Source organism: Clostridium sp., from assembly GCF_036781005.1.
Taxonomy (GTDB): domain Bacteria; phylum Bacillota; class Clostridia; order Clostridiales; family Clostridiaceae; genus Clostridium_B.
Genome location: NZ_DAIQBT010000015.1, coordinates 1 through 57671, shown reverse-complemented (window position 1 = coordinate 57671; position 57671 = coordinate 1). Strand labels below are relative to the sequence as shown.

At 30.6% G+C, this 57671-nt stretch carries 53 protein-coding genes and 1 pseudogene (1 of these 54 running past the window's edge); 49 read left to right on the top strand and 5 right to left on the bottom strand.

Annotated elements, in window-relative coordinates; genetic code table 11:
* The 6 genes from recQ to carB all read left to right on the top strand — a co-directional run.
* On the top strand, positions 1 to 27 hold the end of the coding sequence (gene recQ, locus V7Q02_RS08145) for a DNA helicase RecQ (RefSeq protein ID WP_333860526.1). It extends 2133 nt beyond the left edge of the window; only the last 27 of its 2160 coding nucleotides appear in the window; its start codon lies off the left edge, out of view; it ends in the stop codon at positions 25 to 27.
* On the top strand, positions 24 to 944 hold the full coding sequence (locus tag V7Q02_RS08140; protein ID WP_333860514.1) for a fumarylacetoacetate hydrolase family protein: 921 nt from the start codon (positions 24 to 26) through the stop codon (positions 942 to 944). Before recQ ends, V7Q02_RS08140 begins: the two co-directional genes overlap by 4 nt.
* A 441-nt stretch (positions 945 to 1385) precedes the next feature.
* Entirely contained in the window at positions 1386 to 2186 is an 801-nt protein-coding gene (locus tag V7Q02_RS08135) for an ABC transporter substrate-binding protein (protein ID WP_333860513.1), read from the top strand.
* Between the two features lie 16 nt (positions 2187 to 2202).
* Positions 2203 to 3213 carry an ornithine carbamoyltransferase gene (argF, locus tag V7Q02_RS08130; RefSeq protein WP_333860512.1) on the top strand — a complete coding sequence of 337 codons (1011 nt, stop codon included), beginning with the start codon at positions 2203 to 2205 and terminating at the stop codon, positions 3211 to 3213.
* Between the two features lie 14 nt (positions 3214 to 3227).
* Positions 3228 to 4292 (top strand): glutamine-hydrolyzing carbamoyl-phosphate synthase small subunit, encoded by a 1065-nt coding sequence (carA, locus tag V7Q02_RS08125; protein ID WP_333860511.1) that lies wholly within the window; start codon positions 3228 to 3230, stop codon positions 4290 to 4292.
* A gap of 21 nt (positions 4293 to 4313) precedes the next feature.
* Positions 4314 to 7532, top strand: a complete 3219-nt coding sequence (gene carB, locus V7Q02_RS08120) for a carbamoyl-phosphate synthase (glutamine-hydrolyzing) large subunit (protein WP_333860510.1) — start codon at positions 4314 to 4316, stop codon at positions 7530 to 7532.
* A gap of 100 nt (positions 7533 to 7632) precedes the next feature.
* Here the strand turns inward: carB and V7Q02_RS08115 are convergent, their stop codons facing one another.
* On the bottom strand, positions 7633 to 7794 hold the full coding sequence (locus V7Q02_RS08115) for a hypothetical protein (RefSeq protein ID WP_333860509.1): 162 nt from the start codon (positions 7792 to 7794) through the stop codon (positions 7633 to 7635).
* Positions 7795 to 8019: 225 nt separating this feature from the next.
* Between V7Q02_RS08115 and V7Q02_RS08110 the strand changes: the two genes are divergently transcribed.
* From V7Q02_RS08110 to V7Q02_RS08020, 19 genes are all read left to right on the top strand, one after another.
* Complete coding sequence (locus V7Q02_RS08110) at positions 8020 to 8412, top strand: helix-turn-helix domain-containing protein (RefSeq protein WP_333860508.1); 393 nt, start codon at positions 8020 to 8022, stop codon at positions 8410 to 8412.
* A gap of 161 nt (positions 8413 to 8573) precedes the next feature.
* Positions 8574 to 9470 (top strand): M15 family metallopeptidase, encoded by an 897-nt coding sequence (locus V7Q02_RS08105; protein ID WP_333860507.1) that lies wholly within the window; start codon positions 8574 to 8576, stop codon positions 9468 to 9470.
* A gap of 118 nt (positions 9471 to 9588) precedes the next feature.
* Positions 9589 to 10686 (top strand): amidase domain-containing protein, encoded by a 1098-nt coding sequence (locus tag V7Q02_RS08100; protein WP_333860506.1) that lies wholly within the window; start codon positions 9589 to 9591, stop codon positions 10684 to 10686.
* A 242-nt stretch (positions 10687 to 10928) separates the two neighbouring features.
* Positions 10929 to 11378: an MBL fold metallo-hydrolase gene (locus V7Q02_RS08095; RefSeq protein ID WP_333860505.1), complete on the top strand. Its 450-nt coding sequence runs from the start codon at positions 10929 to 10931 to the stop codon at positions 11376 to 11378.
* A 667-nt stretch (positions 11379 to 12045) separates the two neighbouring features.
* Positions 12046 to 12429 carry a hypothetical protein gene (locus V7Q02_RS08090; protein ID WP_333860504.1) on the top strand — a complete coding sequence of 128 codons (384 nt, stop codon included), beginning with the start codon at positions 12046 to 12048 and terminating at the stop codon, positions 12427 to 12429.
* A gap of 737 nt (positions 12430 to 13166) precedes the next feature.
* Complete coding sequence (locus tag V7Q02_RS08085) at positions 13167 to 14306, top strand: ABC transporter permease (RefSeq protein ID WP_333860503.1); 1140 nt, start codon at positions 13167 to 13169, stop codon at positions 14304 to 14306.
* A 15-nt stretch (positions 14307 to 14321) separates the two neighbouring features.
* On the top strand, positions 14322 to 15608 hold the full coding sequence (locus V7Q02_RS08080) for an ABC transporter permease (protein WP_333860502.1): 1287 nt from the start codon (positions 14322 to 14324) through the stop codon (positions 15606 to 15608).
* Positions 15608 to 16288: an ABC transporter ATP-binding protein gene (locus V7Q02_RS08075; protein ID WP_333860501.1), complete on the top strand. Its 681-nt coding sequence runs from the start codon at positions 15608 to 15610 to the stop codon at positions 16286 to 16288. Before V7Q02_RS08080 ends, V7Q02_RS08075 begins: the two co-directional genes overlap by 1 nt.
* Positions 16289 to 16644: 356 nt before the next feature.
* Complete coding sequence (locus V7Q02_RS08070) at positions 16645 to 17013, top strand: GntR family transcriptional regulator (protein ID WP_333860500.1); 369 nt, start codon at positions 16645 to 16647, stop codon at positions 17011 to 17013.
* Between the two features lie 2 nt (positions 17014 to 17015).
* Complete coding sequence (locus V7Q02_RS08065; protein WP_333860499.1) at positions 17016 to 17717, top strand: ABC transporter ATP-binding protein; 702 nt, start codon at positions 17016 to 17018, stop codon at positions 17715 to 17717.
* Positions 17707 to 18495, top strand: a complete 789-nt coding sequence (locus V7Q02_RS08060; RefSeq protein WP_333860498.1) for a hypothetical protein — start codon at positions 17707 to 17709, stop codon at positions 18493 to 18495. The genes V7Q02_RS08065 and V7Q02_RS08060 overlap by 11 nt, the downstream gene beginning before the upstream one ends.
* A 172-nt stretch (positions 18496 to 18667) precedes the next feature.
* Positions 18668 to 18934: a hypothetical protein gene (locus V7Q02_RS08055; RefSeq protein ID WP_333860497.1), complete on the top strand. Its 267-nt coding sequence runs from the start codon at positions 18668 to 18670 to the stop codon at positions 18932 to 18934.
* Between the two features lie 175 nt (positions 18935 to 19109).
* Entirely contained in the window at positions 19110 to 20099 is a 990-nt protein-coding gene (locus tag V7Q02_RS08050) for a methyl-accepting chemotaxis protein (RefSeq protein WP_333860496.1), read from the top strand.
* A 117-nt stretch (positions 20100 to 20216) separates the two neighbouring features.
* A complete protein-coding gene (locus tag V7Q02_RS08045; protein WP_333860495.1) occupies positions 20217 to 20900 on the top strand; it encodes a response regulator transcription factor in 684 nt (227 codons plus the stop codon).
* A complete protein-coding gene (locus V7Q02_RS08040; protein WP_333860494.1) occupies positions 20897 to 22426 on the top strand; it encodes an ATP-binding protein in 1530 nt (509 codons plus the stop codon). The genes V7Q02_RS08045 and V7Q02_RS08040 overlap by 4 nt, the downstream gene beginning before the upstream one ends.
* A gap of 133 nt (positions 22427 to 22559) precedes the next feature.
* Positions 22560 to 24452 (top strand): LTA synthase family protein, encoded by a 1893-nt coding sequence (locus V7Q02_RS08035; protein ID WP_333860493.1) that lies wholly within the window; start codon positions 22560 to 22562, stop codon positions 24450 to 24452.
* A gap of 367 nt (positions 24453 to 24819) precedes the next feature.
* Complete coding sequence (locus V7Q02_RS08030; protein WP_333860492.1) at positions 24820 to 25098, top strand: hypothetical protein; 279 nt, start codon at positions 24820 to 24822, stop codon at positions 25096 to 25098.
* Positions 25099 to 25304: 206 nt separating this feature from the next.
* On the top strand, positions 25305 to 26156 hold the full coding sequence (locus V7Q02_RS08025; RefSeq protein ID WP_333860491.1) for a DegV family protein: 852 nt from the start codon (positions 25305 to 25307) through the stop codon (positions 26154 to 26156).
* 5 nt (positions 26157 to 26161) lie between these two features.
* Positions 26162 to 26629, top strand: a complete 468-nt coding sequence (locus V7Q02_RS08020) for a PadR family transcriptional regulator (protein ID WP_333860490.1) — start codon at positions 26162 to 26164, stop codon at positions 26627 to 26629.
* 53 nt (positions 26630 to 26682) lie between these two features.
* On the opposite strand, the gene V7Q02_RS08015 is transcribed toward V7Q02_RS08020, so the two are convergent.
* Entirely contained in the window at positions 26683 to 27390 is a 708-nt protein-coding gene (locus V7Q02_RS08015; RefSeq protein WP_333860489.1) for a TerC family protein, read from the bottom strand.
* A gap of 310 nt (positions 27391 to 27700) precedes the next feature.
* On the opposite strand from V7Q02_RS08015, the gene V7Q02_RS08010 reads away from it, so the two are divergent.
* From V7Q02_RS08010 to rlmH, 16 genes are all read left to right on the top strand, one after another.
* Positions 27701 to 28609 (top strand): WG repeat-containing protein, encoded by a 909-nt coding sequence (locus V7Q02_RS08010; protein ID WP_333860488.1) that lies wholly within the window; start codon positions 27701 to 27703, stop codon positions 28607 to 28609.
* 150 nt (positions 28610 to 28759) lie between these two features.
* Complete coding sequence (locus V7Q02_RS08005) at positions 28760 to 29341, top strand: TerD family protein (RefSeq protein WP_333860487.1); 582 nt, start codon at positions 28760 to 28762, stop codon at positions 29339 to 29341.
* 310 nt (positions 29342 to 29651) lie between these two features.
* On the top strand, positions 29652 to 31274 hold the full coding sequence (locus V7Q02_RS08000; protein WP_333860486.1) for an Hsp70 family protein: 1623 nt from the start codon (positions 29652 to 29654) through the stop codon (positions 31272 to 31274).
* Positions 31275 to 31284: 10 nt separating this feature from the next.
* Positions 31285 to 32877, top strand: coding sequence for an Hsp70 family protein (locus V7Q02_RS07995; protein WP_333860485.1), 1593 nt, complete (start codon positions 31285 to 31287; stop codon positions 32875 to 32877).
* A gap of 14 nt (positions 32878 to 32891) precedes the next feature.
* Positions 32892 to 34181, top strand: a complete 1290-nt coding sequence (locus tag V7Q02_RS07990; protein ID WP_333860484.1) for a hypothetical protein — start codon at positions 32892 to 32894, stop codon at positions 34179 to 34181.
* A gap of 31 nt (positions 34182 to 34212) precedes the next feature.
* On the top strand, positions 34213 to 35703 hold the full coding sequence (locus tag V7Q02_RS07985) for an Hsp70 family protein (RefSeq protein WP_333860483.1): 1491 nt from the start codon (positions 34213 to 34215) through the stop codon (positions 35701 to 35703).
* Positions 35704 to 35720: 17 nt separating this feature from the next.
* Complete coding sequence (locus tag V7Q02_RS07980) at positions 35721 to 37193, top strand: Hsp70 family protein (RefSeq protein ID WP_333860482.1); 1473 nt, start codon at positions 35721 to 35723, stop codon at positions 37191 to 37193.
* Between the two features lie 153 nt (positions 37194 to 37346).
* Positions 37347 to 37646: an ATP-dependent Clp protease adaptor ClpS gene (locus tag V7Q02_RS07975; RefSeq protein WP_333860481.1), complete on the top strand. Its 300-nt coding sequence runs from the start codon at positions 37347 to 37349 to the stop codon at positions 37644 to 37646.
* Between the two features lie 5 nt (positions 37647 to 37651).
* The gene (gene clpA, locus V7Q02_RS07970) at positions 37652 to 39892 is read left to right on the top strand and encodes an ATP-dependent Clp protease ATP-binding subunit ClpA (protein ID WP_333860480.1); all 2241 of its coding nucleotides are present in this window, start codon (positions 37652 to 37654) and stop codon (positions 39890 to 39892) included.
* Between the two features lie 38 nt (positions 39893 to 39930).
* On the top strand, positions 39931 to 41091 hold the full coding sequence (locus V7Q02_RS07965) for a YibE/F family protein (RefSeq protein ID WP_373844907.1): 1161 nt from the start codon (positions 39931 to 39933) through the stop codon (positions 41089 to 41091).
* 84 nt (positions 41092 to 41175) lie between these two features.
* Positions 41176 to 41511: a hypothetical protein gene (locus tag V7Q02_RS07960; protein ID WP_333860478.1), complete on the top strand. Its 336-nt coding sequence runs from the start codon at positions 41176 to 41178 to the stop codon at positions 41509 to 41511.
* A 76-nt stretch (positions 41512 to 41587) separates the two neighbouring features.
* Complete coding sequence (gene pglX / locus V7Q02_RS07955; RefSeq protein WP_333860477.1) at positions 41588 to 45103, top strand: BREX-1 system adenine-specific DNA-methyltransferase PglX; 3516 nt, start codon at positions 41588 to 41590, stop codon at positions 45101 to 45103.
* Between the two features lie 36 nt (positions 45104 to 45139).
* Positions 45140 to 46537: an aspartate ammonia-lyase gene (locus V7Q02_RS07950; protein WP_333860476.1), complete on the top strand. Its 1398-nt coding sequence runs from the start codon at positions 45140 to 45142 to the stop codon at positions 46535 to 46537.
* A 91-nt stretch (positions 46538 to 46628) separates the two neighbouring features.
* Positions 46629 to 47870 (top strand): [FeFe] hydrogenase H-cluster maturation GTPase HydF, encoded by a 1242-nt coding sequence (hydF, locus tag V7Q02_RS07945; protein WP_333860475.1) that lies wholly within the window; start codon positions 46629 to 46631, stop codon positions 47868 to 47870.
* A gap of 269 nt (positions 47871 to 48139) precedes the next feature.
* Positions 48140 to 49759 carry a ribosomal protection-like ABC-F family protein gene (gene abc-f / locus V7Q02_RS07940; RefSeq protein WP_333860474.1) on the top strand — a complete coding sequence of 540 codons (1620 nt, stop codon included), beginning with the start codon at positions 48140 to 48142 and terminating at the stop codon, positions 49757 to 49759.
* A 13-nt stretch (positions 49760 to 49772) separates the two neighbouring features.
* A complete protein-coding gene (gene rlmH / locus V7Q02_RS07935; RefSeq protein WP_333860473.1) occupies positions 49773 to 50252 on the top strand; it encodes a 23S rRNA (pseudouridine(1915)-N(3))-methyltransferase RlmH in 480 nt (159 codons plus the stop codon).
* 246 nt (positions 50253 to 50498) lie between these two features.
* On the opposite strand, the gene V7Q02_RS07930 is transcribed toward rlmH, so the two are convergent.
* Positions 50499 to 50579: a putative holin-like toxin gene (locus tag V7Q02_RS07930; RefSeq protein ID WP_330655533.1), complete on the bottom strand. Its 81-nt coding sequence runs from the start codon at positions 50577 to 50579 to the stop codon at positions 50499 to 50501.
* 224 nt (positions 50580 to 50803) lie between these two features.
* Here V7Q02_RS07930 and V7Q02_RS07925 point away from each other — a divergent pair, with 224 nt between their 5' ends.
* The gene (locus tag V7Q02_RS07925; RefSeq protein WP_333860472.1) at positions 50804 to 50947 is read left to right on the top strand and encodes a hypothetical protein; all 144 of its coding nucleotides are present in this window, start codon (positions 50804 to 50806) and stop codon (positions 50945 to 50947) included.
* Here the strand turns inward: V7Q02_RS07925 and V7Q02_RS07920 are convergent.
* Entirely contained in the window at positions 50937 to 51578 is a 642-nt protein-coding gene (locus V7Q02_RS07920; RefSeq protein WP_333860471.1) for a hypothetical protein, read from the bottom strand. The genes V7Q02_RS07925 and V7Q02_RS07920 overlap by 11 nt on opposite strands.
* 14 nt (positions 51579 to 51592) lie before the next feature.
* Positions 51593 to 51967, bottom strand: a complete 375-nt coding sequence (locus V7Q02_RS07915; protein ID WP_333860470.1) for a hypothetical protein — start codon at positions 51965 to 51967, stop codon at positions 51593 to 51595.
* Positions 51968 to 52201: 234 nt separating this feature from the next.
* On the opposite strand from V7Q02_RS07915, the gene V7Q02_RS07910 reads away from it, so the two are divergent.
* The 7 genes and pseudogenes from V7Q02_RS07910 to V7Q02_RS07880 form a co-directional block, all read left to right on the top strand.
* Positions 52202 to 52534, top strand: a complete 333-nt coding sequence (locus V7Q02_RS07910; RefSeq protein WP_333860469.1) for a PadR family transcriptional regulator — start codon at positions 52202 to 52204, stop codon at positions 52532 to 52534.
* A gap of 4 nt (positions 52535 to 52538) precedes the next feature.
* A complete protein-coding gene (locus V7Q02_RS07905; protein WP_333860468.1) occupies positions 52539 to 53387 on the top strand; it encodes a permease prefix domain 1-containing protein in 849 nt (282 codons plus the stop codon).
* A 397-nt stretch (positions 53388 to 53784) separates the two neighbouring features.
* Complete coding sequence (locus V7Q02_RS07900) at positions 53785 to 54066, top strand: hypothetical protein (RefSeq protein ID WP_333860467.1); 282 nt, start codon at positions 53785 to 53787, stop codon at positions 54064 to 54066.
* Positions 54067 to 54146: 80 nt separating this feature from the next.
* Complete coding sequence (locus V7Q02_RS07895; protein WP_333860466.1) at positions 54147 to 54284, top strand: hypothetical protein; 138 nt, start codon at positions 54147 to 54149, stop codon at positions 54282 to 54284.
* Positions 54285 to 54420: 136 nt separating this feature from the next.
* Complete coding sequence (locus tag V7Q02_RS07890; protein WP_333860465.1) at positions 54421 to 55257, top strand: DNA adenine methylase; 837 nt, start codon at positions 54421 to 54423, stop codon at positions 55255 to 55257.
* Complete coding sequence (locus V7Q02_RS07885) at positions 55250 to 56530, top strand: type II restriction enzyme (protein WP_333860464.1); 1281 nt, start codon at positions 55250 to 55252, stop codon at positions 56528 to 56530. Before V7Q02_RS07890 ends, V7Q02_RS07885 begins: the two co-directional genes overlap by 8 nt.
* Before the next feature lie 600 nt (positions 56531 to 57130).
* Positions 57131 to 57619: pseudogene (locus V7Q02_RS07880) on the top strand (MBL fold metallo-hydrolase); the annotation flags it as partial.
* Between the last annotated feature and the right edge of the window lie 52 nt (positions 57620 to 57671).

Below are 57671 nucleotides of genomic sequence, written 5' to 3'. Positions count from 1 at the left end.
TATATATTAAAAGAGGTGGCAAAATGAAATTCATAACTTATGATTATAAGGGAGAAGAAAAAATAGGAGTGTTAGAAGATAAAGGTATTTTGGATTTTGAAAGCATATTTTATAAAATAGGGGAGGAAAATCCGCTTAAGGATATGGTGAGTCTTATAAAATATCTAGATGAGGATAAATTGAATGAAATAGAAAAAGTTTTAAAAAATAATTCTTTACAGGGTTTATCTTCAGATATGGTTAAGTTAAAAGCACCTATACCTTATCCAAAGAGAAACGTATTTTGTCTTGGAAAAAATTATGAGGAGCATGCAAGAGAGATAAAGTTAACCAGAATAACAGGCAATGAAATACCAAAGGTGCCTATATATTTTACCAAGGTTGCATCACCGGCTATAGGCAGTGGAGATTCTATAGAATTTTCCAGTGAAGTTACCAGGCAGGTAGATTATGAAGTGGAACTTGGGGTGATAATAGGAAAGGATGGAAAGAATATAAAAAAAGAGGAAGCAGAAGATTATATATTTGGATATACCATAATAAACGACGTATCAGCAAGGGATCTTCAAGGAAGTCATATTCAATGGTTTAAAGGAAAGAGTCTTGATACTTTTTGTCCTATGGGACCTTGTATAGTACATAAAAATGAAGTACCTTTTCCTGTAAATCTAGACATAAAGTGTTTTGTAAATGGAGAGCTGAGACAGAACTCAAATACCAAAAACTTGATTTTTGATATACCCTATATAATAAGTGACTTATCTAAAGGACTGACCTTAAAAGCAGGAGATATTATAGCAACAGGTACACCAAGCGGTGTAGGAATGGGCTTTAATCCCATTAAGGTATTAAAAGCAGGAGATAGTATAGAATGTCATATGGAGAAAATAGGAAATCTGGTGAATAATGTAGTAGTGCTTTCTCATAAATCAAGTGATTCTTAGGTTCAGGTGGAGTTTGCTATAGAGAAATACTTTTCTTCATCTGAACCTTAGAGGAACTTATCCAGGGGCGTAGCAGTGCTTATCTCCCACTTTAAAGAAGATGGAAGTATTAGCAATGGTAGTCTTCGGATAAATATTCATCAATTAAAGTTGTACATATTGTAAAAAAGCATATTTTATGGTATATAATTCAATTTAAATGAATGTATATGTATAAATATAAGCTGTAATAGAGGATATATAATTATAAAAAAAGTTCAATTAAAAGTTCAATTATAAATAAAAAATTTTAAAATTATATTGAATTATTATTAGTATATATGTATAATTATAAGGTGTATTAAGCAATTGAGTTGTACAAGGCTAAAGTGTATTTAACCGTGAAATGAAGACTCTTTAAGAAAAGACAAAATGTGATTATTTAAATTTGGGGGACTGATAATGAAGAAAATAACTGCAATTATAATTACTGTTATATTTAGTGCAATATTATTCACAGGCTGTGGAGGTGGCACTAAAAAGGATACAAGTTCTAATCTACTGGAAAGCATAAAAAAATCAGGAAAAATTGTTATAGGAACTGAAGAAGGATATCCTCCTATGGAATTCAGGGATTCAAGCGGTCAGCTGGTGGGATTTGACGTGGATTTTTCCAATGAAGTTGCAAAGAGACTTGGAGTAAAAGCGGAGTTTTTGGTTATGGATTTCAATGGAATCATACTAGCTCTTAATTCCAAAAAATTTGATGCAGCCGTTGCTTCTATAAGTATAACCGATGAGAGAAAAAAGACCACTGATTTTTCTACACCCTATGTGGTAGGAGGACAGGTTATTACGGTTAAAAATGAAAGAGAAGATATAAAGGGAGTAGATGATTTAAAGGGAAAAGTTATAGCTTGTGAGCTTGGAACCACTGGAGAAAATGTGGCAAATGGTATAACTGGAGTTAAGGAGTTAAAAAAGTATGACAAGATAACAGAAGCTTTTCAGGATATGTCAATAGGAAGAGTGGATGCTACCATAATAGATCAGCAGGTAGGCGGATATTATATTCAGAAGAAAAAGGGCGAATTTAAAATGCTGGAAACTGTATTGAGTAAAGAGCCTATGGGAATAGCTTATAGAAAGGGAGATGATTCCCTTAAAAAAGAAATAGATAAGATAATTACAGATATGAAGAAGGATGGAACACTATCCAAGCTTTCTACAAAATGGTTTGGATTTGACGTCTATAAAGATTAACTTAGGAGGAGATATTTTGAACAACTTATATGGTAGGAGTTTTTTGACTTTGAAGGACTTTATGCCAGAAGAAATAGAATACCTGCTTAAACTTTCTAAAAAGTTAAAAGAAGAAAAATACAGTGGAAAAGAAAAGAAAAGACTGCTGGGAAAAAATATTGCACTAATATTTGAAAAAGATTCTCTAAGGACCAGATGTTCCTTTCAGGTTGGAGCCTATGATCAGGGTGCAAATGTAACCTATATAGGTTCTACGGGAAGCCACATAGGTAAAAAAGAGTCCATAAAGGATACTGCAAGAGTAATGGGAAGAATGTTTCATGGAGTGGAGTACAGAGGATTTTCTCAAAAAGATATGGAAGTATTTTCGAAATACTCAGGAATACCCCTTTGGAATGGGTTATCAGATGAGGATCACCCTACTCAGGTTTTAGCAGATTTTTTAACTATACAGGAAAATGTAGATAAACCTTTAAAAGATGTAAATTTTGTCTATATTGGCGATGGAAGAAATAATATGGCAAAGGCTCTCATGATAGGGGCCTCGAAAATGGGAATGAATTTTAAGATAGTAACTCCTAAAGAACTTTTTCCAGAAGGTGAACTGGTAAAAGAATGTGAAAGCATGGCCAAGGAAAATGGGGGATATGTGTTAATCAGTGAAGATATATATGAAAGTGTAAAAGGGGCAGACATTATATATACAGATGTGTGGCTTTCCATGGGAGAGGAAAAATCACTCTGGAAGAAAAGAATAGAAACCCTAATGCCTTATCAGGTAAATAGGAAGTTAATTGAAGCATGCCAGAACAAAAAAGTTAAGTTCATGCACTGTCTTCCAGCTTTTCATAATAGAGAAACTGAAGTTTCCGAGGAAATATATAAAGAATTTGGGTATGAAGCCCTGGAAGTTACAGAGGATGTATTTGAACATGAAGAAATTTCTATAGTATTTGAAGAAGCAGAGAACAGATTACATACTATAAAAGCGGTTATGGTAGCAACTTTGAGCTCAGGAAATATTTGAAAAGAGGTAATATTATGAATTCCATATTATATTTAGAAGATGGTACTGTATTTATGGGAAAGGCCATAGGGCATATGGGGATAACTGTGGGGGAGCTGGTATTTAACACTTCTATGACAGGATATCAGGAAATACTTACGGATCCTTCCTATGCAGGACAGGTAATAACCATGTGCTATCCTTATATTGGTAACTATGGCATAAATTATAATTCAAGTCAATCTGAGAAGATACAGGTAAAAGGTATAGTAGTAAAGAATATGTACAATGACACCTCTCATTATTTAAGTGAAAATAGTTTTGAAGGATTCCTGAAGGAAAACAATATTGTAGGCATAAGCGGGATAGACACCAGGAGCATAACTAAAAAAATAAGAGCCAGCGGAACTATGAAATGTGTTATATGCAATAAAAATGAATCCATAAATGAATTGAAGGATATGCTGAATTTCCATGATGATAAAAATCTGGTGGCAAAGGTAAGTACTCCCTCTATAAAAGAGATAAAGGGAAAGGGTCCTAAAGTGGCAGTACTGGATTTTGGGGTAAAAAACAATATTATTGAAAATTTAAAAAGCAGAAATTGTGATATAACCATATTTCCCTACAACACTTCTTATGAGAAAATAATGAGCATAAATCCTAAAGGTATACTTTTAAGTAATGGACCGGGAGATCCTAAAGATGTATATGATGTGGTGGGGGTAATAAAAAAGATGATAAATACCGTGCCTATATTTGGCATATGCCTTGGACATCAGCTTTTATCCCTTGCGCTTGGGGGAGATACCTATAAAATGAAATTTGGACATAGGGGTGGCAATCACGGAGTGAAAGACAAGGATACGGATAAATCTTTTATAACATCACAGAATCATGGATATGCTGTTAAAAAGGACAGTTTAGATAGGGATAGTATAGAAATAACTCATATTAATTTAAATGATAATACAGTAGAAGGATTTAGACATAAAACCTTACCCATATTTTCAGTTCAGTTTCATCCTGAAGGTTCTCCAGGACCTACTGACACAAGCTATTTGTTTGATAAATTTCTAAGTTTGATGACTTTAGTATAAATAACAAGGAGAAGTGATATAATGCCGTTAAGAGAAAACTTGAAGAAGGTTTTAATAATAGGTTCAGGTCCTATAATAATAGGTCAGGCAGCAGAATTTGACTATTCGGGAACACAGGCTTGTGAAGCCATAAAAAAAGAGGGTATAGAAACAGTACTTGTAAATAGTAATCCTGCTACTATAATGACAGATAAAAATATTGCACATAAAACCTATGTAGAACCTTTGACTGTTGAATCACTAGAGGCAATAATAAAAAGAGAAAGACCAGATGGGGTTCTGGCGGGATTTGGAGGACAGACAGCTCTTAATCTGGCCATGGAACTTGATAAACTTGGTGTATTAAAAAAGTACAATGTGGAGCTTCTTGGAATAAAAACTGAATCAATAAAAAATGCCGAGGACAGGGAAAGTTTTAAAAATTTAATGGAAGAAATAGAAGAACCTATAGCTTTAAGTACTATTGCTACAGATTTGGAGCAGTGCAAGTCCTTTTTAGACAAGGTTAGTCTGCCAATTATAATAAGACCAGCTTATACCCTGGGAGGAACAGGGGGAGGCATTGCAGACAATTACGAGGAATACATGGAAATATGCAAAAATGGACTGGAAGAAAGTCCGATAAACCAAATATTGCTGGAGCAGAGTCTGGCCGGATGGAAAGAACTTGAATATGAGATAATGAGGGATAAAAAAGACAACTGCATGGTGGTCTGCAATATGGAAAATTTGGATCCTGTAGGAATACACACAGGAGACAGTATTGTAGTTGCACCATCCCAGACCCTTACAGATGTAGAATATCAGATGCTGAGAAGATCCTCTATAAAAATAATAAGAAAATTGAAAATAGAGGGAGGGTGCAATATTCAATTTGCACTAAACCCAAACAGTAATGAATATATGGTTATAGAAGTGAATCCAAGAGTAAGCAGATCCAGTGCATTGGCTTCAAAGGCCGCAGGTTATCCCATAGCTAAAATAGCAGCCAAGATAGCTCTTGGATATACCTTAGATGAATTAAAAAATTATGTTACAGGTAATTCCAGTGCTCTTTTTGAGCCTGCACTAGACTATTGCGTAGTAAAAATGCCTAAGTGGCCTTTTGATAAATTTAAAAGTGCAAATAGAGGTTTGAAAACCCAGATGAAGGCTACAGGAGAAGTTATGGCAATAGATAGAAGCTTTGAAAGTGCCCTGTTAAAGGCAGTTATAAGCCTTGAGGGAAAAATAGTAGGGCTGAAATTAGATAAGTTTGAAGATATGAATTTATCGGAAATAATGGATAAATTGAAAAAAGAAGATGATGAGAGACTTTTTGCTCTGGCAGAAGCCCTTAGAAAAGGCATAAGCATAGATGAACTCTATGATATAACTAAAATAGACAAATGGTTTATAGGTGGAGTAAAGAATATCATAGACATGGAAAATAAATTGGTAAGTAATGTACCAAATGTAGATATTATTCATCAGGCAGAGTTAATGGGATTTACAGATGAATACATTTGTAATTTAATGGGTATGAAGCTGGAGGATCTAAAACAGCTTAGAGAAGTAAATGGCATAAGAGTAGTGTATAAGATGGTAGATACCTGCAGCGGTGAATTTGAAGCTAAAACTTCTTATTATTACTCCTGTTATGATCTTGAAAATGACAATGTTATTTCAGATAATAAAAAGATACTTGTAATAGGCTCTGGTCCCATTAGAATAGGACAGGGCATAGAATTTGACTACTGCTGTGTCAATGGTGTATGGGCTATAAAAAAGGCAGGATATGAAGCTATTATAATAAATAACAATCCTGAAACTGTAAGTACGGATTTTGATATTTCAGATAAATTGTATTTTGATCCCCTTTATATAGATGATGTAATGAATGTAATAAATGAAGAAAAAATAGATGGAGTTATAGTTCAATTTGGCGGACAAACTGCCTTGAACTTATCTAAAAAACTAAATGACAGGGGAGTAAATTTACTTGGAACTTCTTTTGAATCAATAGATTTAGCAGAGGACAGGGAAAAATTCAGGGTACTTCTTAAAAAGCTTGATATAAATTCTCCTATAGGGGGTTCTGTAACCAGTTTGGAAGAAGCTTATAAACTGGTGTCTGAAATAGGATATCCTGTTATTGTAAGACCTTCTTATGTAATAGGGGGAAGGGCTATGAAGGTGGTTTATAATCCTGAAGAATTAGAAAGATATTTAAAAGAAGCTGTAAATTTGTCTAGAGAACATCCGGTACTTGTAGATAAATATATACTTGGAAGGGAAATAGAAGTGGATGCCATATCAGATGGACAGGACTTGATAATTCCTGGTATAATGGAGCATGTAGAGAGAACCGGGGTACATTCAGGAGATAGTATAGCTATATATCCAGCTTCCGATTTACCTAAGAAAGTGTGTAAGAAAATAGAAGAATATACGGTAAATATAGCCAGGGAGTTAAATGTAAAAGGACTTTTAAATGTTCAATATGCTTTTGACGGAGATAAGATATATGTAATAGAAGTAAATCCAAGGGCATCAAGGACTGTACCTATTTTAAGCAAAGTTACAGATGTTCCTATGGTGGAAATAGCTGTTGAAGTTATGCTTGGCAAAAAGATAAAAGAATTTAACTATAGACAGGATATGTATAAATACAGTAATATTTTTGCGGTAAAAATGCCCGTATTTTCCAGCAAAAAGCTACCTGGAGTGGATGTAGCTTTAGGGCCTGAGATGAAATCTACAGGAGAGGTTCTAGGGGTTGATTTTGATAGAGATAAAGCAATATATAAAGCCTTTAAGGCAGCAGGAATTGAAATTTTAAGAAAAGGCAATTTATATGTGTGTATAAATGACAGAGATAAGTGTAGTTCACTAGGAATAATTAAAAAGTATGCTTCTTTGAATTTCAACATAATTGCTTCTTCTGGAACATTTAAGTTCTTAAATGAAAATGGTATAAAGTGCAGCAGACTTTCCATAGAAGATGCAATATCTTGTATTAAGGAAGATAAGATAGATATAGTTATAAATATACCTACTCAAGGGTATGATAGTACAAGAGAAGGCTTCAAGTTAAGGCATACGGCTCTTGCCCACGATAAAGTAGTATTTACTTGCATAGATACTGCTAGTGTGTACGCGGATGCCATATTGGTGGATAAAGAAGGGGTAGCTGTAGAATATAGACCTATGAGTGAATACCTACAGGGAAGTTTAAATAAAAAAATTATAAATATATGATATATTTTAAATTATAATTTGTGAAAACAATAAAATCGTTGATTAGTTACCTTTATCAGCGATTTTATTATTTTAATTCTACAAACTATATTTTGAGAAGTTATTCTGTATCCAGGGTACTTTTTATATCTTCATGAATAAGCTCTCCTATAATTTTGTCCAGTTTATTATTTACTTCTAAAATTTCTTTTTCTAAATGATCTCTTTCCTGAATTAATAAATTTAACTTTTTTCTTAGTTTATAAATATCTTTTTTTGACAAATCTAACACTCCAAATATATAGTTTAAGTTTTAAATAACAGATAATCTTCCCTTTAATTATACATAAATTGTATTTAAAAGTTAAAGTTTGCAGAGCAATTTCATAGTTAATTTTACACAATAAATATGCTAAATGCAAATAATATTTGTTTACAGCAAGCTTATTTATCTAATTAATGGTTATGTATAAAGTTATCTTAAGAGGTTAGACAGGAGTGAAGACAAATGAAGAAGACAAATACAATCAATAGACAGGAAATGGGGATTAGGATTCGTGAGAAGAGAGAGAAGTTAGATTTGACAAGAGAAAAATTTGCTGAAATTGTAGATCTTTCACCGCTTTATATTGGACAACTAGAGAGAGGTGAACGGCAGATGAGTCTCACAGCCCTAGTTAAAGTAGCAAATTCTCTTTGTGTAACAACAGATTATTTAATATATGGAAAGGGTAAATGTAAAAACAATGAAAATTTTACAAAAGAGGAATTTAAAGAATATACTTCAACAGCCAATAAAAAAAAGAGAAGCATATTACATAGTTTGCTGGAGACATGTTCTTCTAAAGAGTTGAATTTAATTGAAAGTATGGTGAAACTTATTTTACCTTATATTAGATAAGTAGCCAATGGTATAGGAATTTACATGTAAAATGTTAAAAATACTATACCATTGGCTATAGTATTTATATAAGTTAAATCAGGTAATAAATCCAATGTATAAGCTTAATATAGAGTGTATAACATAAATCTATATATTTCAAAGATTGGAGGATATATTTTATGAAAAAAATAATTTTAATCATAATATTTGGCTGTTTGTGGGCAAATCCTGTAAAGGCCTTGTCCAATAATTATAATGTTACAATGAAACAGGATATTTTATGTCTTATGATGGCATATAAAAATTATATAGTTGATATAGAAAAAGATAATAATGAAAATGTATATTTGATTGCTAAGTCCGGTAAAAAAATTTTATATGATGATAAAAAGAATAAAAGTTTTGAAGAAAAATTGAATAATACAGATTTGCAGGATATGTTGGAACAGCACTATCCAAAAGAACCTATAGACAAAATTATGGATAAGGATATGGACCCTGGAAGATTGAGAGTTTATTCTTTATTAAAGGAAGTATATGGATTAAATAAAAGCACTGTAGAAGCCAACTTGAAAAAAGTAAACCTGGGATATGGCAATTTTCAGTTCAATGGAAACAATGATGCTTCAAAGTCCCTGGAAAATGTTATGAAGGAACTTATTCCACTAGCCAGGAAAAGGTCGGATATTTCAAGATGTTTATTTCCCGGCAGTGGTACCTTTAATTACAGGTGTATTTCTGGAACTAGTTTATTAAGCCCCCATGCTTTTGGCATAGCTATAGATCTGGCCAGAGACAGAAGGGATTATTGGAAATGGGTATCTAAAGAAGAGGGAAATAAAAGACTTAGAGAGTATCCTAAAGAGATTGTGGAGATATTTGAAAAGAACAATTTTGTCTGGGGGGGAAAGTGGAATCATTTTGATATATTACACTTTGAATATAGACCGGAAATAATATTAAAAACAAGATATTTTGAAAATAAAAATGAAAATGATGACCATTGGTATGGAAATGTGCCCTGTGAAGATGAACTGGTGAAAAACTGTATAAAGAAAATAGAGGAAAAATTATAAATTAACATACTAAACACCTGAAATTTACAGAGTGATTATTATCTTTAATGGGAATAATAATTGTAAAATTATACGAACTCTGATAACTGTTAAATTATAATTTATGAGGAGTACAACTATGAGATTTTTTTTAAAGAAGCACTTTATACAGTTTGTTATAATAATTTTATTTATATTTTGCATATCGCCTTATATAAGAGCACAAGAAGAGGAAACTCATACTAAGGAAGAAATATCAAATTCCATACAGGAAATATTTCAAAATAGAAATAAGGCCATATTAAATGGAGACCTAAAATTAATAGAGGTTAATTATGATAAAAACACAAAATATGGTATGTGGGCTTATGAACATGAAGAAACAAAGAAAAAATATCTTGAAAATTGGGAAGAAAAACAGGGAGTGAGATTTACAGATATTACTCCTGATATAGTGATAAAAAGAATTAGAGGAAAAGATGACAAGTTTTCTGTAAACTTAATATGTTCAACGGAATATAAGTATGTATATGAAAATTGTCCTGAAATTATAAATAGGTGCAGAATAGGAACCACTCACATATTGAATATGGCTAAAAAGGACAATAAGTGGATAATAACAAAGGAGTGGTATAAGGATCCCTTTGCAGATTCTCTGAATTTAGATAACCTAAAAGTTGATTCCATAAAACAATATATACTATCTCAAAATGAAAGGGATTTTTCAAATATAGGGGATAGAAGAAAATCAGCAGTGGAATATGCGGATAAATACTGTGGCATAGCTACAGAAAAAAAATATGGTTTTTTATATAATAAAAAATATAGAAATTACAATTCTCAAGGAGGAGACTGTGCTAATTTTGCATCTCAAATATTGCATGAAGGAGGAAAATTCAAAAAAAATCGCTCTTGGAATTATGACGGATCAGGAGCTACTAGTGCCTGGTTAAATGCAGATGGATTTAAAGATTATATGATATACAGCGGTAGGGCGTCAGTTATTGCCCAGGGTAGCTATGAAAAAGTCTATAAGGCTTCCTATAAACTTCTTCCAGGAGATTTTGTAGCCTATGAAAAGAAAGGGGATATCACCCATATATCAGTGGTAACAGGTGCAGACTGCAGAGGATATTCTCTAGTAAGCTGTCATAATACAGACAGGAATAAGGTGCCTTGGGATCTTGGATGGAGTGATAAAAATATAAAATTTTGGCTGGTACATGTAAACTATTAAATGATTATAATAAATTCACAGTTATCGATTCACGATTCACAATTCAAGGTAATTTTTCTTAGAAAAATCTATAATTTATACCACATAAAACTGCACTCATATTGTAAACTGTAAACTGTGAATCGTAAATTGTGAACTGTGAATTGATAATACGGTGTATAAATTAATGGAAATGGGATATGATACAATTAGAAAAAATATTTTATCATAAATAACAAGGATATAAATAGGAGAGAGAACACATGGTATTTAGATTAGGCAGAACTGGGAAGGTATCAGGTAATGTATATGTGGTAAGAACACTTGTTTCCAACTTTTTTATTTATTCCAATTATGAAGCTGCAGTTTGTTTTAATTCAGGTTTTATTCCCTGTGTTATAAATAGGGAGTTGGATAAAATAGACATTAAGCCTGAATCTATTTCAAATGTATTTATAACTTATCCCCATTTCTATAACATGGGAGGTATCAAATTATTCAAAAATTCAAATATCTACATACCTTCAAAAGTATTTGATAAAAAATTAAAACATATGGAAGTCATTAAAAAGAAAAATAAAACAACATATATAAGAGTAAAGGATGGAGATGTATTGAATATAGGAAATATAAGAGTAAAGGCTATTGTGTTTCCGGGACATAAAAAAGGAGCTATTGCCTATATGGTGAATGACAGTATTTTATTTATATAAGTTTGTATATGCTAGATAAATTTAAGCAATCAAAGCTAGTAAGATACTTATTATAATTCAATGATAATTTTATTAACTTTGACTCTTTAATAATTTTATTATGCATGATAGTTTCCTCCTTTTTTAGGTGGTTTTTGCAATACTATCATGCATATTTTTTATTCTTTTTGCAAGTAACTATATGGAAATATTTTAATTTATTTGAAGATTAGGTGTCCACTTAATTACGTCTTCAACCACTAGATTATTAGTTAGAATAGTTGTTTTTTTGCAGGAAGATTGGACACATGGGTTTCAAATTGGATATTCCTCCAAGAATTTAGGATGTGCTTCAAATCGGATACTAAGTAGATTTTTGAGCAAAAATTTAAGATAGCTGCATGGTTTGAATTCATTAACCTCGGCCATTTCAATTATACCATAGATTATTGCATTAGTTTCAGCTTTTCTTTATATTTTGATAAATGTGAAATATCATATTATAACATTCAGTTTTCAATACATGATATAGTCACTGGTATTATTATGAAATAAATAGATGTTTTATAATTTTTAGGTGAAATTACAAATTACAACATATTTTTTATAATTTATATGATATACTCACAATAATCAAATTAAGGAGGGAAGAAAAATGAAAAACAAAAAAATTAAAAAGATTGTATCAATGTTATCATTAATTGTAGCTTTATCAATTCCAACAGTAGCATTTGCAGATACATTGTACACTGGAGACTTTTCTTATGGTGCGATGGCAGCTCATGGAGCTTTAGAGGTTTCATGGAGTGCTACAAGTTACGATAATGCTAAAGCATGGACGGCCATGAACCAACTTGAAAATTATAACTATGTTGCAACTGCATATGTAGAAGCTCAAATGAATTCGTCGGGAACCGATGTTCGTGGAGCAAGATTTGATTATGGATCTACCTATGCAGAAGTCAACTGTAACGATTATTCAGGAGTTTGGAGATTTAATAGTACCCATTCTATAGCTAATAAGTATAATGTTTATGTTGCATATGTCTCTCAACATCTTAGTGATTGGTAAAACGGGACAAGCTATTTTAAGAATGTAATAGTAGATAAACATCATCTACTATTACTATTCTTGGATCAACAACTCTTATACATAATTAGCTTGTTGATAGATATAAGAATGACTTACTTCGTAAATCTCCAATAGATAATAACCTATATAAACATAGAATAAAAATGGAACAACTATTTTCTGTACTTAAGGGTTTATGTGATCTGGAAAACCCAAGGCTCTGTGGTCAAAAGCGTTACGAACGTCATATTAAATGAATTTTTCTATCATACTATCAGATGAATTCAATGAAAAGAGCAAAGAATAGCATCAAGAAGATATCCTTGGAATATTTAAAGCTTCTAATAATAACTCATCTAATTATACGTGAATATAGTAATTTTTAATGTAATTAAGTATAATACATAAATTCTAGGGTATGGATTACACAACTTAATTATTCAACAAGTTAATAATAAAATTCAATAATGTCTGTATAACAGGTTAAATCTCTCAGCTTTCGGACAAAACTTTTAAGTCAACCTGGGACATGTAGTAAGATGATTTGAGGATTTTTATAGCCATCTGTTAGCGAAAATTATATCAGAGTAAGAATTACTGTACAAAAGTTTATTGGTTATATAAATAAAGTTCCTACTCAAATAATAGACATATTATGTATTAAAATGTAGAAATTTTATTACAATTTATACATACTTTTTCATTTTTAAATATACTTATTAAGGAGTAACAAAATAATGAATTTATGGAAGTTATTAATTAAACAGATTAAAGCACATCCTATCGCTACTATATTTTTAATATTTGGATATATTATATCTATTATACTAATTTCATTTGGTACTAGTAATATGGTAGAACTAAAACAGCTTGCGTTAGAACGAACTGAGGGGGCTCCTAAAAATGCTCTGGTTGTAAATTTAGCATTAGGTAAAAAATATAGCTTCGATAAGATTTTGAGCATATTTGAAGGTATGTCTGAAGATACTAGTGTAATATTTACTAATATATACACTTATATTGATTCATCAGATTCTAATCAGTTGTATCCAATAAGTGCTGAATTATTTTATAGCAAACCTAATTGGACATATCCAATATATAGTGGACGGTATTATGATGTTAAAGATATAGAAACAGCTGCAAAGGTTACTTTAATAGGAAAAGATTTAGATAAATATACATACAAAAAGAATTATAAGAAATATCTAAAAATATATGGTGAAGAATACGAAGTAATAGGACTTATAGGTAAAAACAAAACAGATACCCCGTGGGATAGTAGAGTTTTATTACCAATATCATCAATTCCTAAAATGATTAGAAGCGAGTTTGAAACGAGTGGTGTAATTAATTGTATACTACACAATAACAATATAACACCAACGGATGATTATAATATGATAAAAAGAAATGTATTAAGCTATAATCCAAATGCTATTATACAGGTTAGTGAATTAGAAAGTAAAAATGATGTTATAGCCAATGTGGTCGGAAATAATGACATGTTATTATATATATCAGTTTTAATTTATCTAATATCTTTAATAAATTCTATAAATATAACTTCTTATTGGATAAATGATAGAAAATTCGAAATAGGAGTAAGAAAAGCTTTTGGACATACTAATTTTAATATAGCTTCGTTGCTTTTCTTAGAAATAATATTAATAAATCTTGTATCTTGTTTATTAAGTTTATTAATTCAATTAATTTTAAATTGTTTTACTGAAAATATATTAGGATATACTACTAAAGTTTATGTTACTAATTTTATTATTTCATTAATTGTTATTTTTGTTTCATCTTTTATTACTTCAATAATTCCTATATATAAGTCGCTAAAAATTGAACCAATTGAAGTAATAAATAAATAGAAAGGAAATTTTCATATGACAAGTTTAAAATTAATAATAAAATCATTATTTAGAAGAAAGGTAGTAAATTTACTAATTATTATACAATTATCAATTACTATAATTTTATTGATTAATACTATTATACAAATTAGAACTAGCTTATATCAACAAAATGAAATAAAAAAATATCTTAATTTAGATATAGATAGAACTATTCATTTGGAAATATCGAATATTAACCAATCGGAACAATTTATAATTAATTACAATGAACTTGAAGAGTACATTAATGGCCTTTCTCATGTGAAAGGATTTGGAGGATATGATATTATTAATACACATTTTAATGAACTTGAGGATGATAGTAAGTTTATTGCTTTAAGAAATGAACTAGTAAAAGGGACTTTTAAGGCACAGTGGCCTTCAGCTATAGAACTAGTTAAAGTTGATAAAGGAACTTACAATCTGTCTAGTATTAAAGTCATTAAAGGAACTAATTTTTCTGAAAGTAGTTTTAATAAAAACGAAGAAATTCTTCCGATGCTAGCTGGCTCAGATTACATTAATATACTAAATATAAACCAAATTCTTACGGATCATATGACAGGAGCTAAGTATAAAATCATTGGTTTTATGAATGAAAATAGTAGATGGTTCAGTGACCAAAGCTATATAGGAGATATGTTAGTAAATTTAGATGATAAATTTATTTGTCCATTTCCAAAAGTAGATAAAACCAATATAAATGCAATTAGAGCTAAAGCTGGTGTTCTTTTCTATGAGATTGATGATATAAATAATCTTAATGAAACCTCTGCACTAATTACAAACAAGGCAAGTATGCTCAATTTAAAAATAACTAACAATTCCATAAGAAATGATATTAAAGAATATAATTCTAACTTCAAAAATATTTTTTATCTTAACTTAATTTTAGGATTGTTTATAGGCATAGTATCAATTTTAGGTATAGCTATAATAACACTTTCATCTATAATAGTTAAAAAAAGAGAGATTGGTATTAGAATGATGACTGGTTCTAGTATATTTAATATAACTATATTAGTTATAGGTGAGATTTTTACATTAATATTTATATCTACAATTATATCTATATCATTTATAATTTATAATAAAGCAAAACTTATAAAAACCAGTAAATTTAATGACGTTCTATTAAACCCAATGAACAATATAACACCAAAAATAATTGTATTTTCAGTATTAATTATAATAATACTAACCGGCGTTATATCAATAATTCCAATTTTACAAATAAAGAGACTACAACCAAGAGATCTTATAGGGGGAAAAGATTAATGAATTTAATACAACTTGAAGATATTACGAAAATATATGGGAAAGGTCCATCGAGAGTTATTGCATTACAAAATATATTTCTTAATATTAACCAATCAGAAATGTTATCAATAATGGGACCTTCTGGTTCAGGAAAATCTACTCTATTAAATATACTAGGATGCATGGATATACCAACAAGTGGCAGCTACTATTTAAACGGGGAATTGGTGAATACTAAGTCAAATTTAGAATTAAGTAGAATACGAAATTCTACTGTGAGTTTTGTATTTCAACATTTTGCATTGTTGAAGGATTATAGTGTTTATGATAATATAGAACTTCCTTTATTACATAGAAGAATGTCTAATAAAAGCAAAAAGGAAAAAATACTATATTATTCAACTAAATTAGGAATAGAAAAATTAATTAATAAAAAACCATATCAAATATCAGGTGGACAACAGCAGAGAGTTGCAATCGCACGAGCATTGGTAAGTGATGCGAATATAATCTTAGCAGATGAGCCAACTGGTGCATTAGATCAAAAAACTGGTGAAGAATTACTTCAATTGCTTAAAAGCATAAATAAAGAAAATAAAACTATAATTATAGTTACACACGATAACAAGGTTGCTCAATATTGTGACAGAAAAGTATATATAAGTGATGGGAGAATAACAGAAGATATTAGATTATGACTTACTCAGGTTTCAATATTTTAAATAAAATCCATAAAAATAATATTTATGGATTTTATTAAGGTGGGATTTATCGGTTTTGTAGGCTACACCTCTAGCCTACCTTAATCACATCTAGAACTTATAAAACCCAAATAATTATAAAATTGAAGGATCAGTGATACCAATGAATGGTCTTAGAAAAAATTATTATAATACAATAGCAATATTGGGATTGTTAATTTGCATTATTTGGGTTATAACAGTTAATACACAACCATTTTCTGACTTAAATTTTTGGTATTTAAAAATATTGACTAAATGATAGAATTAGTGTATTATTATAATAGAACACTATTATATGCGGAGGTGATAAAATGAATGATGAATTTGAACCTAATACACCAATATATATTCAAATAATGAACATTATAAAGAGAAGAATAATAAATGGGGAATTAAAACCTGGGGATAAAATTCCTTCTGTAAGGGAATTATCTGCTTCTTTAAAGGTTAATCCTAATACTATTCAAAGAACTTATTTGGAGTTGGAAAGAGAAAATATTGCTTATAAACAAAGAGGAATGGGTACTTTTTTAAGGGAGGATGAATCTATGATTGAAAAGCTGAGAGATGAAATGGCAAGGGATATTATATATAATTTCATAAAGGGAATGAAAGAACTAGGATTTTCTTCTAACGAAATAATTGAAATTGTAGAAGAAAAAGTACAGGAGGAAATATAAAAATGGAACCACTTTTAAAATGTAAAGATTTGAAAAAAATTTATTTTAGAAAATCGGCTTTAAATGGACTGAATCTTGAAATTAATCAAGGCAGGATAACGGGACTATTAGGACCAAATGGAAGTGGCAAGACTACTTTTTTGAAAATTGCAGCAGGAATATTAAAGCAGAGTTCCGGCGAAATATTTATAAATGGCAATAAACCTGGAGTAAAGACAAAATCTCAGGTATCCTATCTGCCAGATAAGGATTATATTTTTAAATGGATGAGAATAAATGATGCCATAGATTTTTTTAATGATATGTACAATGATTTTGATAGAAATAAGGCCCTGGAACTTTTGAAATTTATGAATCTAGAGGAAGAAAGTAAGGTTAAAACCTTATCCAGGGGTATGTGTGAAAAATTTTATCTTACACTGGTACTTGCAAGGAAAGCAAAGCTTTATATATTAGATGAACCTTTAGGAGGGGTGGATCCTGTAACCAGAGAAAAAATACTGGATGCAATACTGGAAAATTACACGGAAAATAGTTCCATTGTAATAACCACCCATCTCGTAAGTGATATTGAAAGATTATTTGATGAAGTGAATTTTATATCTGAAGGAAAGATAATTCTTTCAGGTAATGCAGAGGAGCTTAGGGATGAAAGAAAAATGTCTATAGATGGGATATACAGGGAGGTATTTAATGATGTTTAAATTATTAAAATATGATCTTAAGGGATATTTTAAGGATTTTATAATAATGGCTTGTAGCATAATAATTTTAAATCTGGCATTGCTTACAAGAATAAATGTATGGAGCTCAGATGCCATATTTTCTTTAAGTATGCTTATAGGGTTTGTTGCATCAATAATAGTTGTAGTTTGGAATGTAACTGTGTTCAGCAGGGATTTATACGGGGATACTTCCTATCTTTTGTTCACTATACCCAAAAGTGGAAAAAATATATTGATGAATAAAATTTTAACAGCCATTATTCAATGTTTTATAGTATCTGCTATTGTAGGGATTTTTACAGTTATTTTATTACAGATTTTAAGACTTACTAAAAATTTCATGATATTGGATATTGTGATGTTCGGAAAATTGCTTAATGCTTTTACGCCGCAGTTTATTGCAGTATGTATAATATTGAGTTTTTTGATGTATATTACGTTCTTACTTACCGTATATTTGTCTATAACACTTGGAAAAGTGGCTATAAAGAATAGAAAATTTGGGAAATTAGGTGCTTTTGGTATATTTGTAGTATTATCCATAATACAGGTGAAATTGGAATATGTAGTTTCAAACATATTTCCACAAAGTTTTAATTTGAAGATAATGGATATGAAAAATATTGCTGAAGCCAGTAATTATAGTGTATCTAATGGAGTTGAGTTAAATATAGCATTTATAGTTTTATGTATAATTATAATAGTGGCTATGTTTTATGCTGTGGCGTATCTTATAGAAAATAAATTGGATTTATAAAATTAAGAAATCTGTTTAATAGATTTAAAATTGTGCAATATTATAATAGAGAATTTAAATAATTATTATGATATTTATAAATATTTAAATTTTTCTTGAAATTATACTATTATAAAAGGAATTATTAAAAAAGAGAAGAATATAGTATATTAAGAAAGAGGTGAATATTACCATGGGGAAAAAACATGTTGTAAAATCACAAATAATAAAGGATAAAAAAGACAAGATAGAGAAAATATTTAGTGATTTAGGTAAGAGCTTTAATTTAGAAGAATTTACAAAAACATTTAAGGAAAGTTATCCAGAAGATTGGAACAGTATAGTAAAACGATACAAGGAACATAAAAAGTTATCTAAAAAGGGTAAAAAGTATCCTATGCCTGAACCAGATAAATATCTTGAAAATATTTACAACAATTACATCAGCACTATGAAGTAATTCTTAGGTTCAAATATTATAAAAACATTAAAAAAAATGCATTCTTTTTAATGTTTTTATAATTTACATATATATTAATCAATACTGTACAAATCGGCTTATTTCTTATATTATTATAATAACAAATAGGATAATTTATAATGTATCTTGTTAAATTATAGAATAGAAAGGAAAGATGAGCAATATGAATTTTTTCAAGCTAAAGAATAAAGACAGTGCTATATCTGATTTCAATTCTCATGATATTGAAATTCAATATCAAGAAAAATATGAAAAAGAAAAAAATGATATAAATCGGCAAACTTTTGAATTTTTAAAACAGCTACATAAAAAGATAGAAAATATAATAGAACAACACAACGCAGTGAATAGTGAACATGAAATTTTAGCGGAACTTACAGAGGATATAAAAAACCATATGGGTAGTATATCTACCATAACAAATCAGACCAAGGAATCCACCAGTGAGTTGTATGAAAAAGGGAATAAACTTCACGATATAACTGAAAGTATTATTGAAAAATCTATGAAAGGAAAAGAAGCAGTAGAATCTATTATGGGTATAATAACTTCTCTGGAGAGTGGAATAAAAGATGCATTTGACAGTATGAATAAATTAGCAGACAGATTCAAGGAAGTAAATGATATAACCAATCTTATAAGTGGAATAGCAAATCAAACTAATTTGCTGGCTTTAAATGCAGCTATTGAAGCAGCAAGGGCCGGAGAAAGCGGAAGGGGATTTGCAGTTGTTGCAGAAGAAGTAAAGAAGTTAGCTGAAATAACAGGCAATAGTACCAAAGATATATCTGTACTCATAAATACTATTAATGGGGAGACTAAAGATGTTCTAAAAGATGCCCAAAAAAATACGGATATGATTTCAAATGGAATTAAAGTTTCGGTAGATGCAAAAGAGAAGATTGACGATACATTAAATTCTTTTGAAACTTTAGAGGATATAGTAAAAAATTTAACGGATACAATGTCTATGCAAATAGACAATGTAGGTGAAGTTATGGAAAGAATAGATACCATAGATACCATACTGAAAGATACAAATGATCAAATTACACTACATGTAGATGAAGCTTCCGTGGTGGATAAGTATTTGACAGAGAGTGTAAAGGAATTATATGAATATACGGAGAGAATAAAGCAATAATTTATATTGATAAAAATTATTTTAAATCCTATACTTAAAAAGTATGGGATTTTATTCCAAATACAAATCCAAGAATTACTTAGTGAAAAAATTAATATATTTTAGGAGATATTTATAATGAATAAAACTGTTTTAATGGTGGATGATGAGGAAAGAATGAGACTTCTTATGGAAGCATATTTAAAAAGAGAAGGTTTGCAGGTTATTTTAGCAGAGAATGGTAAAAAAGCTCTTGAAAAATTCAAGGAAAATAAAGTGGATTTAGTGGTACTTGATATAATGATGCCTTTAATGGATGGCTGGACTGTATGCAGAGAACTTAGAAAAATTTCCAATGTGCCTATAATTATGCTTACAGCAAGAGGAGAAGATGAAGATCAGCTTTTAGGGTTTCGGCTGGGAACAGATAGTTATGTAACAAAGCCGGTAAGTCCCAAAATTTTGGTGGCTAAAATAAAAGCACTCTTGAGACGAACTTATTATGATGAAATTAATCAGGTTAAAGATAATACCTATGACGGACTTTTTATAAATGAAGAGGGGCATGAAGTTAAAATAGATGGGGAAAATATATATCTTTCTCCCAAAGAATTTGAATTTTTATGCTATTTAATTAAAAATAAGGATATAGTATTAAGCAGGGAAAAAATTTTAGATGCCATATGGGGAGTAGATTACTATGGAGAATTGAGAACCGTAGATACCCATGTAAAAAGACTGAGGGAAAAGTTAGGTGTGAAAGCTTATTTGATAACAACTGTCAGGGGAGTGGGCTATAAATTTGAGGTAAAAAAGGAATGAGAATAAAGAATATTATATATAAAAATAAACTTATAGAAAGGGTAAGAAAAAATATAACGTGGAAGTTATTTATAGTTACTGCTTTGATATTTACTATATTTATAGGAGGAACTTTGACTTTTCAGTCCTTATTTTTTGGGAAGTTCTATATAAATAAAAAGGAGAGAATTATAGAGAGTGAAGTGAAAAAGTTCAAAGTGCTTTATGATAATACAGAAGATGACAACCAGGTAACAAACCTTATAAGGAAATTTGAAGATGGTAATAATGCTAAAATAGTTATAATGGATAGTGAAGGGAAAATAAATTTTATAACAAAATTAGATAATAGGGGCTATGATGAGGAGAGAATAAAAATCATACAAGATATTATAGTGACATGGATAAGAGATTCAAATTTATTAGATGAAATAAAAAGATATAATAAATCCATAACATTTATTACAGAAAAAAAAATTAATGGAACAAGAAATATAATAACTGCAGTTCCAGATAATAATAGACAGGAGATAATATTTGCAGTAACTTCCCTTCAGCCGGTAGATGAAGCTTCTTCTGTAATAAAAGAGTTTTATATTTATTTTTACATGGGTGCCATAGTTCTTATTTTAATATTGTCTTTAATATATACAAATACAGTTTCAAAGCCTTTGGTAAAATTAAATGATACTGCAAAAAAGATGGCTGTAATGGATTTTTCCGAAAAGTGCAGTGTTAAGAGTAAGGATGAAATAGGAAATTTGGCAGATACATTGAATTTTTTAGCGTATAATCTGGATAAGGCATTGACTTCTCTTAAAGAGGCCAATGTAAAGCTTGAAAAAGATATAGAAAAGGAGAGAGAAATAGAAAAAATAAGGAAAGAGTTTATAGCCTCTGTTTCCCATGAACTTAAGACTCCTATAAATTTAATTGGAGGCTATGCAGAGGGCTTGAGAGATAATATATTTGAATCTGGTGAAAAAGATTATTATATTGATATTATAATAGATGAAAGTAATAAAATGGGAAACTTAGTTACAGATATGTTAAAGCTTTCTCACTTAGAATCGGGAGTTTTGAAGCTTAATAAAGAAGAATTTTTTATGGATGAATTTATAGTGTATTCGTTAAAAAAATTTTCCAAGATAATAAAAGATAAACATATAACTATAAATTTTAATATGATATCTAAAGTTAAAGCATATGCTGATTGGGATAAAATGGAGCAGGTCATAGATAATTTTACCACTAATGCCATAAAAAATACAGAGGAGGGAGGATATATAAATTTTGCTATAGAAGATAAGGAAAAAGATAAAATTATTGTATCTGTGGAAAATACGGGAGAAAATATACCAGAGAGGGAATTGAATAATTTATGGAATAGCTTTTACAAGCTAGATAAATCCAGAAATAGAAAATTAGGAGGAACAGGCATAGGTCTTTCTATAGTGAAAAATATATTAATGCTTCATAACTTTAAATATGGTATAAAAAATACAGATATAGGTGTAAAATTTTATTTTATAATGGATAAAATATAAGTATGTACGAATTTGTTTCGTACATATTATAGAATTATTAACAAATTATTAATAAACTTGACATCTTAATGTCAAGTTTATATTATAAAATTTCTTTGAGTTTTAAAATAATTCTATAGAAAGAGGAAAAAAAATGAATTTTCAATATGTAAAAAATAATAAATTATATAAGATATTATTAAATTTTTTATATAATAACGTAGATATAATTCTGTTTTTTACATTAATCTGTATGAAAGTCATGTCTTATGCAAAAAATATAGCTTCCGGTTATCTAACGGGACTGGTAATTTTTCCTATAGTAGCTTCCGTATTGGTACTGGTTAGTTTCTCTCTTATTCTTAAGAAAAAAAGTAGAATTACTTTTTTATATATAGCAGATGTGGTAGTAAGTTTAATTCTTATAGCAGATTTAATGTATTATAGATATTTTAAGGATATTACTACAGTTGCGGCAGTAAGAAATGCTAAATTACTTCAAGGAGTATCTGCCAGTGTGGGCAGTGTGGCAAATATCAAAGATATTTATTATTTACTTGATATATTTATTTTATTGCCTGTAATCAGATTCTATAAAAAAAGGATACACAATATAAAACCTATATCCAAAAGATTATTAAATTTTTTAGTAATGTTTATTTTAGGTGCAGGTATTAATGCAGCTGTTTTTTATTGGGTGTCTAAAGTACAGCCTACATTGTTGACGGCTATGAGTAATAGAATATATCTTACTACTATGATAGGAAATATAAATTTTCATATAGTGGATTCATATAACTATATAAGCACCAATGTGAAGAATTCTAAAAAATTATCTGAAGACCGGGAAAATGAGATTAAAACTTTTCTGGAAAATAACAATAAGAGTACGGAAGAAAATAGTTTTAAAGGAGAAGCAGAAGGTAAAAATTTAATAGTAATTCAGGTTGAAGCACTACAGAATTTTGTGATAAATCAAAAAGTAAATGGACAGGAAATAACTCCAAACCTGAATAGGTGGGTAAACAAATGTATGTATTTTGATAATTATTTTTATCAGGTTGCAGGGGGAAATACATCTGATGCAGAATTTATGTCTAATAATTCACTTTATCCAGCACAATCAGGTTCTGCCTACTATACTTATAGTGGAAATAAATATGATTCTCTAGCGGCTGCCTTAAAAGATAAAAATTATTATACAGCAGCTATGCATGGAAACAGTGAAGGATTCTGGAATAGAAATGTTATGTATAAGGCACAAAATTTTGATGATTTTTTTGGGGAACATAGTTTCAATATAGATGAAAAAATAGGATTAGGACTTAGTGACAAATCATTTTTAAATCAATCTCTGGAAAAATTAAAAAGTTTTAAACAACCTTATTATGGATTTTTAGTCACCTTGACCAGCCATTTCCCCTATGAGGCCGTAGATAAATATGGAGAATTTGATGTAGGAGAATATGAGGGAACTTTTATAGGAAAATATTTAAAAGCAATACATTATACAGATGCTCAGCTGGGAGAATTTTTAGATGCTCTTGAACAGCAGGGAATAATGGATAACTCTGTAATAGCATTATATGGTGATCATTTTGCTATTCCAAAGGATAATGCAGGAGAACTTTTCAAGTTTGAAAATGAAGAAAAAAGTGATGATTTTACCTGGTTTAAATATCAGAAAGTACCTTTATTACTTCATTTTCCACAGGATCAGTATGCAGGAGTAAATCATAAATACAGCTGTCAGATGGATTTATATCCAACTCTTGCTAACTTATACAACTTGCCTGGAAATTATATGTTTGGAAAGGACATGCTTAATGGAGATAACGAAAAGGTTATTTTTAGAAATGGCTCTTTTATAGATGGGAAGAACTTATATGTATCCTGGACCAATAGTTATTATAGTTTGGAATCAGGAGAAAAGATAGATGAAACTGAAGAATTGAAAGAAGAAAAAAATGAATATACCAAGGAATTAAAATATTGTGATGATTTACTGAATCATAATTTAATAAAAACCTTTATGGAGAAAAAATAGAGATAGAAGGGTACTTCTGTCTCTATTTTGTTTAATCAATAATATAAATAACTTTTAAGCATAGTATTTATTTAGAGAATTTTTTTGAAAGGAAAATTTAACTATGCTGATAAAAAATATAGTTCAGATTATAGTTATCATATTTATAGTCACTATACCCTTTAGTTTAATAATATTGATAATAACAGATGTAAATGAATTTAAAAAAAAGTTGCAGAATATTCACAAAAAAAAGTAAAAATATTAATAATTGTTAAGAGGTATTTCATACCTCTTTTAAGGATTTTATGTTATAATTAATTAATCAATAACAATTAAAAAAGCATAGATAATTTGACTTTTTCAATTAGAAAAGAGAGGAAATAATATGGACTTTGCAGGTAAAAATTTTGCTGTGGTTTTTAAAGTAATATTGGCCATAATAATATTGGCTGTATTCATAAGGATAGTACCTTTACTAGCAGTGGCAGGAGTCTTACTATTCTTGATTTTAAAAGTAAGGAAGTATAAAAATAAAAAAGGTCATACATTTGAAGCCCAAAATAAACAGAACATAAAGAATGATAAAGAAGAACCTTTTGATCTATCACATAAAAAAGTTATAGATGTAGATTATTGTGAAGTTAAAAAATCAAGTGAACTTTAGAAGAACTTAAAATTTTAATGTTGTAGTTCTTCCAAGGTTCAGGGGGAAAATAAGAATTTTTCTAGGCTGTTTCCTTTTGGACCTTTGAGTCACTTGGTTTTAATTTTTGTTATCAATACTGATATATCAGTATTGATAATAGCTAAAAGAATGATATAATTATGTATACTTTAAAAATATTTAGTGATTCAGAGGAGGAATAACAATTGGAAAAGATTGCATTAATAACGGACAGCACTAGTGATCTACCTGATAATATTGTGAAAAAATACAATGTAAAAATGCTTCATTACAGAATAATATATAAAGATAGAGAGTTTTTAGATAAGATAGATATAACCTCAGAATATGTATATAATAATTTACATAGAGAGATACCCTCATCTTCAATACCTTCCATGGAGGAAATAGAGAAGGTATTTAAAGAATTAGAAGAGGAAGGATATACTCATGCCATAGTTGTAACGCTGTCTGGCGGATTAACGGGAATTTTTAACGGAATTAGAGTGGTTAGTGAAAATCATCCTAAAATAAAAACCTATATATTTGATTCTAAGTCTATTTCCATGGGGGAAGGAATAATAATAGAAGAATGCGGAAAACTTGTAGAAAAAGGTACCAGTTTTAGTGAAATAGTTGATAAAATACCTGATATAAGAAAGAGATTAAATTTATTTTTTGTAGTGGATACACTAGAATACCTGAAAAAAGGCGGCAGAATAGGTAAAGTGTCGGGAACTATTGCAGAACTTTTAAATATAAAACCTATAGTATCTATTGATATAAATGACGGTAAATATTATACTTATGATAAGGTAAGAGGAAGAAAAAAATCTTTAAGTAAAATGATTGAGATTGGAGAAAACATCCTGAAAAACAAAAAATGCAGATTATGTGTTGTACATGGATGTGCTTTGGAGGATTCACAAAAAATGTTTCAGGAATTAAAGAAACATCCCAATATAGTTTCTTCAGTTTTTGGAGGAATTTTAAGTCCTGTATCTGGTGTGCATAGTGGGCCGGGATTGGTGGGAATGATATTGTTTGAGGAAGAATAGTTTTTATGGGTAAATTCAATTTTAAAAGGGATACAGAGGAAAAAGAAAAACTTTTATACGAGGAATATAAGAAGAAACTTCTGGAATTAAAAAAAGTGAAAAAAGAACAGGATGCTGTAGGACAGGTCTTTACAAAAGGACTTCTCCCTATATATGTACTTTATATTTTAAATAGTAATTCTACTAATGGAAATGATATATCACATAAAATAGGAGAGAGGACTGGAGGCAAATGGATTCCAAGTACTGGAGGAATTTATCCTCTTTTAAAAAAAATGGAGAAAGACAAACTTATTGAAGGGAAGTGGGAAAATTCTAAAAATAAGATGCAGAAAATATATAAAATAACAGACCTTGGAATATGTGAATTTAAAAAAAGAAAAAATCTCTTGAAAAATAAAATTGAAGAATCCTTGGAGGTATTTAAAATAGTATATAATGACTTATATAATGAAGGTGATGAAATTTTATAAGGATCTATTATTGAATATATTTATCCTATAATAGATCCTTATGCTTTCAAGGATTAAAAGTGTTGATCCTTAAACTCTTTTAGTGAATAGGATACAGGTTTGTTTATCATGTATAATCCATATAATAGTACTATTATGGCAGCACCGAAGGATATCATATTTATTATTGTCGGGGAAGTAAAGTTATGTAGAAGGTTGTCCTCAAGAAGCATTTTAAAGGAAGTGTGGGCAAGTATGGCACCACCTATATATATGGTTATGGGATGCTTGTTCATAATTTTGGCTACATATTGACTACCGAAAAATATAATAGGAATGTTTAGTGCAAGACCAAATATTATGAGACTTATATGTCCTTGGGCTGTACCTGCAATGGCAAGCACATTATCTAGACTCATGGCCGCATCGGCTAAAACTATGCTAGATACTGCACTCCAATACTTGTTCGATGTTTTTACGGCTGTTTCTTCTGGTTTTGGTGGTTCTGGTTTTATAAAATTCCATGTGATTTTTATAAGCAGTATTCCTCCGATTAGTTTTATGGGAAGCCATTTTATAAGAAGTATATAAGTAATTAGACAGGCAAATACTATCCTTAAAAAAATTGCAGTAAATACTCCTATAATTGATGCAGATTTAGCATGTTTTTTTGGTAAATTTCTAGTGGCTAGTGCTATAACGCCTATATTATCACCACTCAAAACTATATCCAGTAAGGTGATCTGAAGGGCTCCTAGTAGAAAAGCTGTTAAATTATCCATATTGGTTACTCCTTTTATATAATAAAAATTTCTATAAAACATCAAGCTGTGGGAGAATTTATTTATGACATCTATTGTACCATATAAATGTTATAATATAAATGCTTTAATCATATAATATGGTTTTCATAGCTATATTATTTATATTAAAAGAATTATATGTTTAGAATATTAAATTAGAGGATAATCCAATGTTAAACGTTGAAGATTCTGACTTTTTTTATTTTATTTAATTTGCAGATGTGTTAAAATTAAATTTAAATAAGTAGTTATATAAAATTCAAAGACTTATGAATGGGAGGGAATTTATATGGAGGAATGTGTAAATTTATTTAGAATTAAGGTTAACGACAAATGGGGATATATTAATAAGTTTGGCAAGATTATTATACCACCTGTATTTCAATATGCATGGGATTTTAATGAAGATTTGGCTTCAGTTCAGATGGACAATAAATGGGGATATATTAACACAAAGGGAGACAAGGTAATAGATTATATATATGATGAGGCCTGGAATTTTTGCGAGGGATTTGCATCTATAAGGATGAATGATAGATGGGGGATTATAGACAGACAGGGAAACGTGATAGTACAGCCTATATTTAGATTTATTGATGAATTTTCTAATGGATTGGCACTTGTTATGAAAGGCAAAAAGTATGGTTTTATGGATGAAAAGGGAAGCTGTGTTATAGAACCTATTTATGAAAATGCTTTTGGTTTTTCAGAAGGAATTGCCAGGGTAAATGAAGGAGACTATTGGGAATACATTGATACAGAGGGAAAAGTGGTTTTGAAATGTGATTTTGATTGCGTTTTTGATTTCCATGAAAATATGGCTCAAGTTATGTGGAATTTTAAATATGGATTCATGGATAAATTAGGACATTTATTAATAGAACCTAAATATGATATTGCAGATGGTTTTTCAGAAGGACTAGCTAATGTAAAAATAGGTACAAAGTGGGGATATATAGATAAAGAAGATAAGGTTGTTATAAAGCCTAATTTTGATGATGCACTTAATTTTAAAGAAGAAAGAGCTTTTGTAAAAGTAGGGGAGAATTGGGGATGTATTGATAAATCAGGGAATTTTATAGTTAAACCTGAATTTGAACACATAAATAATTTTTCTAAGGGGCTTGCTATGGTAATATGCAATGATAAGTATATTTACATCAATAGAAAAGGGGAAAGAGTTTGGGAAGAAGAGTAAGTTCATTATAGTAATCCTTTACTTAAAGTAAAATTATTTTATTTATGGTAATTATTGCATTGATATGTTGATAGAAATTGACAACTATCTCTTGCAAAAGTATAATAAAATCGAAAATAAAAGTGTTTAGTGTTTGAGTGGAGGCATATTATGGGGATAATGGTTAAAAAAACAGAAGATATAGGTTTTGTGGAAGATAATGAGTTGTTGAGAAAAATATTGGTGGAGTTACAGTGGGATACCAACTCAGATAATAAGGATATTGATTTGGATATAGCAGCTTTTTGTCTTGGGAAAAGTGGAAAAGTTCATAAGGATTCGGATTTTGTATTTTATAACAATTTAAAACATCCTTCGGGAGCTGTGGAACATTTCGGAGATAACCTTTTGGGAGATGGAAAAGGTGAGCAGATAATTGTAGATTTAGCGTATGTGCCTTCTAATATTTGTAATATAACTTTTGCAGTTTCAATATATAGGGCAGGTGTTAAGCATCAAAAATTTGGACAAGATGTTAGTTGTTATATCAGGGTAGTTAATGCAAATAATAATGAAGAATTACTAAAATATGATTTAAGCGAAAAGTTTCCTGATGAAACTGATGTGGTTATAGGAGAGTTATATAAATATATCAGAACGTGGAAATTTGCAGAAGTAAGCAAGGGTGTTAAAGGTGGGCTGGCTGCATTATGTAAAGAATTTGGGGTGAATTATACTCAAAGTGATGACTAGTTAAATGCTTGTTTTACAGTATAGTGTTGAACAAGCCTCCTTGTTAAATTTTAAAGGGAGTCTGTTTCTATTTGTGTAAATAAAATATTCAAAGCATTTTTGACTTGTTGTATGCTTTCAAATACCTAAATTTATAGGATATATTTGATATTATTCAACAAATGTGAATGTGCTTTTTTTATTTACCCCAGGACTTAAAAATAAAAAGTTTTGAAAAAGTAAATAATATAATGGTAAAATTTAATCAGTAAAGATAATCAAACTAATATTGAATTTTTATATAAGAAATAATTTGAAAGGGTGAATTTATGTGTCAGTAGTTGTAGGTATAGATTTGGGAACCACGAATTCAGTGGTTTCGTATTTGAAAAGAGGAAGAGCAGAAGTAATACCTATTGATGGAAAGAATATTTTTCCTTCTGTTTTATCTATAAGAGATGGAGAAATTATTGTAGGAAGTCAAGCTAAGTCCAGAATGATGCTGGCTCCAGAGACTTCTGTATGTTCTACTAAAAGGGATATGGGAAAAGATGTAACTTATGATCTTGGAACTGAAATGTTTACACCAGAGGATGTAGCCTATTATATATTAAAAACAATAAAAGAAAAAGCAGGTTCTCAGCTGGGAGAGGAGATAGATCAGGCAGTGATAACTGTACCTGCATATTTTACTTCCGAACAAAGGGAAGCCACCAAAAGAGCAGCGGAGAGGGCTGGGCTTAATGTGCTGAGACTCATGCCAGAACCTACAGCAGCTGCTTTAGACTATGGTATAGATCAACAAAGAGATCAAATTATAATGGTGTATGATTTAGGTGGAGGAACATTTGATATTTCAATAATGAAGGTGGATAAAAATGAATTTGAAGTATTGGCTGTAGATGGTAATTCAAGACTTGGCGGAGATGATTTTGATGAATTAATCTGCAGCAGAATGTATGATAAAATAAATGATGAGTTAGGGGAGGATATTACTTCAAAGAAAGATAAAAAATATATTTCGGCACTTATGAAAATAAGAGAAAATGCAGAAAAAGCAAAAATGGATTTATCGGAACTGGAAGAAGTTGAAATAATAATTCCCAATCTAATAGATGACTATTCTTTTGAAATGACTTTAACCAGAGATGAATTCAATCAGCTTGTGGAACCTTTAATGGAGGAAACCATTGATAAAATTTATAATGCACTTAAACTAGCCAATCTTACAAGAGATGATATAGACAGGGTACTTCTTGTAGGGGGATCTACCAAAATGCCTATAGTGAAGGAAAAAGTGAGAGATTCTGTTAAAGATCCTTATGTAGCTCCTAATGTAGATGAAGTGGTTTCAAGAGGAGCCGCTATAATGGCCGCAAGTTTGTGTGTACCTGAAACTTATGATATATCACATCCAAATAATGAAATTAATAGAACCAATGAAGTTAATAGAGACAATGAATACCATGGTGTAAGTTTGGATAAAAAAATTATGGTAAAAGAAAAAGTGGTATTTACCTATGGAATAGATATGCTGGATGAAAATCGCAAATTATATTTTAGGCCTATAATTAAAAGGGGATCTACGCTGCCTGCCAAAGGTGCAGTACTTGGATATACTTCAACACCCCTTCAAAAAAGTGTAGTGATAACAATTTATAGGGGAGAGTCAAAGTCTGTAAAAGAAAATCAGTACCTGGGAGAACTGGAACTTGACATAGTGAATGTTTCAGAGAAGAATGTACCAGTATGTGCTTTATTTGAAATAGATGAAAATATGATAATTACATTTACAAGTATTGAGATACCTATGACAGAAGAATATAGAGAACTTGTGGACAGTTCAGGAAATGACGGCGGAAATATGAATGTAGATTTAATAAACAAATATTTACTTGAAGGTAAATTAAAAGGCAAAAAAATAAAAATAGATGCAAAAGCTCATTTAAAATAGGAGGGTAATTATGGGTATAGTGGAAACCAAGAGTTCATACGTTTTAGGAATTGATTTAGGAACTTCTACTTCTATTGCGTCCGTATATACAAAAGGTAAGAGTAGAATCATAAAAATAGAGGGGAAGGAGTATATACCTTCCGTAGTTTCATTTTTAGATAGTGATACCATAATTGTAGGGGCACAGGCCAAAGGAAGAGCTATAATAGACTCGGAAAATACCATAGAATCTATAAAAAGGCATATGGGAGAAGAGGGCTATACAGTTAAAGTGTTTAATGAGGAATATACTCCTCAGCAGATATCTGCTGAGATAATTCAAAGAATAGTAGAAGCAGCTATGAATTCGGAAGATTTTGATTCCAAGGGAAAATTGAAATATGCAGTTATATGTGTGCCGGCTAATTTTACAGATAATGCTAAAAAGGCAACTATAGAGGCTGCTGAAATTGCAGGTCTTGAGGTATTGTACCTGTTGGAGGAACCTGTGGCAGCGGCTATAAGGTATGGATTTAATTCCTCAAAGGATCAAAATATTTTAGTATATGACTTAGGCGGGGGAACTTTTGATGTATGTATTTTAAAGGCTGAAACTGAAGAGGAAGGAAATGCTAACTATGAAATACTGGCAAAGGAAGGTATCAATAAACTAGGAGGAGATGATTTTGACCGGAAGCTTATGGAACTTATTAATGAAAAATTCCGGGAGGAATGCGGCATGGATCTTTTGGATACTCAAAAGGATCAGGGAGTAAGCAGAAAAAAACTAAAAGAAGCCATGCAAAAGCTGAAAGAAGCTGCGGAAATGACAAAAATAGAATTAAGTGAAGCAGATGCCTGTAATGTTATGATACCTAATATAATTCAAAATGAAAAAGGGGAATGGCTTAATGTAGATGTAGAAATTGATAGAAAGGAATTTAATGATAGAATAGAAAATCTCATTTATAAAACTGAGGATACTGTAAGAAAAGCTCTGGAAAATGCAAAGCTTACTATTGATGATATAGATAAAATTATACTTGTGGGGGGCTCTACACTTGTTCCTATAATAAAGGAGAAAATAAAGGAAATGTTTGGAGTTGAACCTTATTCTAATTTTAATCCTATAACCATAGTAGCAGAAGGAGCTGCTGTTTTTGGAGCTACAATGTCTGTTCCTTCAGACTGTATAGATAATTATGAGGAAAAGCCGGAAGGAGATATAAATATAAATCAGATAGTTACCCATAATCTTGGTATCATGATTTCCGGTATGAGGTTTTCAAAGCTTATAGAAAAAGGAACAGAAATACCAGAGGGAGGATCTGTTGTAGAGGAAAAGGAGTACTCTACACAATTTGATGACCAGACAGAACTTAATATAATAATCTACCAATGTGACGAGGATATTGAATATATAAATGAGAAAAATGAGGATGATACTGATAAGGCTGTGTGTATAGGGGAATTCAAATTAAAGAATATACCAAAGGCGGCTAGGGGAAAGGAAAAAATAACCGTACAGTTTGAAGTTGATGAAGAAAATATGATTAGGATAAAAGCAACTTGTGCAAGTAATAATGAGAGCAATGAAATAACACTTAAAGTAGACAGAATTTAAGGTGGTGAAATTTATTGGATAATGAAAAAGAAAACCACTTTCCTTCAGATAATATTGAAAAATATAGAGAAGAATTTAAAAAGCAGAATATATTATATGAAAATTTGATATCAGACTATAGAAAGTGGATGTCAAGAATTGAAGAACTTATAATATATATCAAAAAAGGTTATAAAAATATTGAAGAAGAATCAGTAAGAAATGAATTGAATATAAAGTTGGATAAAATTGTACACAGGGATGAAGTAAGTTGTAACAAGCTTTTTAATATGGATAGTTTTGGGGATTTGACAGAAGAACAAATTAAAAGTTACAGTAATGCCAATTGGAATATAATAGAAGAAGTTATAAGAGAGAGGGATAGTATTGTTGACAAATATTTTGTTCTTGTAAATTCTCACATGTTTCCTCTGGTAGATAACTTCAATATTAAATTAGCTGCAATTATGGATATTGTAGAAAAAAAACAAAGGGAATTGCAAAAAATCAAAAAATATAAAGAACAACTTCAAAGTGACTATATAGCCTATGAAAAAAGTTTACTGGAGTATAGAACCTGGATTTTAAGAAATAAAGAGCTGGTTTTATACGTTGAAAGAAATTGCAGTGATATAGCTCATATTATAGAAAAATTTAATTCAAATATAGAGCATAAGATGGATATGTTGGAGGAAAAAGATAAAGAACTCCTGAAAAATAGAGTAAAAGGCATAAACATGATAAATAAAATGTGCGAAAATATGTTGAATACAGGATTGAATAAAATAAAAAATATTGAAGAAAAAAGTTATGATAAATTGTGTACTATAGAGGATTTTGAAAATGTTGAAGAAGAACAGGTTATTAACATATTTAATTCCAATTATAATATTATAACCAGTATCAAAAATGAAAAGGATTCTATAGTACGGGCATATTTTAAATTTATCAATTCCCAGCTGTTGCCTATACTTGATGGAGTGGATTCTGGCATTCAATATTTAAATGCAAATAATATAACAGCTTTGAAATATATAATATGGGATATATATCAGGACATGGATAAGGAATTAAAAAAATTGCTGGAAAATATAAAAATAAGGGAGATAAACACAAATAAAAGTGAAAGTATAAATTTTAATTTACATCAGGCCATAGATATAGAATATACTAATGTCCAGGAAATGGATGAGACTGTGGCAGAGGTTATTAGAAAGGGATATGAATACCTGGAGGATATATATAATACCGGTATTAATTATATTGTAAGGCAAGTGCAGGTTATAGCTTATAAATTCAAAGCAACTGAAAATACCCTGGTATAGTATGGAATTTAAAAAGGAAGAGGTGTAAAAATTGACCTATGATGCTCAAAATTCACCTGTAATTGGAATAGATCTTGGGACTACTTTCAGTTCCATTGCCAGATGGACTGGAGAAGAGGCGGAAACCTACAGTCCAAAAGGTGAAAGAATGGTAAGATCCGTAGTTTATTATGATGAAAAAAACAGCAAGTACATTTTTGGAAATACAGCATTTATGAGTGGTATATTAAATCCTGACAATGTAATTGTAGGAGTTAAGAGACTTATGGATGATAAAAATGCAAAAATAAAGCTTGGAAGTAAAATACATGATCCAATAGAAATATCATCTATGATATTGAGAAATTTATATAACAATGTAAAATCCATGTTTCCCTCTGGAGTGTATGAAGCTTCAGGGGTAGTGGTTACAGTTCCCTATTACTTTAAGGCCCATCAGTTTCAAAATACCTCTGAAGCTGCCAAAGAGGCAGGGCTTAAATTGCTTGGGATTATACAGGAACCTATTGCAGCGGCGCTGGCTTATGGATTTCACCACTCAAATAAACATTTAAACAGAGAAGAAAAGCTTTTAATATTTGACCTTGGAGGAGGTACTTTTGATCTAACTATAATAAAAGTAAAAGAAGATGATGAAAACCTGTTTTTTGATGTTTTAGGTATAGGAGGAGATGACAGATTAGGGGGAATGGATTTTGACAGGGCTTTTATGGATTATGTAATTCAGAAAGAGAAAATTAATTTTGAAAGTGTAAAAGATGAAAAGATAAAAAAAATAGGGAAGAAAAAGCTTCTTGATTCAATCATAAAAAGCAAGGAAACTTTAAGTGCTACAGAAAGTGTTTATATTGCAGTGCCAGATGTAGTGCCTGGAGTACATGTGGATGCGGAATATACAAGATGTGATTTTGAAACTTCTATAGAACCTTACATAATTAAAATTAAAAATATTATAAAAAAGACCATAGCAAGTGCGGGGATAGCTCCCTATGAAATTGACAAGATAATAAAGGTGGGAGGATCCAGCAAAATACCAATAATGAATAAAATAATAGAAGATGAAGTGGGGGAAGGCAAGACCTATTCAGATATAGACCCTAGTTTGTGTGTGGGAGAAGGAGCGGCTATATATGCTGCCTATATATCAAATAATTTAAATTACAATAAAAATATAAAAATAGAGACTGCAGCTGCCCATGCACTTGGAGTAGAGGATTCAAGAGGAGATTTTGTAGTACTTATTCACCAGAATCAAAAGACCCCGGCAAAGAGAACATTGACATTTACAACAGATGAAGACAATCAGACAGAAATTGACGTTAAAGTATATCAGGGTACAGCTAAAAGGGCTAGAGATAATGAACATGTGGGAACTGTGAGAGTTACAGGACTTAAAGCTTTAGCTAAATATCAGCTGGAAATAAAAATAACCTTTGAAGTGGGACGTTCTCAGGAAGTGAAGGTAACAATTGAAGAGATACAAAGTGGTATAAATAAAACAGAAATAATGAAATTGACTTAAAATGGGGGGATATTATAGTGATTTACGATAGTGTACATTCACCTGTGGTAGGAATAGATTTAGGAACAACTTTTAGTTCTATTGCCAGATGGACTGGATCTAAAGCGGAAGTTTATTGTTTGAAGGGAGAATACAATATTCCTTCTGTGGCATATAACGATGGGAACCAGTTTATTATAGGAAAGATTGCACTTATGAAAGGAATTTTAAATCCTGAAAATATGTGCAGAGGGGTAAAACGTTTAATTGGAAATGAATATGCTTCTATAAAACTTGGTGACAGGGATTACAATTCCATAGAGATATCAGCAGAAATTTTAAAGTACCTTTATAGAAATGTAGAGGAAATGTTTCCCCAGGGGAAATTTAGATCAGAAGGTGTGGTAGTAACTGTACCCTATCATTTTAGGGCAAATGAGATTTCAAACACAATAAAGGCCGCTAAAATGGCTAGATTGAATTTAATAGGAATAATTCAAGAACCCATAGCTGCAGCCCTTGCCTATGGACTTCACTTAAGTAATGACAGTTTAAAAAATGAAAATATATTGGTATTTGACCTTGGAGGGGGTACCTTTGACCTGACGTTATTTAATTTAAATAATTCCCAAAACAGAATATCTTTTAATGTGTTAGCCACAAGTGGTGATGACAAATTAGGCGGTATGGATTTTGATGAAGAACTTTACAAGTATATAGTGGACAGAGAGGGAATCAGACTTTCCTCTTGCAAGGATAAAAGACAGCAGAACATAGCTAAAAATAAGTTGATGGAACAGGTTATAAGGGCAAAGGAGGCCCTGTCTTTTGACAATAGTGCATATATACAGGCCTTTGATGTACCACCGGGGAATTTTGTGGATTGTACTGTTACATTATATGAATTAAAAAATTGTATCAGAGAATATACACAGAAAATAAAGAGAATTATAAGGGATATGTTTGAAGAGAGAGGAATAAGTCCGAGAAGTGTTGACAAGGTAATAAAAATAGGAGGCTCCAGCAAGATAAAATTTATAGATGAGATTATAAATGATGTGGTGGGAGAAGGCAAAATATATGGAGATATAAATCCGGAACTTGCAGTTTGTCAAGGAGCAGCTATTTATGGAGCTTATTTAAATAACAGAGTTTCTGAAAATAAAAAATTAGAAGTAACTCTTATAAACTCTCATGCGTTAGGATTAAAAGATGATAATGGAGATTTTGTAGAAATTATTCCTAAGAATGTGGCAATTCCATATAAGGAGACTGTTACATTTACAAATTCAGAGGATAATGAAAGGGAAATAAGTATAGAAATCTATCAGGGAGAACATAAAGAATGTCAGCATAACAAGAAGATAGGGGTAATAAATGTTTTGGGATTAAAGGAAAGTGCAAAGGGAACTTTGAATATTCCTGTTACCTTTTATATAAATAAAGATCAGACAATTAAAGTTATTGTGGAGCAAAAAGAAAGTAACATATACATTGAAAAGCAGTTTTAGTTGAAAAGGAGCTTTTTTAGGACCGGATAAGTTATTGGTTCCTGGAATGGCTTCTTTTGATCTGAAAAATTAAATATTATACACTTTGAATTTAAAGTGTGTTAAAATAATTTTAAGAATAGTATACTTTAAAAGCTTATGGGGTTGTTTGAGATGCCGCAAAAAACTATTTTAAAAGAAGATTCAAAAGTTGAAATAAGAAGACCACTTATGTATAAAGTTATCATATATAATGATGACTATACTACTATGGAATTTGTAGTGGATGTTTTAGTAAAAATATTTAAAAAGAGTGATGTAGAAGCTCTTAAAATAATGTATGATGTTCACAAAAAAGGTATGGGCATAGCTGGCGTATATGTTTATGATATAGCTGCTACTAAAATGGCGCAGGCTATCAGTATGGCAAGAAATAGTGGATTTCCACTAAAATTTAGTATGGAAGAGGAATAGTTGTTATGAAACTAGATAAAATAGTAAATGAAATTATGACTGCAGCTTATAATGAAGCAAGGTATTGTAAACATGAATACTTTACCCCTGAACATGTATTGTATGCTGCATTATTTTTTCCAGAAGGAATAGATATAATAGAAAGTTGTGGAGGTAATGTAAAAAATATAAAAAGGGACTTATTACAGTATTTCAATGATAATATAGAAACCACGGAAAAAAAAGAACCACTTGAAACCATAGGCCTTCAGAACATACTGACTTCAGCAGGAGAACATGTTTTAGCTGCTGAAAAAGAAGTGATAAAACTAGGGGATATTTTTATATCAATATATGATGAAGAACAGAGTTTTGCCAGCTTTTTTCTCAGAAAACAGGGCATAAGGAGAATTGACATATTAAATTATATAACCCATGGAATTTCGGCTACTATGTTTGACTACAATATTGAGGAGGATTCCAAGTATTTAGTGGATGAAGAAGATACACAAAGTGTTTTAAATATAGGAGATTTTGCAATAGAACTTACTGAAAAAGTTAGAATGGGAAATATAGATCCCCTAATAGGAAGGGAAGATATAATTAATAGAACTATACAGGTACTGTCAAGAAGAAATAAAAACAATCCCATCCATGTTGGAGAGCCTGGGGTAGGTAAAACTGCCATTACAGAAGGTCTTGCAAAATTAATAGTAGAAAATAAAGTGCCTAATCTGTTAAAAGATAGTAAGATATATTCTCTGGATATGGGAGCTATTTTGGCAGGAACTAAATACAGGGGAGACTTTGAAGATAGAATAAAAAATACACTTAAAAAAATTCAAAAGGAAAATAAACCTATTGTATATATAGATGAAATTCATACCATAATAGGAGCAGGTTCTGTATCCGGGGGAGCTTTAGATGCTGCAAATATTTTAAAGCCTTTTTTAACCAGTGGAAAGATAAGATTTATAGGTTCTACTACCTACGATGAGTATAAAAAGGTATTTGAAAAAGACAGGGCACTGGCAAGAAGATTTCAAAGAATAGAAGTACCAGAACCAACTGTGGAGGATACTTACAGTATACTTTCAGGTATAAAGGAGCATTATGAAAAATTTCATAATGTAATTTATAAAGAGGAAGCTTTAAAATCCGCAGTGGATTTATCTGTAAAGTATATAAATGACAGATTTCTTCCAGACAAGGCTATTGATGTAATAGATGAAACGGGTGCCTATGTAAGGCTTCACAGTGATGATGATAAAAAAATAACTATTGATAAAGTGCATATAGAAAAGACTATAGCAGATATGGCTAAAATACCGGAGCAAACATTATCCCAGGATGAAACTAGGGTATTAAAAAATTTGGATAAGGTTCTTAAGGAAAAAGTATTTGGTCAGGAAGAAGCTATAGATTCTCTGGTAAGAGCTATAAAAAGATCTAGAGCGGGCTTTAATGAGGAGAATAAAACTGTAGCTAGCCTCTTGTTTGTAGGTCCCACAGGGGTAGGAAAGACAGAGATAACAAAACAGCTTGCCAAGGCTTTAAATATTCCCTTTATTAGATTTGATATGAGTGAGTATCAGGAAAAGCATACAGTAGCCAGACTTGTAGGTTCTCCACCAGGTTATGTAGGTTATGAGGAAGGAGGGCTTTTGACAGATGTTATAAGAAAAACTCCCTATTGTGTACTGCTTTTGGATGAAGTAGAAAAGGCCCATTCAGATGTGCTGAATATACTGCTTCAGATTATGGATTATGCCACCCTTACAGATAATGCAGGAAGGAAAACTGATTTTAAAAATACCACAATTATAATGACTTCAAATGCCGGTGCCAGATCTGTGGGAAAAGCACTTATGGGATTTGGAGATAGAATGGTAAGAAAAGATGCAATTGCTGAAGAGGTAAAGAGAATATTTTCCCCGGAATTTAGAAATAGGCTGGATGATATAATATATTTCAACTCAATGGACAAAGAAATGGCATATTTAGTAGCAAAAAAAGTAGTAGGCCAGTTTGAAAAACAGCTTCTGTCCAAAAATATAAAGATAAAAGTAACAGACAAATGTTATAGATGGTTGGCTGAAAAGGGTGTATCACTGGAGTATGGAGCCAGAGAAATAATTAGAATAGTCCAGCAGGATATAAAACCTTATTTTGTAGACAGAGTGCTTTTTAATGAAAATATTGAAAGTACAGTTAGTCTTATAGATGTGGAAAATGAGAGTATAAAGATTAAAAGTGAAGAGAAATAGATGATTAAAATGACTTATATTGAGAGGGATGAGTTAAAATATTAAAAAAAGATAAGAAAAATATAATTTTTTTAATAGCATTAATTGTAATACTTTTAGTAATATTTTTTGTAAGACCATCTTTAAGTGGTGAAGATGGGGATAATAGTCCTGTTCATGGAAAAGTCATTAAAATACATTCCACAGAAAATAAAGGTTCTGAGAGATTTTCTAATGCAGATGTTAAAATAATTTCTGGAAAACTTAAGGGCAAGGTAATTACAGTTCAAAACTTTGTAGGGGGAAAGATTAAAGATGAAGGCAGCAGTACTCAGAGTTTTGTAAGGGTAGGGGATGAAGTATTAGTTAATATTGACCGGTATGGCGAAAAGGGAAATGTAGAGGATGCATACATATATGAAATAGTAAGGTATAAGTATTTATACAAACTGGCATTGTTTTTTATAATATCTCTCGCAGTTATTGGAGGGAAAAAAGGATTAAAATCCATTATAACTTTGATTATAACTGGATTTATGGTGATAAAGGTACTTATACCTCTTATAATACAGGGATTTAATCCTACACTGGTGTCCTCTCTAATATGTATTTTTGTAATTATAGTGAATCTTCTTATAATAAGCGGAAAAAATGAAAAGACTCTGGCAGCTATCATAGGAACATCAGGAGGAGTTTTAATTGCAGGAATTATAGCCCTGCTTTCTAACTTTATAATAAGGGTTAATGGACTTACAGATGAAGAAATGCAGTCTATTATATATACTTCACAAAACGCCAATTTTAATTTTCACGGATTGCTTTTTGCAGGTATAATTATGGGGGCTTTAGGGGCAGTTATGGATGTGAGTATGTCTATAGCTTCTTCCATAAAAGAAATTGAAAGTGCAAAACCGGATATGAATTTGCAGGAACTTATAAGGTCGGGTATGAATGTGGGAAAAGATATCATGGGGACCATGGCAAATACCCTTATACTCGCCTATGTAGGAGGAGCCATGTATATAATGATTATGGTTTCTTCATATTCTTATAGCACATCTATTTCCACTGCCATAGATCAGGATATTATAGCTTCAGAGATATTGAAGGCATTGGCAGGCAGTATAGGGTTGGTTTTTGCAGTTCCAATTACTGCAGTTGTGTCGGCAGTACTTGTAAAGATGCATTCAAATAAAAAAACTGAAATCAGTAAAGGTTAGTTTAAAATTTCAAAGGTAACATTTTTGAATGTGAAATAATATAATACAGTGAAACAGATTGAAAACAGGAGGATGTACAATATCATGGAGATTACTGTAAATTTTTATATTGTTTCAGATGACATTCTAGAAACTTCAAAGGAATTCCATAGTCAGATAAAAACAACTAATCCTATATATCTAACCCTTCAATCGGGAGATTCTATAGTGCTTAAAGATGACAGCGGAGAGTATGCAGTAGTTAGAACTATAAAAGATCTGAATAAAGGTGAGCTTTGTGTATATATATCTAAAATAAAGAGTAAAGATGAAGTAATGAGTGAAATAGAAGACTTCACCAATAAGACTATAAAATCAATATTTGAATCTATCAAAGATACATTAAATTCTGAAGAAGAAAAGGATTCTAGTAAGGCTTAAAATTAAAGAATACTATTAAAATTCCTGGTTTTAATAGTGTTCTTTCTATAAGTATTTAAAAATGAGGATAGAATACATGAATAAGAACATATTGAAAAGTTTTGCAGTTAAAAGCAGAAAAGAACTTGTAGAAAAAGTCAGGATAAAGGCTGAAAGAAAAGGTATAACAGAGGATAATATTGAGAATTTATATGTGATTAATCATCTTGGAGAAATAGTAGGTAATAAAAGGGAAAAATTACTGATAAAAATGATTATAAACAAGATGGAGTCTTTAAATAAAAATGGAGAAAAAGGTTATGAGGCAGTTATTGAGGAAATTGCCTATTCTTGGTTTAACAGATTTATTGTTTTAAGATTTATGGAAGTAAATAAATACATACCTGAAACTTTTATTAAAGAATATGATAAATGTAACTCCATGCAGAATATTTACGGAATAAATTTTTATTTGAATCTGAAAAAAATCCAAAGCATGAAATTAAACAGGGACAAAGAGGGCATTTTAAAGTATATTGTTTTATCAAGATGCAGTGACTTGAAGGGTTCTCTGCCTTTTGTATTTAAAAGATGGCCGGAGTATACAGAATTATTGTTTCCTGAAGGGCTTTTAGGTGAAAAGGAATTTCTCTTTAAACTTATACATGCAATACCGGAAAAGCTGTGGTATGATGTGGAGATTATAGGATGGCTTTATGAATATTATATATCCCAGGAACAAAATAGAATAATAAGTTCCAAAAAAAAGTATACCAAAAAAGAAATACCCTATGCCACTCAACTTTTTACTCCAGGCTGGATAGTAGAATATATGGTTCAGAATTCTCTTGGAAGGTATTGGATAGAAGCTCATCCAGAACATGAGGAGCTAAAAAAAAACTGGGAGTTTTATATAGAAAATGAGGATAGGTATGGGGAATTAACACCTTATGTAGATAGAAATTTAAAAGTTAGAGACATAAAATGTATGGATCCTGCCTGTGGGTCTGGACACATACTGGTGTATATGTTTAGATTATTATATCAGGTATATAGAAAATGTGGCTATGATGAAAATAAAATACCAGAGATGATTATACAAAATAATCTCTATGGTATGGATATACATTATGGAGCCTGCCAGCTTGCCTGTTTTAGTGTTGTCATGGAGGGAATGAAATTTGATAAATATCTCCTTGAAAAAATTAAGAAGAAAACCATAAAGTTTAATATAATTTCCATAATGGAAACTAATGATTTCAATGATGAAGATATGGAGTATATATCAGGTGATAATTATAGTATTTTAAAGGATTTAATGGATCAATTTAAAGATGCAAAAATATATGGCTCTCTTATAAAATTAAGGGAGTTTAAAGAGGATGATTTATTAAATGAGTTGGAATATATAAAAAATATGAGGGAAAATAATCCAGTTAAAGAGAAAAGAAGAAAAGAAATCATTGAAAAACTGTCAAAATTAATAAAACAGGCTGGCATAATGGGATGTACCTATGATATTTTGGTAACAAATCCTCCCTATATCAGTAATAAATATTTACCTGAACTTCTGGCAAAATATATTGGAGAGAATTATCCAGAGGGGAAAAGTGATATATTTTCTGCTTTTATGGAATATGGCTTTTCACGGGTAAAATATAATGGTCAATTGGCATTTATGACTCCTTTTGTGTGGATGTTCATACAGTCTTACCAAAAGTTAAGGGAAAGAATACTTCATTATAATAGCATAACCAGTTTAATTCAACTTGAATATTCTGGATTTGAGGAAGCTACAGTACCTATATGTACATTTACTTTGAGAAATTATAAAGTTAATATAAAAGGCAATTATATAAAGTTATCAGATTTTAGAGGAGTATATACTCAACCAATTAAGGTGAGAGAAGCGGTGGATAACCCCCATGTGAATTATAGATTTATTTTGAATCAAGACAAAATGGGAAGTATTCCCGGCAGCAGATTTGCTTATTGGCTTACTAGAGGGGAAATTGAAATACTGAGAAGGGCAAGTATAATGGGAGATGCATCTTTTCCCTGTACTGGAATGCAGACGGGAAATAACAATAAATATATAAGATATTGGTTTGAAGTAAATTATAGTCTTATAAATTTTAATGGTGAAAGTAATAATATAAAATATTGGATACCTTATCAAATGGGTGGAGAAGCAAGAAAATGGTACGGCAATATTTCGGAGGTAATCTACTGGAAAAACAATGGAGAAAAAGTAAGAGGGGAGAAAGGGTCACTTATAAGAAATGAAAAATTTTTCTTTAAAAAAGGTATAAGCTGGAAGAGAATTACTTCTGGGAATAATACCATAAGGGTTTTAAATAAGGGATTTATTTTTGACCAATCTGCAGATTCCATATTTGTGAAAAATCCAGAGGAGTATAATTACATATTGGCTTTTTTTAATACCAAAATAATGATGAATATATTTAAATTTATATCTCCTACCCTGAACCTCACTGCGGGAACAGTTAAGCAAATTCCCATATACATTGAAAAAAATCCAAAGATAAAAAGGAAAATTGATGAATTATGTGAAGAATGTATAAGTATATCCAAAATGGATTGGGATTTTTTTGAGACATCCTGGAATTTTAAAAGACATCCTTTTATGTCAATGTGTGAAGGCAGAGAGAATTTACTAGATAATTGTGATTCACAGATTCAGTATTATATAGGCTATGTATTTAACCTATGGGAGTCCTTTGTAGAGAACCAGTTCAATAAATTAAAGCACAATGAAGAGGAGTTAAATAAAATATTTATAGACATTTATGGCCTGAAGGATGAGTTGACACCGGAAGTTTTGGATAAAGATATTACTATGAGAAGAGCGGATAAAACAAGGGATGTTAAATCATTTATATCCTATGGAGTAGGGTGTATGTTTGGCAGATATTCTATTGATAAGGAGGGGATTGTCTATTCTGGTGAAGAGTTCTGTAGTTTTTCTGGAGAAAAAAGTAGAAATTTTATCCAATATTTACCAGATGAAGATAATATTATTCCAATACTTTGTGAGGGCTGTTTTGAAAACGATATGGTATATAGATTTATACAGTTTGTATCTGTAGTTTTTGGTAAAAAATATTTGCGTGAGAATTTAAACTTCATAGCAGAAAGTCTTGGAAAAAAGGCAGGAGAGACGGATGAAGATACCCTAAGAAGATATTTTATAAATGATTTTTTCAAGAACCATGTTCAAATGTATAAAAAAAGGCCTATATATTGGCTATTCACCTCTGGAAAATATAAAGCCTTTAATTGTCTGGTTTATGTACACAGGTATCATAAAGGAATTTTATCCATAATGAGAAACTGTTATGTAAATAAGGTTAAGGATAAAATATATAAGGACATAGAATATTTATCTCATAAAATGGAGTATTACTGCCAAAAGGACAAAAAGACCATGAGAAAAAAATTGGATACTCTCTATAAAAAACAGCATGAATTGCATGTATATGATGAAATGTTGGTACATAAAGCAGATATGAATATAGAATTAGAGCTGGATTTTGGTATAAGTTATAATTATAAAAAATTTCTACCCTTGGTGAAAAACTTGGAAAAATGAATATGGTAATTTTAAGTTTAATATAGGAGGTGCAGTATGCAGATTAGAATAGAAAAGGATTTACTTGGAGAAAGAGAAATTGATGATTCTTCTTATTTTGGCATTAACACCAAAAGGGCTCTTGAAAATTTTAATTTAGAGGGAAAAATTGTAAATTTAAACTTAATAAAGGAGATTGCTCTTGTAAAAAAAGCTGCTGCCATTGTAAATAAAGATTTAAATGAACTTCCAAAAGATAAGGCAGAGGCTATAATTAAAGCCAGTGAAGAGGTTATAGAAGGAAATTTTGATGACCAGTTTTTTTTAAGTGCATTTCAGGGAGGGGCCGGCACATCTACAAATATGAATGTAAATGAAGTTATAGCCAATAGAGCTATAGAAATACTTGGAGGGAAAAAAGGAGATTATAATATAGTTCATCCTCTAAATGATGTAAATATGTCGCAATCCACTAATGATGTGTATCCTACTGCTTTAAGAATTACAGCTATAAGGAGCATAAGAAGATTAAGCAGCTGTCTTTCGGATTTGCAGGAGGAATTACAGGTAAAGGAAAATGAATTTTCAGATATAATAAAACTTGGAAGGACTCAGCTTATGGATGCACTGCCTATGATGGCAGGACAGGGGTTTGGGGCATATGCAAAAGCTATAGCCAGAGACAGGTGGAGAATATATAAAGTAGAGGAAAGGCTGAGAGAAGTTAACATAGGAGGCACTGCTATAGGCACAGGACTTAATGCAAGCAATAAATTTATATATGAGATAACAGATGTGCTTCAGGATTTAACGGGACTTGGAATTGCAAGATCGGATTACCCTATGGATGTAACTCAAAACTGTGATATATTTGTGGAAGTTTCAGGATTATTGAAGTCTCTGGCAGTAAACCTTTTAAAGATTTCAAATGATTTAAGAATTTTAAATTCAGGACCTGTAGGGGGAATTGGAGAAATTATACTTCCAAAAGTTCAATCTGGTTCCACCATTATGCCGGGAAAGGTGAATCCGGTTATAGCAGAAATGACAGCACAGGTAAGCATGAGGGTAATATCAAATGATACTGCAATTACCATGGCAAGTAGCTTTGGTCAGTTGGAACTAAATGCTTTTACTCCTTTAATTGCAGAGTGTCTCCTTGAATCCTTGGAACTTTTAGAAAAAGCAGTTATAATATTTAGAGAGAAATGTATCAAGGATATTAAGATAAATGAAGAAAATTGCAGAAAAAATCTGGAATCGTCTACGGCCCTGGTAACAGCTCTTGTGCATTACATAGGTTATGACAAGGCAGGAAAGCTGGCGGAGAAGGCTTTAAAAGAACATAAGACTATAAGGGAAGTTTTATATGAAGAAGAAGTACTTCCAAAAGAAAAGATAGATGAAATAATAAATCCATATCAACTTACAAAACCTGGAATACCTGGTATGTAGTTTTTTGGCTATTTTTTAAATTATTAAAAGAGGAGGTGAATTTTAGTGGGAGTTTAAAAGCTGTATTAATTTCTCTCACTAAAGGATAAGAATGAGTTTAAATGAAGCACCCCGCTCTGTTAGAGTACACATAGCTCTCTTTGGAAAAAGGAATGCGGGAAAGTCTAGTATTATAAATGCCATAACAGGGCAGGACATAGCTATTGTATCAAATGTAAAGGGAACTACTACGGATCCTGTGTATAAATCCATAGAAATTCTTCCTATAGGTCCCTGTGTCATAATTGATACAGCAGGAATGGATGACAGCGGACAGCTTGGAGAACTTAGAAAGAAGAAGACCCTGGAAGTTTTAAATAAGACAGATATATCATTGGCAGTAATAGATTCAACTATAGGGGTTACAGAGTATGACAGGTACATAATTGATGAAGTTAAAGGTAAGAATATTCCTCTTATAGGGGTTTTAAACAAGGCTGATATATCTCATATAGATGAGAAGGATATTAAAACCATAAAGAAAGAGTTGAATATTCCCCTTGTAGCTGTATCTGCTGTTACAGGAAAGGGAATAAGGGAATTAAAGAACCAGATAGCCGATATATTGCCTAAGGAAGAGGATAAATTTAAAATAATCGGGGATCTAATAAGTCCCGGAGATTTTGTGGTACTGGTTACTCCCATAGACAAGGCTGCACCTAAGGGAAGACTTATACTGCCCCAGCAGCAAACCATAAGAGATATACTTGAAAGTGATGCTATTGCAATAGTTACCAAGGAATATGAACTTAGGGAAACACTTGAGAGTTTGGGTAAAAAACCTAAAATAGTAGTTACAGATTCCCAGGCGTTTTTAAAAGTAGCTGCAGATACACCAAAGGATATTTTGATGACTTCATTTTCTATATTGTTTGCCAGATTTAAGGGGGATTTAGTAGAACTTATAAAAGGGGTTAAAGCTGTAAAGAAATTAAAAGATGGAGATAGAGTATTAGTAGCAGAGGGATGTACCCACCACAGACAGTCTGATGATATAGGAAAAGTAAAAATACCCAGATGGATAAGGCAGATTACAGGTAAAAAAATAGATTTTGAGTTTTCCTCCGGGGTGTCCTTTACAGATGACATAAAAAGATATTCTCTTATAGTTCACTGTGGGGGATGTATGTTAAATAAATCTGCAATGCTGCATAGAATTAATACTGCCAAAGAGTTTGGAGTCCCTATAGTTAACTATGGTATGCTTATTGCCTATGTTCAAGGAATACTTGACAGAGCATTAGCTCCATTTCCAAGGGCTAAAATGATATGGGATGAAGTGGAAGAACATTGATTTTGTAATTGATATTTTGATTTGAATCTGGTAGAATGTAACTAATATTATGAAAGGGCAAGGTATGTAATTAATGAAAATAAACTAATTCAGCTTTAAGAGAAATTAAATTTAAATTTTATGGTCTGAACAGGCCTTTATTTTGCTGGGTTAGTTTAAATGGATAAACACTATAAATATGATTAAAGTACTGTAAATTTAGGTATAATGATATTTGCATACCTGTTTTTTCATTTATCTTTCCAGCTTTTGCAAAGGAGAGATTTTTTATGCTTATTTTAGAAGCTAGAAATTTAAAAAAGTATTATGGAGACAGACTTATTCTATATGTGACGAATCTAAAAATAGAAAGCGGAGATAAAATAGGAATTATAGGGAGAAATGGTGCAGGCAAAAGCACTCTTTTAAATATATTATCAGGAAATGAGAAAGAATATGAAGGTACTATTTACAGAAACTGCTCTGTTTCATATATTAAACAATTTTCAAATGAGCATATAACAGCTCATGGAAAGGTGTTAAAAGAGTTTAAAGTAGAGAAAAAAATTTATAAGGATAATGTAAGCGGAGGGGAACATACAAAGTTGAATATTGCAGCTGCATTAAGTGAGGGAAGTAAGCTGCTTATGGCGGATGAGCCTACTTCTAATCTGGATTATGACGGTACTTGGCTTTTACAAAAAAAATTATCTAAAGTAGAAACATTTGTGTTAATAAGCCATGATAGTGATTTTATGGATTCACTCTGTAATAAGATTATTGAAATAGAAAATGGAAAGATTGCTTTTTATGAGGGAAATTATTCCTCTTATATAAAACAAAAATCCAGGGAGAAAAAAAGTATTCAAAATGAATATGATAAATATATAGATGAAAAATCAAGGCTTCAAAAAGCTATTTCAAGTATGGAAAATAAATCAAAGTCCATGAAAAAAACTCCAAAGAGAATGGGAAACTCTGAAGCAAGACTCCACAAGAGGGAAAGCTTTGAAAAGAGAAAAAAGGTAGAAGGGGCTGCAAAATCTATGAAAACCCGTCTGGAAAGATTGGAAATTAAGAAAAAACCAGATAAAATTCCAGAAATAAAGTTTGACTTTTCATTGACGGATCCCCCTAAAAATAAAGTAGTTGTATCTGGAAATAAAGTAAGTTTCAGCTATGATAGTAATACTATATTAAATAATATTGATTTTAAAATATACAATGGAAGTAAAACTGCTTTAGTTGGAAATAATGGTTCTGGAAAAACCACATTATTGAATCTTATAAACAGCCACTTTCCTTCCATATATACTGTACCTAAGGGGGTAATAGGATATTTTTGTCAGAGGTTTGAAAATTTAAACCATAATAAAACTTTGATTGAAAATGTAATGGAAGATTCCATTCAAAGTGAAAGTTCTGTAAGGACAATTTTATCAAGGTTATTGTTTTTTGGAGATGATGTATACAAGAAAGTTTCTGTATTAAGTGGAGGAGAAAGAATAAAAGTTTCCTTTGCAAAACTATTTGTATCAAAAGCAAATGTATTACTCCTTGATGAACCTACAAATTATCTTGATATGCAGTCTATTGAAGCTCTTCAGGGTATTCTCAGAATTTATGAAGGTACAGTATTATTTGTATCCCATGACAGCAGGTTTATAAATTCAGTAGCAGACAGATTAATGTTATTAGAAGAGGGAGAAATAAAAGAATTTGAGGGCAATCTTAAGGAATTTAAAGAGCAGCAAAAGTTGAAAAATCACAACAATCACAGCATTGAGAAGTCAATTTTAGAGATGAGACTTACTAAAATTATTTCTAAAATGTCACTGCCAAATTGTAATAGGGAAGAGCTAGAATTGGAATATAAAGGTGTTTTAGAAAAACTAAACAAAAATAAGTAAAAATGGAGAAAACATGAATATCACTATAATTGCAGTAGGAAAATTGAAAGAGAAATATATTAAGGATGCAGTGGGGGAGTATTCAAAAAGGCTCTCCCGGTACTGCAAGTTAAATATTGTAGAAGTACAGGATGAAAAGACTCCCGATAATGCTTCTGAAAGTGAAGAAAATATTATAAAGGAAAAGGAAGGCAGGAGAATACTTAAGTATATAAGTGACAATATGTATTTAGTTGCCCTTGACTTAAAGGGAAGTATGATGATTTCTGAACAGTTTTCAAAGTTTATAGGAAATTTAGCTCTTTCAGGAAAAAGCCATATTGCCTTTATAATTGGAGGTTCCCTTGGTATTTCCAGTGAAATTTTAAAGAGGGCTCATTATAAATTATGTTTTTCGAAAATGACTTTTCCCCACCAACTTTTTAGAATAATGCTTCTTGAGCAGATTTATAGGGGGTTTAGGATAATGAAGGGTGAACCGTACCATAAATGACGGGGGTTTTGTGTGGGATGGGTTGATATGAGTGGGTCTGAGAAATTATATCAAAGATAATGTTTACTAAAAATTTATTGAAAATATGATTTTGAATCATAAAATGTGTTATAATATAAATACGAAGAGAGAAAATAAAAACAGGATGCGTCAACATCCTGTAGTATACAATCTAGTTGCTTAGGCAACTGGTATTACTAAGTTTATTAAATAAAAATAGTAGCGTCCAATTGCGAGTCGGGGCTACTATTTTTTTATTTCTTTAATAAGTAATACTATAAATGTTAACAGTGAAATGAGGAATAATCCTGCTTCAAAAAGTAACATTAAGATGTCATTACTCATTGTATCACCTCCCTTCAACAGGGATGAGTGATACCAGTAGCCCACAGGCAACTCTATTCAATTGTACTAATAAATTATAGCATGTCTAATAGGATAATTCTACAGTTAGTATTATCTGTTACTTTAAATATATATTATAAAAAAGAAAAGTATTTGTTGATGTATAGTCAATAAATGCTTTATTTTTATATTTGGAGGATGGAAAGATGAGAATTATCAAAACACTAAAAGACATTGAACTACTGAAGGAGAAATCACAGATTTCAATCTCACCTGGTCTTGCAGGTTTTGATGGATATTTATGTTCTATTGCTTGTATACCTGTTTTTTCATTACAACTTAGAATATGAAATCCTCTTCTTGTTGTAGATTATTACTGTTGAGATAAATCTGCACTATATCTGTACGTCTTTCAAATTCTTCCGGATCTTTTAATTTATCTTTTAAGTTTAGCCAGCCTTCAAATTGGTGTATTTTTAAGTCTATTTCCTTCAAATATCTAGAAATTTGCCTTGCTGATATACTTTCCACAATAGTATCTTTTATAGCTTTGTAAGCTAATTCCCCTGCAGTCCAATAATTTATTGGTAACCCAACTGATTCCATGGTTTTCACGGTCATATATTTTACGGTGCCATCCACCACGGAAAAGGCTCTGACATAAAATGGTGTGTCAAAGTCAGGCTCCAAAATACCGGTTATGTGGCAGGCAAAGAGATATTCACCGCCTTTTTCCTGTGCCGTAATACTGTTTCCATTGACTAAAACGGAGTCATAAATTGTAATGGTTATACTTTCGGAGCTAGTGCTGCTGTCTCTTTCCGGTGAGGAATTAGTTTTGAAAAAGATAAAACCCACATTGTCCGCTGCTAAGGTGTCGATCACAGCAAAAACGGTTATGGTGACAGTTCCATCATCTGTGGTAAATTTTGATACATCCTGATATTCCGCAAGACATCCATAGTCGTCCTCGCTGTACAAAAGGTAATGGTGCCCTAAAGAGTTTTAGCGTAAATCCTGGTTAATGCAGTAAAATCACAGTTTTCCACGCTGTTGCTTTGGCTCACCAGCTCCTTCAAGCTGGTGAGCCCGCTGAGGTTCATGGCACCAGTCATATTGCTAACGGGTACATTTATTTTTGTAACACGTTTTTCAGTGGTGTCATCGCTTGTCCATATGATGATACTCATCCAACCTTTGAGAATAGTACTCCCATCTGTTGGTGATTTGTCCAGTGTAAGTCCGTTTGTATCAATGATGTTGTTAATTACCGCAATATCATCGGTATTATAGTTTGCTGCACTGACGTTTGAGGACGGGACGATGAGAAAAACAGAGCAAAATAGCACTGTCGCCGGAAAAAGCTTCAAATATTGTTTTATAAGTTTCCTCCTTTATTATATAAAATGTGCATAAAAAGAAACAAGTGTCAATTTTGCTTTCCAATCCAACGAAATTAGATCTTGACAAATGCCAATAGATGTGATTTGTATTTTTAGTTAGCTATTTGTTTTTTAGCAAATCTTGAGATGCTTTCTGCACTGTCAAAAGTACATTGCAATATATAGTAGTTAATGATATAGTATACATTGCGGGGTGAAATTATGGACATTGATAAAGAAGTATTAAAAGGTTGCATAGATACCATGTTAATTTGTTTACTCAATTATGATGATATGTATGGGTATGCATTAGTAAAGAAAGTAAGAGAGGTCAGTGAAGGGACATTTGAATTAAAAGAAGGTACTTTATATTTAGCATTAAAGAGGCTTGAAAAAAATGGAATAATAGAATCCTATTGGGGTAAAGAGAAAAGTGGCGGTGGAAGGCGTAAGTATTATAAAATAACAACTATTGGTAAGGAATATTTACAGAAGAAAAAACAAGAATGGATGTTTTTAAATAGTATGATGAATAAATTTTTAGGGGGAATTTAGAAATATGATGAGTATTAATGAATTTGTTGACTCACTATATAATGGAATCAATGGAAGTGAAAAAGAAATTAAAGATTTTAAGGAAGAAATGAAATCACATCTTGTTGAAACTGTCAATGAATTAAAAGATGAAGGTAAAACAGAAGAAGAGAGTCTTAAAATCGCATATGAGCGTTTTGGAGAAAGGAAAATAATTAATAATGGATTATTTAAACTGTTTAACAAACAAAAAAAGTTTATTAGAATTCTTTTAGTTTCTGCTATAGTTTTTTTATTAATTGGAGTTACTTCATATATATTTATATCCCAAAAAGATTTAAAATTTCAAAGTGAACAGAAGATATTAACACAGGGAGTTCTAAATAGCATTGGCAATGAGAATAATGTTACAAATGATACAAAAGTTCAAATACAAAATTTAGTTAAAAAATATGATTATATCAATTATATTGCTTTATTTAAAGCCAGTGACAATTCTGAATTTAAGGAAGCAATAAAAAAAGATGATACAATGAATATATATGGAACTTATAGATATCCATTTAATATAAAAAATGCTAGAGTGGTATATCCTAGTAATGTACAACCATTAGCAAATTCGCCATATGCTTATGATCGTTCGACAGTAGTAGCAACAAATGGAAATTGGATTGTCCAATACGAATACAAAAAATCAATTTATAGGTATGTTGAAAATTATTCCAGTAGAATAGTGTATTCTAATTTGGATTATAATACTGCTAGTTTTAATTATAAAGATTCAATTTATCTTATAGTTATAGGAGGAACTCTTTTAACTATATGGGTAATAATTAAAGTTTATAATAAATTTAATTTTAAATTATTCGATTAAAATAAAAACAATGCAAAATAGGTAATCATAAAGTTTTTATTTCAATCAATAGCCAATAGCGTCAATTTCTTCAGGTGCAAAATATAACTTTATGCGGTATGGCGAACTGTATATACGTAGACAAACAAATTGCGTATGATTAAATGTTAAGAAATAAGACAATGATATTAAGAGAATCACTTACTTATGCTATAATAAATGTATAAATAGGTTTGTTGGGAGGAATATTATATGGAAAATAAAGAGAAAAGCTTATACAATATTTTTTTGAGTTATTCATATAGTGATTTAATGAAACTATTCTAAAGTGTAAAAACAAAAGAAGAAAAAGATTTTTATGCTAATTTATGAAATATGATTCTTCAAAGAGAGCAGATGAAAATTATAGGCAGGTAAGATGAAAGTCTATGCTATATTTACAGGTGTAAATGGTGTTGGAAAAACCTCTATATATAAATCAATTTATAGTAATGAAAATAAAGATGAGAAAAGAGTAAATACTGATGAGATGGTAGCTGAAGCTATAGAGAAAAGATATGTTGAATCATTAGTTGACTTAAATAGTGTTATTGATATGTGTGATAAAATTAATATATATGATAATATAGAAATGTTAAAAATAGTGATGTCAATTGAAAAAGGCAAAATAGTATGGAAAGATAGGAAAATACATAATTAGCTTTGTAATTCTTTTAAAAATATATATGAAAAAATATGATAGGATTTTTAAGAAATTGGTTAAAAGATTATAAAATATATATGAAAGATACGGTGCTTGTTTTTGAAAATTCCATTGAAGAGTATTATGGGGAACTTTCGATAGGAATGTTATTGAAAATGTATATGGTAGAAGAATTAGAAAGGATGTTTCTAATTCTTGCTATTATTTCTTGGTAATTTATAATATATAATTGTATAGTAAACATCTCAATATTTTGGAGATGTTTATTTTTTTGAGAATGTATGTTCTGTTTTTGCTTATATTAGGGTATAATAATTTAGTAGCAAAAGAATAGAGTGGAGGAATAAAATTGTGAAATATAGCAAGTTAGCCACACCAGTTGTTAAATGGGTTGGTGGAAAAAGACAACTTTTACCTGAAATAAAAAAATATATTCCTAAGAGGATTTCAACTTATTATGAGCCGTTTTTAGGAGGAGGTGCAGTATTATTTGATCTCCAACCTAAGAAAGCCATTGTAAATGATATAAATGAAGAATTAATTAATTTATACAGGGTTGTAAAAGAACATGCAGAAGAGTTAATTGAAGACTTAAAAAAGTATGAAAATGATTCTGAATACTTTTATAAGATTAGAGAGTTAGATAGAAACGAAGAAGTATTTTCAAAACTTTCAAATATAAAAAGAGCTTCAAGAATACATTACTTGAATAAAACTTGTTATAACGGATTATTCAGAGTTAATATGGCAGGACAATTTAATTCGCCATTTGGTAATTATAAAAATCCAAATATAACAAATGAAATAACAATTAGAGCAGTAAGCAAATATTTAAATGATGCAAATATTCAATTTAAATGTGGTGATTATGAGGATGCTTTAAAAGGCATTAGGAGAGGTTCTTTTGTTTACTTTGATCCTCCATATGATCCAGTATCAGATGGTTCTAACTTTACAGGATATGCAAAGGGAGGATTTGATAGAAACGAACAAACTAGATTGAAATTATTATGTGATAAGTTAAATTTAAAAGGAGTAAACTTTCTACTTTCTAATTCTTCTACAGAGTTTATTTTAGATTTATATAAAGATTATAATATTGAAATAATAAAAGCAAAACGCTCTATTAATTCAAATGGTGATGAGAGGGGAGAAGTGGATGAGGTGTTGGTGAGAAATTATGAGTGATACTAAAAATGATAGTGCGTGGGGACAACTATTCGAAAAACATAAGGTTCTTACTGCTGTTCAAAAGAATGGCAGTTTTGAAATTACATCTGCTGAAATTAATCAAGTTAGAGAAGCTAGACTTATGACAAAATTCGATCATAGAACAAATTTACCTAAGATATTTGCTGATAACAATTTATCTATTTTGCCGATTACTAGAGGAAGTTATGTAATCTCACAATTTGATGCTTATAAAGATTTTGAGAAAATAAATACAGAAATTATTAGAGTTTCATTTCCCCAATATATAAGTAGTATTGATTATGAGAATATAAGTAGTGAAGCTACGGCTATAAATTGTGCCTATGTTTCTGGGATAATTGCTGATTTTGTAGGTGATGAACATTTAATGCCAACAGTTAGTGGAAGAATGAGTTCTAGTTCTTTTGATTTTAATATAAGAAATGTGAATTTAGAAAAGGATATGCCTATAAAAGTTATAAATTCACAAATGGAAATAGATGGAGGATATGAGGGCTTAAAATACTTAACACTAATTGAAGCAAAAAATTCGATTTCTAAGGATTTTCTTGTTAGACAACTTTATTATCCGTATAGACTATGGTGTGAAAATATTATAAAGAAAATAAAAACTGTGTTTATGGTTTATTCAAATGGAATTTATAACTTATATGAATATTTGTTTGAACAAAAAAATAGGTATAATTCTCTTGTTCTAGTTAACCAAAAAAATTATAGTATTGAAGATTTGGATATAGGTTTAGATGACATTATATCTGTGTTAAATAGAACAATAATTGTCGCTGAACCACAAATTTCATTTCCTCAGGCAAACAGCCTTAAACGAGTTATTAACCTATGTGAACTATTGTGCCAGAACGATATGACAAGAGATGATATTACTACAAATTATGATTTTGACCCAAGACAAACTAATTATTATACAGATGCTGCTAGATATTTAGGTCTTGTAGATAAAAGAAGAGAAAATGGTTCAGTTGTATTTTTCTTAACGAGTGAAGGCGAAAAGCTATTTAAATTAAAATATAAAGCAAGACAATTAAAGTTTGTTGAATTGATATTAAAACATAAACCTTTTAATGAAACCCTTGGAAAATGTTTAAAATCAGGAGACATTCCTTTAAGAGATGAAATTGTTACAATAATGGAAAACACAGGAGTGTACAGGGTAGAATCTCAAAATACTTATGAAAGGAGAGCGTCGACAATTTCAGGTTGGATAAATTGGATATTAGATTTACAACGATAATAAGACAAGCCAAAATGAGGTAGCAAGTTTCTATACCTTCTTTAGGTTACCTGTTTATATAGATATACTGAACTATACCATAAGTGAAGTAGATTTTTTATGGTAAAAGATTAATATAAACAGGATTGGGAGGCAGGTACCTTCTGCATATTAGAACTATGCCATGGCTATTAGGATGCAATTCTAAGCTTTGCTATTAGTTTAGAAAAATAGTTCAGCATGAACAGCACACGAGTAAGTAGTATCTCCACTAATTCAAGGTGTCAGTCTTAAACGAGTAGTAATTCAGTAAGCGAAGCTACAGGATGGTGCTAGAGCCAACCCTGTTTAACTAAACCAAGAATAGTTTAGCAGGAATACCTGAAAGTTATTCAAAGAATGTGATTTTTATGATACAAACTTTGCAGCTATCCATTCAGATCTTTTATGTCAATTTATAAAGTTATCAAAGAACAGTCGCACAAACTGTTTTATAGATATCTATGGTCATATTATATGAGGAAGGTAGAGTCATGAAGATATTTTTACGCATGCATCCGAGAAATCGCTTATCCTCTGTGCAATTATAAAAGTACTATTGGACAGAGGAGTGTATATTAAATGAATAGATTAAATAAACCAATTTTTACAAAAGAAACAATCAAAGACATGGAAGATATGTCATTTTTCACATATGCTAAGATTTTTGACGATTTGCTAATTATTGCACAAAAGCAGACAAACTGTTTTGTATTGAAAACAAGTGCTGGGCTGATAGTAATAGATGCTATTTGGCCGGCAAAAGAAGCTTTTGAGGCAATAATAGATTCCATTAGGGATGTTGGCTGGAATCCTAATACAGTAAAGAAACTGGTTTTGACACATGGACATGTTGATCATACAGGATGTGGGAGATGGTTTGTTGAGAGATATCATGTTGACACATATCTTTCTAAAATAGATGATATTTTTTGGAGAGATCATCCGACAAAACCTGACAGACCAGAAATGTGGAAAGATTACAAAATTAATGGTTATATTCGTGACGGTGATACCATAACATTAGGTGATAAAACAATATATGTTTACAGTACTCCTGGGCATACTCCCAATGTCGTCAACTTAACAAAACAGTAATATAAAAATTACAATAAATTTAAAA

Coding starts and splice junctions, on each gene's coding strand:
- hydF (WP_333860475.1), top strand. CDS start 46,629: ATGAGTTTAAATGAAGCACCCCGCTCTGTTAGAGTACACATAGCTCTC.
- V7Q02_RS07975 (WP_333860481.1), top strand. CDS start 37,347: ATGCCGCAAAAAACTATTTTAAAAGAAGATTCAAAAGTTGAAATAAGA.
- V7Q02_RS08085 (WP_333860503.1), top strand. CDS start 13,167: ATGAATTTATGGAAGTTATTAATTAAACAGATTAAAGCACATCCTATC.
- carB (WP_333860510.1), top strand. CDS start 4,314: ATGCCGTTAAGAGAAAACTTGAAGAAGGTTTTAATAATAGGTTCAGGT.
- V7Q02_RS08055 (WP_333860497.1), top strand. CDS start 18,668: ATGGGGAAAAAACATGTTGTAAAATCACAAATAATAAAGGATAAAAAA.
- carA (WP_333860511.1), top strand. CDS start 3,228: ATGAATTCCATATTATATTTAGAAGATGGTACTGTATTTATGGGAAAG.
- V7Q02_RS08140 (WP_333860514.1), top strand. CDS start 24: ATGAAATTCATAACTTATGATTATAAGGGAGAAGAAAAAATAGGAGTG.
- V7Q02_RS07950 (WP_333860476.1), top strand. CDS start 45,140: ATGCAGATTAGAATAGAAAAGGATTTACTTGGAGAAAGAGAAATTGAT.
- V7Q02_RS08075 (WP_333860501.1), top strand. CDS start 15,608: ATGAATTTAATACAACTTGAAGATATTACGAAAATATATGGGAAAGGT.
- V7Q02_RS08015 (WP_333860489.1), bottom strand. CDS start 27,390: ATGGATAATTTAACAGCTTTTCTACTAGGAGCCCTTCAGATCACCTTA.
- V7Q02_RS07930 (WP_330655533.1), bottom strand. CDS start 50,579: ATGTTACTTTTTGAAGCAGGATTATTCCTCATTTCACTGTTAACATTT.
- V7Q02_RS08020 (WP_333860490.1), top strand. CDS start 26,162: ATGGGTAAATTCAATTTTAAAAGGGATACAGAGGAAAAAGAAAAACTT.
- V7Q02_RS08030 (WP_333860492.1), top strand. CDS start 24,820: ATGGACTTTGCAGGTAAAAATTTTGCTGTGGTTTTTAAAGTAATATTG.
- rlmH (WP_333860473.1), top strand. CDS start 49,773: ATGAATATCACTATAATTGCAGTAGGAAAATTGAAAGAGAAATATATT.
- V7Q02_RS07885 (WP_333860464.1), top strand. CDS start 55,250: ATGAGTGATACTAAAAATGATAGTGCGTGGGGACAACTATTCGAAAAA.
- V7Q02_RS08135 (WP_333860513.1), top strand. CDS start 1,386: ATGAAGAAAATAACTGCAATTATAATTACTGTTATATTTAGTGCAATA.
- V7Q02_RS08035 (WP_333860493.1), top strand. CDS start 22,560: ATGAATTTTCAATATGTAAAAAATAATAAATTATATAAGATATTATTA.
- clpA (WP_333860480.1), top strand. CDS start 37,652: ATGAAACTAGATAAAATAGTAAATGAAATTATGACTGCAGCTTATAAT.
- V7Q02_RS08070 (WP_333860500.1), top strand. CDS start 16,645: ATGAATGATGAATTTGAACCTAATACACCAATATATATTCAAATAATG.
- pglX (WP_333860477.1), top strand. CDS start 41,588: ATGAATAAGAACATATTGAAAAGTTTTGCAGTTAAAAGCAGAAAAGAA.
- V7Q02_RS07925 (WP_333860472.1), top strand. CDS start 50,804: ATGAGAATTATCAAAACACTAAAAGACATTGAACTACTGAAGGAGAAA.
- V7Q02_RS07905 (WP_333860468.1), top strand. CDS start 52,539: ATGATGAGTATTAATGAATTTGTTGACTCACTATATAATGGAATCAAT.
- V7Q02_RS08005 (WP_333860487.1), top strand. CDS start 28,760: ATGGGGATAATGGTTAAAAAAACAGAAGATATAGGTTTTGTGGAAGAT.
- V7Q02_RS08080 (WP_333860502.1), top strand. CDS start 14,322: ATGACAAGTTTAAAATTAATAATAAAATCATTATTTAGAAGAAAGGTA.
- V7Q02_RS08010 (WP_333860488.1), top strand. CDS start 27,701: ATGGAGGAATGTGTAAATTTATTTAGAATTAAGGTTAACGACAAATGG.
- V7Q02_RS08105 (WP_333860507.1), top strand. CDS start 8,574: ATGAAAAAAATAATTTTAATCATAATATTTGGCTGTTTGTGGGCAAAT.
- V7Q02_RS07995 (WP_333860485.1), top strand. CDS start 31,285: ATGGGTATAGTGGAAACCAAGAGTTCATACGTTTTAGGAATTGATTTA.
- V7Q02_RS07900 (WP_333860467.1), top strand. CDS start 53,785: ATGAAAGTCTATGCTATATTTACAGGTGTAAATGGTGTTGGAAAAACC.
- V7Q02_RS08060 (WP_333860498.1), top strand. CDS start 17,707: ATGATGTTTAAATTATTAAAATATGATCTTAAGGGATATTTTAAGGAT.
- V7Q02_RS07910 (WP_333860469.1), top strand. CDS start 52,202: ATGGACATTGATAAAGAAGTATTAAAAGGTTGCATAGATACCATGTTA.
- abc-f (WP_333860474.1), top strand. CDS start 48,140: ATGCTTATTTTAGAAGCTAGAAATTTAAAAAAGTATTATGGAGACAGA.
- V7Q02_RS08100 (WP_333860506.1), top strand. CDS start 9,589: ATGAGATTTTTTTTAAAGAAGCACTTTATACAGTTTGTTATAATAATT.
- V7Q02_RS08090 (WP_333860504.1), top strand. CDS start 12,046: ATGTTATCATTAATTGTAGCTTTATCAATTCCAACAGTAGCATTTGCA.
- V7Q02_RS08040 (WP_333860494.1), top strand. CDS start 20,897: ATGAGAATAAAGAATATTATATATAAAAATAAACTTATAGAAAGGGTA.
- V7Q02_RS07960 (WP_333860478.1), top strand. CDS start 41,176: ATGGAGATTACTGTAAATTTTTATATTGTTTCAGATGACATTCTAGAA.
- V7Q02_RS08065 (WP_333860499.1), top strand. CDS start 17,016: ATGGAACCACTTTTAAAATGTAAAGATTTGAAAAAAATTTATTTTAGA.
- V7Q02_RS08095 (WP_333860505.1), top strand. CDS start 10,929: ATGGTATTTAGATTAGGCAGAACTGGGAAGGTATCAGGTAATGTATAT.
- V7Q02_RS08045 (WP_333860495.1), top strand. CDS start 20,217: ATGAATAAAACTGTTTTAATGGTGGATGATGAGGAAAGAATGAGACTT.
- V7Q02_RS07895 (WP_333860466.1), top strand. CDS start 54,147: ATGAAAGATACGGTGCTTGTTTTTGAAAATTCCATTGAAGAGTATTAT.
- V7Q02_RS08050 (WP_333860496.1), top strand. CDS start 19,110: ATGAGCAATATGAATTTTTTCAAGCTAAAGAATAAAGACAGTGCTATA.
- V7Q02_RS08110 (WP_333860508.1), top strand. CDS start 8,020: ATGAAGAAGACAAATACAATCAATAGACAGGAAATGGGGATTAGGATT.